Annotated in this window: 60 protein-coding genes (1 of these 60 only partly in view); 9 read left to right on the forward strand and 51 right to left on the reverse strand. The window is 51.2% G+C overall.

The window, feature by feature from the left end; translation table 11 throughout:
- Positions 1-22 precede the first annotated feature (22 nt).
- Complete coding sequence (locus KCG43_RS04985) at positions 23-1063, reverse strand: alkene reductase (protein WP_192014746.1); 1041 nt, start codon at positions 1061-1063, stop codon at positions 23-25.
- A gap of 133 nt (positions 1064-1196) precedes the next feature.
- Here KCG43_RS04985 and KCG43_RS04990 point away from each other — a divergent pair, with 133 nt between their 5' ends.
- Positions 1197-1778 (forward strand): TetR/AcrR family transcriptional regulator, encoded by a 582-nt coding sequence (locus tag KCG43_RS04990; RefSeq protein WP_192015046.1) that lies wholly within the window; start codon positions 1197-1199, stop codon positions 1776-1778.
- A 79-nt stretch (positions 1779-1857) separates the two neighbouring features.
- Here the strand turns inward: KCG43_RS04990 and KCG43_RS04995 are convergent, their stop codons facing one another.
- From KCG43_RS04995 to prmB, 10 genes are all read right to left on the reverse strand, one after another.
- On the reverse strand, positions 1858-2208 hold the full coding sequence (locus KCG43_RS04995) for a putative quinol monooxygenase (protein ID WP_027253994.1): 351 nt from the start codon (positions 2206-2208) through the stop codon (positions 1858-1860).
- Positions 2209-2425: 217 nt separating this feature from the next.
- The gene (locus KCG43_RS05000) at positions 2426-2896 is read right to left on the reverse strand and encodes a DUF1456 family protein (protein ID WP_192014745.1); all 471 of its coding nucleotides are present in this window, start codon (positions 2894-2896) and stop codon (positions 2426-2428) included.
- Between the two features lie 243 nt (positions 2897-3139).
- Positions 3140-3736, reverse strand: a complete 597-nt coding sequence (locus KCG43_RS05005; protein WP_218383708.1) for a class I SAM-dependent methyltransferase — start codon at positions 3734-3736, stop codon at positions 3140-3142.
- 134 nt (positions 3737-3870) lie between these two features.
- The gene (locus KCG43_RS05010; protein WP_218383710.1) at positions 3871-4641 is read right to left on the reverse strand and encodes an alpha/beta fold hydrolase; all 771 of its coding nucleotides are present in this window, start codon (positions 4639-4641) and stop codon (positions 3871-3873) included.
- Positions 4642-4742: 101 nt separating this feature from the next.
- Positions 4743-5984 (reverse strand): MFS transporter, encoded by a 1242-nt coding sequence (locus tag KCG43_RS05015; protein ID WP_218383712.1) that lies wholly within the window; start codon positions 5982-5984, stop codon positions 4743-4745.
- A gap of 181 nt (positions 5985-6165) precedes the next feature.
- Positions 6166-6552, reverse strand: coding sequence for an NUDIX hydrolase (locus KCG43_RS05020; protein ID WP_218383713.1), 387 nt, complete (start codon positions 6550-6552; stop codon positions 6166-6168).
- A gap of 110 nt (positions 6553-6662) precedes the next feature.
- On the reverse strand, positions 6663-7067 hold the full coding sequence (locus KCG43_RS05025; RefSeq protein ID WP_218383714.1) for a GFA family protein: 405 nt from the start codon (positions 7065-7067) through the stop codon (positions 6663-6665).
- Positions 7068-7250: 183 nt separating this feature from the next.
- A complete protein-coding gene (locus KCG43_RS05030; protein ID WP_218383715.1) occupies positions 7251-7760 on the reverse strand; it encodes a DinB family protein in 510 nt (169 codons plus the stop codon).
- Between the two features lie 102 nt (positions 7761-7862).
- The gene (locus tag KCG43_RS05035; protein WP_218383717.1) at positions 7863-8099 is read right to left on the reverse strand and encodes a helix-hairpin-helix domain-containing protein; all 237 of its coding nucleotides are present in this window, start codon (positions 8097-8099) and stop codon (positions 7863-7865) included.
- Between the two features lie 448 nt (positions 8100-8547).
- A complete protein-coding gene (gene prmB / locus KCG43_RS05040) occupies positions 8548-9480 on the reverse strand; it encodes a 50S ribosomal protein L3 N(5)-glutamine methyltransferase (RefSeq protein ID WP_218383719.1) in 933 nt (310 codons plus the stop codon).
- A gap of 53 nt (positions 9481-9533) precedes the next feature.
- Here prmB and smrB point away from each other — a divergent pair, with 53 nt between their 5' ends.
- Complete coding sequence (gene smrB, locus KCG43_RS05045) at positions 9534-10067, forward strand: endonuclease SmrB (RefSeq protein ID WP_027253981.1); 534 nt, start codon at positions 9534-9536, stop codon at positions 10065-10067.
- A gap of 70 nt (positions 10068-10137) precedes the next feature.
- Here smrB and KCG43_RS05050 read toward each other — a convergent pair whose 3' ends face one another.
- Entirely contained in the window at positions 10138-10497 is a 360-nt protein-coding gene (locus KCG43_RS05050) for a hypothetical protein (RefSeq protein WP_255557868.1), read from the reverse strand.
- A gap of 97 nt (positions 10498-10594) precedes the next feature.
- The gene (gene sixA / locus KCG43_RS05055) at positions 10595-11089 is read right to left on the reverse strand and encodes a phosphohistidine phosphatase SixA (RefSeq protein WP_192014736.1); all 495 of its coding nucleotides are present in this window, start codon (positions 11087-11089) and stop codon (positions 10595-10597) included.
- Positions 11090-11300: 211 nt separating this feature from the next.
- On the opposite strand from sixA, the gene KCG43_RS05060 reads away from it, so the two are divergent.
- A complete protein-coding gene (locus KCG43_RS05060; protein WP_218383721.1) occupies positions 11301-14066 on the forward strand; it encodes an insulinase family protein in 2766 nt (921 codons plus the stop codon).
- 239 nt (positions 14067-14305) lie between these two features.
- Positions 14306-14611: a hypothetical protein gene (locus KCG43_RS05065; RefSeq protein ID WP_027253977.1), complete on the forward strand. Its 306-nt coding sequence runs from the start codon at positions 14306-14308 to the stop codon at positions 14609-14611.
- A 100-nt stretch (positions 14612-14711) separates the two neighbouring features.
- Here the strand turns inward: KCG43_RS05065 and fadJ are convergent, their stop codons facing one another.
- Positions 14712-16859, reverse strand: a complete 2148-nt coding sequence (gene fadJ, locus KCG43_RS05070; protein WP_218383723.1) for a fatty acid oxidation complex subunit alpha FadJ — start codon at positions 16857-16859, stop codon at positions 14712-14714.
- Positions 16860-16873: 14 nt separating this feature from the next.
- Complete coding sequence (gene fadI, locus KCG43_RS05075) at positions 16874-18184, reverse strand: acetyl-CoA C-acyltransferase FadI (RefSeq protein ID WP_218383728.1); 1311 nt, start codon at positions 18182-18184, stop codon at positions 16874-16876.
- Positions 18185-18651: 467 nt separating this feature from the next.
- Here fadI and KCG43_RS05080 point away from each other — a divergent pair, with 467 nt between their 5' ends.
- From KCG43_RS05080 to KCG43_RS05090, 3 genes are all read left to right on the forward strand, one after another.
- Positions 18652-19230 (forward strand): sigma-70 family RNA polymerase sigma factor, encoded by a 579-nt coding sequence (locus tag KCG43_RS05080; protein ID WP_192014732.1) that lies wholly within the window; start codon positions 18652-18654, stop codon positions 19228-19230.
- Entirely contained in the window at positions 19217-19930 is a 714-nt protein-coding gene (locus KCG43_RS05085) for a DUF3379 domain-containing protein (protein ID WP_218383730.1), read from the forward strand. The genes KCG43_RS05080 and KCG43_RS05085 overlap by 14 nt, the downstream gene beginning before the upstream one ends.
- 193 nt (positions 19931-20123) lie before the next feature.
- Entirely contained in the window at positions 20124-21368 is a 1245-nt protein-coding gene (locus KCG43_RS05090; RefSeq protein WP_192014730.1) for an outer membrane protein transport protein, read from the forward strand.
- Between the two features lie 99 nt (positions 21369-21467).
- On the opposite strand, the gene KCG43_RS05095 is transcribed toward KCG43_RS05090, so the two are convergent.
- From KCG43_RS05095 to ccmA, 11 genes are all read right to left on the reverse strand, one after another.
- A complete protein-coding gene (locus KCG43_RS05095) occupies positions 21468-23975 on the reverse strand; it encodes a glycosyl hydrolase family 18 protein (protein WP_218383732.1) in 2508 nt (835 codons plus the stop codon).
- 411 nt (positions 23976-24386) lie between these two features.
- On the reverse strand, positions 24387-25238 hold the full coding sequence (locus KCG43_RS05100) for an MlaA family lipoprotein (RefSeq protein ID WP_225445038.1): 852 nt from the start codon (positions 25236-25238) through the stop codon (positions 24387-24389).
- Between the two features lie 74 nt (positions 25239-25312).
- Positions 25313-26524: a c-type cytochrome biogenesis protein CcmI gene (gene ccmI, locus KCG43_RS05105; protein WP_218383737.1), complete on the reverse strand. Its 1212-nt coding sequence runs from the start codon at positions 26522-26524 to the stop codon at positions 25313-25315.
- Positions 26521-27051, reverse strand: coding sequence for a cytochrome c-type biogenesis protein (locus KCG43_RS05110; RefSeq protein ID WP_192014727.1), 531 nt, complete (start codon positions 27049-27051; stop codon positions 26521-26523). Before KCG43_RS05110 ends, ccmI begins: the two co-directional genes overlap by 4 nt.
- Positions 27048-27602, reverse strand: coding sequence for a DsbE family thiol:disulfide interchange protein (locus KCG43_RS05115; protein ID WP_192014726.1), 555 nt, complete (start codon positions 27600-27602; stop codon positions 27048-27050). Before KCG43_RS05115 ends, KCG43_RS05110 begins: the two co-directional genes overlap by 4 nt.
- Positions 27599-29596: a heme lyase CcmF/NrfE family subunit gene (locus KCG43_RS05120; RefSeq protein ID WP_218383739.1), complete on the reverse strand. Its 1998-nt coding sequence runs from the start codon at positions 29594-29596 to the stop codon at positions 27599-27601. Before KCG43_RS05120 ends, KCG43_RS05115 begins: the two co-directional genes overlap by 4 nt.
- Positions 29593-30078 (reverse strand): cytochrome c maturation protein CcmE, encoded by a 486-nt coding sequence (gene ccmE, locus KCG43_RS05125; protein WP_192014724.1) that lies wholly within the window; start codon positions 30076-30078, stop codon positions 29593-29595. The genes KCG43_RS05120 and ccmE overlap by 4 nt, the downstream gene beginning before the upstream one ends.
- Positions 30075-30281 carry a heme exporter protein CcmD gene (ccmD, locus tag KCG43_RS05130; protein ID WP_192014723.1) on the reverse strand — a complete coding sequence of 69 codons (207 nt, stop codon included), beginning with the start codon at positions 30279-30281 and terminating at the stop codon, positions 30075-30077. Before ccmD ends, ccmE begins: the two co-directional genes overlap by 4 nt.
- 7 nt (positions 30282-30288) lie before the next feature.
- Entirely contained in the window at positions 30289-31020 is a 732-nt protein-coding gene (locus KCG43_RS05135; RefSeq protein ID WP_218383741.1) for a heme ABC transporter permease, read from the reverse strand.
- Between the two features lie 46 nt (positions 31021-31066).
- Positions 31067-31735, reverse strand: coding sequence for a heme exporter protein CcmB (gene ccmB, locus KCG43_RS05140; protein WP_218383743.1), 669 nt, complete (start codon positions 31733-31735; stop codon positions 31067-31069).
- Complete coding sequence (ccmA, locus tag KCG43_RS05145) at positions 31735-32391, reverse strand: cytochrome c biogenesis heme-transporting ATPase CcmA (protein WP_192014720.1); 657 nt, start codon at positions 32389-32391, stop codon at positions 31735-31737. Before ccmA ends, ccmB begins: the two co-directional genes overlap by 1 nt.
- Positions 32392-32499: 108 nt before the next feature.
- Between ccmA and KCG43_RS05150 the strand changes: the two genes are divergently transcribed.
- Positions 32500-33348, forward strand: a complete 849-nt coding sequence (locus tag KCG43_RS05150; RefSeq protein ID WP_218383745.1) for a hypothetical protein — start codon at positions 32500-32502, stop codon at positions 33346-33348.
- Positions 33345-33644 carry an EscU/YscU/HrcU family type III secretion system export apparatus switch protein gene (locus KCG43_RS05155; RefSeq protein ID WP_192014718.1) on the forward strand — a complete coding sequence of 100 codons (300 nt, stop codon included), beginning with the start codon at positions 33345-33347 and terminating at the stop codon, positions 33642-33644. The genes KCG43_RS05150 and KCG43_RS05155 overlap by 4 nt, the downstream gene beginning before the upstream one ends.
- A gap of 172 nt (positions 33645-33816) precedes the next feature.
- Here KCG43_RS05155 and KCG43_RS05160 read toward each other — a convergent pair whose 3' ends face one another.
- The 25 genes from KCG43_RS05160 to fliG form a co-directional block, all read right to left on the reverse strand.
- Entirely contained in the window at positions 33817-34248 is a 432-nt protein-coding gene (locus KCG43_RS05160; protein WP_192014717.1) for a DUF2802 domain-containing protein, read from the reverse strand.
- Positions 34248-34742 (reverse strand): chemotaxis protein CheW, encoded by a 495-nt coding sequence (locus KCG43_RS05165; RefSeq protein ID WP_027253958.1) that lies wholly within the window; start codon positions 34740-34742, stop codon positions 34248-34250. Before KCG43_RS05165 ends, KCG43_RS05160 begins: the two co-directional genes overlap by 1 nt.
- Positions 34743-34764: 22 nt before the next feature.
- A complete protein-coding gene (locus KCG43_RS05170) occupies positions 34765-36201 on the reverse strand; it encodes a chemotaxis protein CheW (RefSeq protein WP_255557869.1) in 1437 nt (478 codons plus the stop codon).
- Positions 36191-36970 carry a ParA family protein gene (locus KCG43_RS05175; protein WP_027253957.1) on the reverse strand — a complete coding sequence of 260 codons (780 nt, stop codon included), beginning with the start codon at positions 36968-36970 and terminating at the stop codon, positions 36191-36193. The genes KCG43_RS05170 and KCG43_RS05175 overlap by 11 nt, the downstream gene beginning before the upstream one ends.
- A 9-nt stretch (positions 36971-36979) precedes the next feature.
- Positions 36980-38122 carry a chemotaxis response regulator protein-glutamate methylesterase gene (locus KCG43_RS05180; protein ID WP_218383747.1) on the reverse strand — a complete coding sequence of 381 codons (1143 nt, stop codon included), beginning with the start codon at positions 38120-38122 and terminating at the stop codon, positions 36980-36982.
- Positions 38123-38189: 67 nt separating this feature from the next.
- A complete protein-coding gene (locus tag KCG43_RS05185) occupies positions 38190-40352 on the reverse strand; it encodes a chemotaxis protein CheA (protein ID WP_192014715.1) in 2163 nt (720 codons plus the stop codon).
- A 9-nt stretch (positions 40353-40361) separates the two neighbouring features.
- On the reverse strand, positions 40362-41084 hold the full coding sequence (locus KCG43_RS05190; protein WP_218383749.1) for a protein phosphatase CheZ: 723 nt from the start codon (positions 41082-41084) through the stop codon (positions 40362-40364).
- Between the two features lie 35 nt (positions 41085-41119).
- Positions 41120-41491 carry a chemotaxis response regulator CheY gene (cheY, locus tag KCG43_RS05195; RefSeq protein ID WP_036748874.1) on the reverse strand — a complete coding sequence of 124 codons (372 nt, stop codon included), beginning with the start codon at positions 41489-41491 and terminating at the stop codon, positions 41120-41122.
- 56 nt (positions 41492-41547) lie between these two features.
- A complete protein-coding gene (locus KCG43_RS05200) occupies positions 41548-42273 on the reverse strand; it encodes an RNA polymerase sigma factor FliA (protein ID WP_192014713.1) in 726 nt (241 codons plus the stop codon).
- Positions 42266-43153 (reverse strand): MinD/ParA family protein, encoded by an 888-nt coding sequence (locus KCG43_RS05205; protein WP_027253951.1) that lies wholly within the window; start codon positions 43151-43153, stop codon positions 42266-42268. Before KCG43_RS05205 ends, KCG43_RS05200 begins: the two co-directional genes overlap by 8 nt.
- Positions 43146-44729: a flagellar biosynthesis protein FlhF gene (gene flhF, locus KCG43_RS05210; protein WP_192014712.1), complete on the reverse strand. Its 1584-nt coding sequence runs from the start codon at positions 44727-44729 to the stop codon at positions 43146-43148. Before flhF ends, KCG43_RS05205 begins: the two co-directional genes overlap by 8 nt.
- Before the next feature lie 66 nt (positions 44730-44795).
- Positions 44796-46892, reverse strand: a complete 2097-nt coding sequence (gene flhA / locus KCG43_RS05215) for a flagellar biosynthesis protein FlhA (RefSeq protein ID WP_192014711.1) — start codon at positions 46890-46892, stop codon at positions 44796-44798.
- A 191-nt stretch (positions 46893-47083) separates the two neighbouring features.
- A complete protein-coding gene (flhB, locus tag KCG43_RS05220) occupies positions 47084-48214 on the reverse strand; it encodes a flagellar biosynthesis protein FlhB (protein ID WP_218383754.1) in 1131 nt (376 codons plus the stop codon).
- Positions 48215-48235: 21 nt separating this feature from the next.
- On the reverse strand, positions 48236-49015 hold the full coding sequence (gene fliR, locus KCG43_RS05225; RefSeq protein WP_192014709.1) for a flagellar biosynthetic protein FliR: 780 nt from the start codon (positions 49013-49015) through the stop codon (positions 48236-48238).
- A gap of 11 nt (positions 49016-49026) precedes the next feature.
- A complete protein-coding gene (gene fliQ, locus KCG43_RS05230) occupies positions 49027-49296 on the reverse strand; it encodes a flagellar biosynthesis protein FliQ (RefSeq protein ID WP_192014708.1) in 270 nt (89 codons plus the stop codon).
- Between the two features lie 19 nt (positions 49297-49315).
- On the reverse strand, positions 49316-50167 hold the full coding sequence (gene fliP, locus KCG43_RS05235) for a flagellar type III secretion system pore protein FliP (protein WP_192015041.1): 852 nt from the start codon (positions 50165-50167) through the stop codon (positions 49316-49318).
- A complete protein-coding gene (fliO, locus tag KCG43_RS05240) occupies positions 50167-50559 on the reverse strand; it encodes a flagellar biosynthetic protein FliO (protein WP_192014707.1) in 393 nt (130 codons plus the stop codon). Before fliO ends, fliP begins: the two co-directional genes overlap by 1 nt.
- A 5-nt stretch (positions 50560-50564) precedes the next feature.
- Positions 50565-50954 (reverse strand): flagellar motor switch protein FliN, encoded by a 390-nt coding sequence (fliN, locus tag KCG43_RS05245; protein ID WP_192014706.1) that lies wholly within the window; start codon positions 50952-50954, stop codon positions 50565-50567.
- 12 nt (positions 50955-50966) lie between these two features.
- The gene (gene fliM, locus KCG43_RS05250) at positions 50967-52013 is read right to left on the reverse strand and encodes a flagellar motor switch protein FliM (protein WP_027253942.1); all 1047 of its coding nucleotides are present in this window, start codon (positions 52011-52013) and stop codon (positions 50967-50969) included.
- Positions 52014-52020: 7 nt separating this feature from the next.
- On the reverse strand, positions 52021-52509 hold the full coding sequence (gene fliL, locus KCG43_RS05255; protein ID WP_192014705.1) for a flagellar basal body-associated protein FliL: 489 nt from the start codon (positions 52507-52509) through the stop codon (positions 52021-52023).
- Between the two features lie 71 nt (positions 52510-52580).
- Positions 52581-54041 (reverse strand): flagellar hook-length control protein FliK, encoded by a 1461-nt coding sequence (locus KCG43_RS05260; RefSeq protein ID WP_218383755.1) that lies wholly within the window; start codon positions 54039-54041, stop codon positions 52581-52583.
- Between the two features lie 99 nt (positions 54042-54140).
- Positions 54141-54581, reverse strand: coding sequence for a flagellar export protein FliJ (gene fliJ / locus KCG43_RS05265; protein ID WP_192014703.1), 441 nt, complete (start codon positions 54579-54581; stop codon positions 54141-54143).
- A gap of 36 nt (positions 54582-54617) precedes the next feature.
- Entirely contained in the window at positions 54618-55934 is a 1317-nt protein-coding gene (gene fliI / locus KCG43_RS05270; protein ID WP_192014702.1) for a flagellar protein export ATPase FliI, read from the reverse strand.
- The gene (gene fliH, locus KCG43_RS05275) at positions 55931-56746 is read right to left on the reverse strand and encodes a flagellar assembly protein FliH (protein WP_218383757.1); all 816 of its coding nucleotides are present in this window, start codon (positions 56744-56746) and stop codon (positions 55931-55933) included. The genes fliI and fliH overlap by 4 nt, the downstream gene beginning before the upstream one ends.
- A gap of 18 nt (positions 56747-56764) precedes the next feature.
- Positions 56765-57671: the 3' portion of a flagellar motor switch protein FliG gene (gene fliG, locus KCG43_RS05280; protein WP_046219526.1), read on the reverse strand. It continues 137 nt past the right edge of the window; only the last 907 of its 1044 coding nucleotides appear in the window; its start codon lies off the right edge, out of view — the gene reads right to left on this strand; its stop codon occupies positions 56765-56767.

Genomic DNA, 57671 nt, shown 5'->3' on the forward strand with positions numbered 1-57671 from the left:
ATGTAACAAGGTAAAACTTTGCTTATACCAGCTCGGCCAGCATGGTATCTGAGTATTCGGTCAGTGCTTCACCGGCTCGGACTTTGGCAACATAATCCGGATTGGCAATCAAAGGACGACCAATCGCCAGCAAATCGAACTTGCCGCTGGCAATCGCCTGACTGCCGCTTTCCGGCGTAAAACCGCCCACGCCGACCAGCGTCTTGCTGTAACGCGAGCGCATATACTCAGAAGCCGTGCCGCCCAGATAATCAAATTCCATCTGGTCGTCAAACACGCCCACATGCAGGAAGGCCAGGTTACGGGTTTCCAACTCACCCAGCAGGTAGTCAAATACTTCGCGATCGCGGGCATCGGCATCAATATTGAAGTAAGCCCCCGGCGACAGGCGCAGCGCAGTGCGGTCTTCACCAATGGCTTTCACGACAGCATCGACCACAGCCAACGGGAAACGCGCCATGTTTTCTGGGTTTCCGCCGAATTCATCTTCACGTACGTTGCTGCTGTAATGCAGGAACTGATCGATCAGATAACCGTTCGCGCCATGGATCTCGACCCCATCAAAACCCGCTTCCAGTGCATTGATGGCGGCCTGAGCGTAATCGGCAATCAGCTCTTCGATCTCTTCCTTGCTCGCCGGTTTCGGTTCGAGATACGTCAGCTCACGCATCCGCGGCACTGTGCCTTCCACACCCAGCGCGGAAGGAGCCAGCACAAAATCGCCGCCAAAGAAATGGGGATGTGCCACACGGCCGGTGTGCCATAACTGAGCAAAAATTTTACCGCCGTTGTCATGCACTTTATCGGTAACGTTACGCCAGCCTGCAATTTGTGCCGGTGTGTACAGCCCTGGTGTGTTCGGATAGCCCTGCCCGTCCGGACGGATGATGGTGGCTTCACTGATGATCAGACCAATCTCCGCACGACGGGCGTAGTAATCGGCCATCGCCTGAGTCGGCACCAGCTCATCATCCGCCATACAGCGGGTTAGCGGCGCCATCAGAATACGGTTTTTCAGTGTGATTGAGCTATTCAGTGCGAGAGGTTGAAACAAATTTTCCATTAGGGACACCCTGTGATCATTTCTTGAACGCCCATTCAAATTAGTCGATCTTGAATGCTCGTTCAAGTATTTTTTGAATGCCCATTCAAGATCGGATAAAATCCCTGCAAGCCACATGGATAAGAGAAAATTAATGCGCAGCGCCGAATTTGACCGCGAAACGGTATTACATTCCGCTATGGATGCCTTTATCGCCAAGGGTTACAGCAAAACCAGCATGCAGGATCTCAAACAGGCCACAGGGCTGCATCCGGGGTCCATCTATTGTGCGTTTACCAATAAACGCGGCTTGCTGGTGGCAGCTCTGGAGCACTATCAGGCTGAACGGGACAAAGTTTTTGTGCAGTTATTTGACAGCCAACCCACAATCATGGCTGGTATTGCGGCTTATCTGGAGCAAATGGTGATCGAATGCGAGCAGGAAGAGATTAAAGATTGTCTGTTGCAAAAAGCCCTGAGTGAACTGGCGCGGGACGATAAAGAGATTGAGCGCCTGATCAGCCATAAACTGAAAGACTGGGAGCAGCTGTTTGTCTGTAAATTTGAACTTGCCCAACGGAACGGCGAATTGTCAAATCAGCGCAATGCAAAAACACTTGCCCGTTACCTGGTCATGGGAATTTACGGCATCCGCGCCTATTCCCACACCTGCCCCGCACCTGGTGTGTTGCGCGAGCTGAGTGAAGAGTTGTTGAGAAATATTCAGGGGAGATGATGCTTCGGGAAACAAAGCGGCCCAAGTCTCTGAGCCGCTTGCGATAAACAGAAGGCAAGATGAACACTACAAGCGGAGGTTAGTCGTAAACAGGTGCGTCAAAGTTGTACCCTTCATCGGAATAGGCGGTCACGATCGCATCGTCAACCAGGCCTGATTCCGCTTTAACCTGAGTTTCGAAAAAGTGTTGAATTTGTTGCCGGCGACCATGCGCAGACCAGTCTTCTGCACTTGCCCAGATTTCGTTAAACACGATGGGATAGTCGTTTCTTGTCGCACTCGGGTGGTCGATCTGGCGGGTCAGTGTGTACTGAACGCAGCCTTGCTCGCGAAGCGAATCCGGCTCCAGTGCTTTCAGTACGTCAAACAGTTCGGCTTCTTTGCCTGCTTTGGGTTTAAATTGTGCCAACACATAAACGCGACTTGTCATTCGATTTCCTTTCTATTTCTGAACGTTAAGATGATGTCGTTTGCAAACGATAGCATAGAAGTGAGAAAGTTGAAGGCCGCCAGGTGCAATGTGGTGAAATGACGTCAATCGCGAATAAAGCTGAGGCATACGCCTTCACTTCATTGATTAACGCCATCTTCAGTCTGTCCTGAACAGAACAGAGTAAGCTATTGATTTATCATTACGCGCCAGATTCTTACTCGCTAGCGTTGGCACCTGACTGACGCTGAACAGCGGATAAAAATTGACGAAGGACTTCGTCTTTACATTCCCGGAAGTGCTTGTTGTCTGGCTTGCGGAAAAAGGCGCTCAGTTCATGCTTGCTTAAGCTCACACCGACAGTCTGCAGCATCTCAAGAATATCTTCCGCTTTTAAATTCAACGCAATACGTAATTTCTGGAACACCATATTGTTGTTCAGATGATCTTCCGGTTTGGGTTGCTCGCCATCACGCTTACCACGTTTGAAATTAATCAGCCCATTCAGAAACACGGCTAACTCAGTGTCAGTCAGCTTGATAAAGGTCTCGGCAGCGTCTTTTTCTAACCAACCCGCAACCTGTTCTTCGGTTGCGCTGAAATCCGCCATCGCGAAGATTTCAATCATAGTATTGTTTTTAAAATCAAAGGTATCACGTACACGACGCAAGATATCATTATTGGTCAAAATAGATCCTAGTCTTAGGTATGCCATGGCAATCAACACGATTGCTGGAGAGCGGTGATCTTACCAGACTTGCGAGCCAAGCCCTATCAATTGCTCATGTCGCCGCTGGAGAAAGATCCGAATGACACAGGCTCTCTGCGCAGGCTTAGCCACATTTGAACAATCAGGTAAGGAAAGTTGGGATCAAGAGCAACAGCGAACGAGGTGCAAACCCTTTTTGCTACAGTGCCCGTCTTTCAATGTTTAAGCTCGTTTCACAGCAACCACCGAAAATGTATGCCAGTGTTTCATTTTACCCAATGTCGTCTTAGCATCTTCGTCACGCTCGCTGAACCTGATAATGTCAAAGTCAGTAAACAGCGCTTTTACATGCTCCTCAGTAAGCGGTGTTGTCGGGCTTCGGTATTGTGAAGCCCAACTGTCGTTAATCCCCATGAAATCGCCAGCAAATACACCACCGGCTTCAAGGCTTGATTCAATGTTTTCCCAGGTGCTCTGAAAATTAGAAGGCTCAGCAAAAAAGAGGCTTGAGTTGGCAATAACGAGGCCGGATCTCGGGTAATCGTAAACTTCAAATGAAGACTGGCTGATTTCAACTAACGCTTTAGCTGCAAAACGATCACGGCAGATAGCGACCGACTCAGGGTTAATATCAAAGCCGTAAACTTGATAACCTTGTTTTTCAAGATACTCTATATCGCTACCGGTTCCACAGCCACAATCAACTGCTACAGCCAGGTTCGACTCATTTAACTTTGCGGCAAACTCAGTTCTCTTTAAATGAGCACGAGCCAACGCTTTTTCATAGAATTGTCGCCAGACCTCTGTATTTTCATCCATGTGCTAATCTTTCCTTACGAGAATCAAATCAAACCCCAAAGACAGACACAAGAATTTGTTAGAGTATTCAGAAATGCCTTTGGGTTCTTTGGTGTTGTCCGGCGCAGTTTTATATAAGCATCATTAATAATCAACTATGTCAGTTTGATGGCTGCTGAAATTGCCGTAGCCAGCCCTTCTGGATTATCCCAAGCCATTGAGTGTCCGGCACGATCTACGATTTCAATATGTATATTTTTACTTTCTAATTCTTTTAGGTCCGGATCAGGCAACGAATTACGCCCAAAGATAAACGTTTTTGAAACCTTTAATGAATAAAATACATCACGCCAGCTCGGGCACTGACCTTCTATTAATGATTTAGATTCTCTATAGACAGCAACAGGAGAACTCATCAATAAGCTTTCAGCCCAGTTTTCATTCGACTCTTTTTTACAATCATGAATTATCTGACTATGCCCACCATTTAAATACTCTTGTTCACTGTAAGAAGAAATTTTCTTGCTAAAAAAACCTCCTCCTGAATCAAGGTTTGCTTCACTAAGGATTAAACCTTTTAAAGTACTTTCACATCGAGCAGCTAAGTTAATAGAAACAGCGCCACCCATACTATGTCCATAAATAATAAATTCACCAAGATCCAAGTAATTAATAAATTCTTCAAGATATTCTGCATGGGCTTCGACAGAATAACTACATTGTTCTGGTTTATCACTAAACCCGGAACCTAAAAGGTCAACAAGCAATCTTCTATGCTGACTGAGGCCTAGCATTGCAGCAACCTGAGGGTAGTCGAAAGAAGATGCGCACCCTAACCCATGTATAAAAACAATAGGGATTTCTTCCCCCGGAAAATCATGGTAACGAATTTTTGCATTGTCATTTTTTAATCTAAATTCTTTCATATCTTTTAACACCACTTAAATAATTCCAAGCTACGAGATAATGATGGGGGATGAAGGTATCACCACAACACTTACATTCGTACATCAGTCATTTATGTTAGTTACCGATTTTCAATCACAACTAATTTTTCACGCTTACTTTTATTGGTCATCAAATAGAAACCAACAGCAGAAATAATTGAAATCACAATCACACTAGACCAAGTAACACTATAGCCATAACGATCAATAAAATATCCGACAACGACAAAGCTTGGCATAACTAAGAGACTCCTGAGCGTCACAAGTACTCCTTGGATTCTTCCTCTGTGACTGGACGGAGAGTTATTCGCCAAATATATTCCCTCTTTTGTCAGTAACAATACTTCTCCGGAAGATAAAAACAACCAAGCCAGAAAATGTACAGGAATAGTTGGAAAAACCATCACTAGCATATATCCAAAAGCAAACATCAAGCCAGCATAGGCCAAACTGACAGTCTCCGCTTTACTCGACGTAAGTTTCATTAAAAGAGGCGTAATAAGCACGACCAGCACACAGGCATAGGTCATTAACTGGCCAAATATGATTGGACCCGATTCACCAAATATATAACTTAAATATAATGGGCTTGCCATTGTCATTTGGTGTAAAGAGTACCACAACAGGCCACAAAGTAGCGTAAATAATAAAAGCCTTGGTCTTGCACTCAAAACGGCCCATATGGTTCCGTCAACAGGCTGTTCTAACTCATTTTCGTTGTTTGCTTCATTTTCTGGTTGTACCTGAATAAAAACAGCCACAATCAAAACCCCAAACAATGCAGCAAAGCCATTACCAAAGAATATCCATTCCGTATAATGCCAGAATAAATACCCCGCTATGATTGGACCTAAAGCAGAGCCAAAATTATATGCGAGATAACTCAACGACATCACCGCATCACGATTATTAATATTAGATAGGTCTGCAACTAAAGCGTTACTTGCCGGCAATGACAATCCCACAAAGAAATAAGACACAAATAAAAACACCGGAACTAACACAGATGATTCAGGAAAAAAACCACAACAAATGAGTAATATAGCACCTATAAACTCGCCAAATACCATGACCTGCTTATGCCCAAATACATCTGATAGTTTCCCGCCTAAAAAACTCCCCAAAAGATAAGTCCCTGTCACTCCCATAGCGAGAGAGCCTGCGACCGTGGCTGAATAACCCAGCTTATCTGTTAAAAGCAAAACTAAAAATGGAACAATGAAATTACCCATTCCTAAAATCATTCGAGCTAACGCCAGGTAATAGATATTACTTGGTAAGCCCCGATAAATTGAAATCGCTGACAATAACTTCTGTATCATGAAACTCCTGTAACATTTTCGATACCCACAGAGTTCTCAGCCGTCTAAAGAAGGGGCTGGGGAATCGGTAGTTATTCAAAAATAAGTGATGCATTAAGATGCATTAAATATCAGTGAAAAACATTCGTTGTCGAAATGAGTTGTTCCCCAATATTGAAAAACCTTACCTTTAATTTTTTTGTTATGTGTATTGGCTCAAATGGCTTTCGATAAACGCAATATCAGCCCTGTAAAAATCTTGAAGAGGAACCTCTGAAGGTTCGAGCCAATAAAAAGTTTGTTGACGCTCAGGATCAATCATTTGAGGTTCAATGCCAGTACTTGCACCCAAAACCACATAGTGAATTTCACCACCAAAATCATTTTTTGCTTTGTGGCTGCCAAGGAGTTTTAAATTTTTCAGACCTGTCTCTTCCCACAACTCTCTTATTGCAGCCTGCTCACCTGATTCCCCCGCGTCTACTGAGCCACCTGGAAACTCAAAAACCATTCCTTTTTCTGGTCTAAAACGCTTTTGGATGAGAACTTTTCCTTCTCTTACAACTACACCCATGGCGAGATTTTTCATACTCACTTTCCTTGTGGATTTTAATGCAAAACGCCCGCTTAAGGGGTGAGTACATGTGTGCCAAAACTTACCTCTTTACGTCATAAATCATTGTTATTAAAGAAAAACACCTAACCTCGCCCTTCTGGAAACGTCTGTAAATTGGAATGTAATTGACACCAGTTTGGCTTGTAGGCGGTGTAAATTTGAGCATCGACTTTAACGGGGATATCGTCGTCAAACGTCGAGATAGCGAGCTCAATGTCATTCGGCGTCGCATTTTTTATGCGAAAGCCCAAACTGGAGCCGCAATGGGAACAAAAGGTTCGAATCGTGCCATTGGGTGCAACGAACTCTTTCAGCAAGTGCTCTCCTGAAAGCCAGTTTAAGCCCTGTACCCCAACCAGAGTTCCAAAAGCAGCACCATGAAATTTACGACACATTGTGCAATAACAGTTCGCAGCCTTTTCACTGAAACCGCTAACAGAAAACTGAACGCTCCGGCACAAACAAGACCCTTTGTATGTGTTGCTCATCTTACGTTTCCCTCCATGTTGTATAACGAGTGACATCGCCCCCTCCTCAGGCTTTACTGCACTGGATGAGCCGGAGGCCACTATGCCACCTATCTATGGCATTGATTTAGCCGAATCATCGCACTGACGGCAAAACTAATAATGTCACGCGTTGGCAGTCCCTTTTACCTTCGAGAAGGCTCATCAGTGTTCGGTGCCAGCACGCGATCTTCTTGTGGGCTCTGTTTCATGCAGATAACGCGTAAATGTATCTTTTGGACGCTCAAGACCATTTTCAGCTAACACTCTTGAAGCCATGCCTCGGTGGTTACTGCCATGGGTCAGTAAATGCAGCAAGATTTCTTCAACGGTGAGCTGTCCGAAGGCACCATCTATAAACTTAAACGAAACAATGCGCTTGAGTTCTTCCGGCGTGGCTGACTGCGTATAATTAACAAGCCATGTGTCATGCTCATTCATCGTCTGACGCAGTTCAGATATGGAAGGAGTTTCTACTGTATTATCACCACTGTATTTCTCAGGTTCACCGATAATTCGACTGATGAACAGACTATCGACAACTGTTGTATGATTTAGAATCCGAACGAAAAATGTGGCATCAATTTCCGGTAATTTTGAAAACTGCTGTTCCCCTAATTGAAGCAGCTCAGCATTGGCCCATTGTTTATATTGAAACGCTTTAAAAAACTGCATTTTTTCTCCGAAATATCTCAGATCTTGACATTGTTACTGACAAAGACAGCGCAAACCCGCGATTACATCTAAATCGCTTACTCTGTATTATTGCTGCCTTGATTACACACTTTCTTTGGCACATAAAATGGCAGCCGCAATAGCAGCTTTGGCTTGGGGGCTGTTTTTCCAGCAGGTGGTTCGTAACATAGAAGCCACCATTTCAGCGATATCATCAACCTGATAAGTGGCCAAATCAGACAATGTGTTGATTCCAATTTCCTCAAACCTTTTAATGACAGTCGGGCCAACACCTTTCACAGCCAAAAGCAGCTCTCTTTCTCGATCAGAAAATGCCATAAGATCTCCTTGTTAACACAAAACGAATGATGGACTCACCTTCATCAGGCTTTGCCACACTGGGCATGTCTGATTCCAGACTAAACTAGACAGGTTTGGCTTGTGGGAAAGATTTGCGGTACCAATCCAGCCCGGCTTGCACGTCTGGGACATGCACTAACAGCGCAGAAGGTGTCATCCTGATCCCCTACGGTTCAATAGATTCTCACTCTTAAAGACGCTACCGCCCCTGACAGTGAAGTCACGCGAGCTGGTTATTTTCGTCTGATGAGTCAGACATATTATTGGCATATGAGATAGGTTTCACTAAAACATGACAGGGCTGTGCCAGTTCTGTGGTTTAGGGCAAATTTCGCAGGGGCGTGATGGAAAAATCGCAGATAAAAAAACAGCCAGAGCAATCTGGCTGTTTAGATATTTAACGGTTTAAAAGCAGATAAAGCAGGAATCAGTCTTTGTTGTCAGCGAAGTCGCCGGCACAATCGACCAGCTGTTCACGGGTCATCATGAAGACGCCGTGGCCGCCGTTTTCGAATTCCAGCCAGGTGAACGGGATGTGCGGGTACTGCTCTTCCATGTGAATCATGGAGTTGCCCACTTCACAGATCAGAATACCTTCGTCTGCCAGATAATCCGGGGCATTGGCCAGAATACGGCGCACCAGATCCAGACCGTCAAAACCGGCGGCCAGACCCAGCTCCGGTTCATGGCGGAACTCTTCCGGCAGGCTGTCCATGTCTTCCTGATCCACATAAGGCGGATTGGACACTATGATGTCGTACTTGTCTCTGGGTACGTCACGCAACAGATCCGAATGCAGCGGGATCACCTGCTGTTCCAGACCGTGGTCGTGAATGTTCTGCTCGGCCACTGCCAGGGCATCGGTCGAGATATCCACCAGATCCACTTCCGCTTCCGGGAACGCATAGGCACAGGCGATACCGATACAGCCACTGCCGGTACACAAGTCCATAATGCGGGTAGGTTCACGGGTCAGGAAAGGTTCGAAACCGTTATCAATCAGTTCGCCAATCGGTGAGCGTGGCACCAGCACGCGCTCGTCGACGAAAAATTCCAGGCCACAGAACCAGGCTTTATTGGTCAGGTAGGACACAGGGGTACGCTCGGTTACCCGGCGCACCACGCGCTCGACAATCGTTCGGCGCTCGCTGCTGGTCAGGCGCGAGAAACGCGCGTCAGCCGGAATATCAATCGGCAGATGCAGGGTTGGCAGTACCAGCTGCACCGCTTCATCCCAGGCATTGTCTGTGCCGTGGCCATAAAACAGGCCGGCATCGTTGAATCGACTGACGGTCCAGCGTAGCATATCCTGCAGTGTGTGAAGTTCGTTGACGGCTTCGTCGACAAAAATCTTATCCAAAATAGCCTCCAAATGGCGCTACAATACCGCGATAAAGTAGTTGGAAATTCATTATGAGTAAAAAAGACCCTGCACTGGAAGAGGACGATTTCTCGCTCTTTCAGGATGCAGTGAAGGGCGTTAAAAAGTTGTCGCATGATACCATAATCACTTCACGCCGACAGAGCCCGAAGACCGATAAGCGCAATGTGAGTGCCAAAGAGAGCCATAATCACGAGTTTTATTTCTCTGACGAGTTTGAACCTCATCTGAGCGAACATGGCCCGATGCAATATGCCCGATCCGGCGTCTCCAAGTATGAAGTGAAAAAGTTACGGCGCGGTGTCTATGTACCGGATATTTTTCTGGATATGCATGGTATGACACAAAAAGAAGCCAAGCGTGAGCTGGCGGCGATGATTGCAGCCTGCATTAAAGACGGGGTGTCCTGCGCCTGTGTGATGCACGGGATAGGCAAGCATATTCTGAAGCAGAAAGCGCCGCTCTGGCTGGCTCAGCACCCGGATGTGATGGCATTTCACCAGGCACCGCTGGAGTTTGGTGGCGCTGGTGCACTCTTGGTGCTGATTGAAGTGCCCGAGCGGTAGAGCGATTCACCCGGAACGAAAGCGTGTCAGGCTGCAGCGCCTGACGCCTCGCTCAGCAGCTCTGATCTGATCAATACACAGTCTGAGACAATGCACCGACGTTAACCACCTGTCCGTCCTGGATCAGGGTAACTTCGCCGGTATCACACACCTGCATCCGTACTTTTACCGAGCCTTCGTTGTAATAGTGCTCACAGTTGCCATTACGGGCACTGTCGATACGGGAAAAAATGGTGATACCGCCCGGATTCAGCATAGAAGGCGGGCTCACAAAGGTTAAGGTGCTGCCGGTTTGAGAAATGTTCATCTCTTCTCTCACACCATTTGCCCATTTTATCGCGCCGTTGGCGACAATATTGGGTGTCACCATGTTTGCCACACAAGCCGTCAGTCCCAGACAGCCAAGCAATACGAATACAATTTTTTTCATAACCACTTAATTTATCAGTCTTTATTTTTATCGTTCATTGTACCAGACCTGTCGGATCAGGACAGGCCGGCAATCTAAAACTGCGTACCGCAGCCAATCAATGGTGATTAGGCTGGACAACATCAACAGGATTCTCCTGCCATAATAAGGCGGACGGTTCCCCCTCAGCATGAAAATCCACTGCGGCAATGGAAGAAGTGCGGAACATCAGCGGCTGCAATCCCGGTACCAGCTCGGCACTCAGATAGCCCACCAGCGGTAAATGCGACACCACCAGAACCGTTTGCGGCTTCTCCAGCGCAATCACGGCTTTGAGGTAGTCTGCCACCTGACTGGCGTCACCGTAGGGCGTGATATCATCAACCGTCATCAGGGTGTTTGGCACAGGCAGCTCTTCTGACATCGCCTGCCAGGTTTGCTGAGCGCGCAGATACGGGCTGATCCACACCAGATCAAGCTGCCCGTCCAGATGACTCGCTAACTGCTTGGCCATCTGCCGGGAATACGTCTTGCCCTGGGCTGTCAGGGGCCGCTCCGCGTCACTTGGGGCAAAATGCTGTGCTTCGCCATGACGCATGATAAAAATTCGCATAGTCTCCAGTCCGATTGCGCGTTTCTGTCGTTATGCTAGCAAAGGCTGGTACAGACAGGGTAGCCATTTCATATTACGCGATGTGAAAGCGTGACGGCTGAATCGCTCTTATTACTGACGCGCAGTCACACATCATTGCCAGACAGAATTTGCCAGTGCCATTAATGGGCGTCATAATTACCCTAATTCCCTGTAAATATAGGCGCTTCCTGTGTTCAAAAGTCCGAACGATCCCAAAGAGTACCGCTATCTGACACTGGACAATCAACTCAGGGTCTTGCTGGTTCATGATCACACGGCACCCCGGGCTGCAGCAGCGCTGTCTGTCGGCATCGGCCACTTTGATGATCCGCTGGATCGTCAGGGAATGGCGCACTTTCTTGAACACATGTTATTTCTGGGTACGGAAAAGTTTCCCAATCCGGGCGAATTCCAGTCTTTTGTTAACCAGTACGGCGGCAGCAACAATGCCTGGACCGGCACGGAAAACACCACCTACTTTTTTGAAATCGCCCCGCCGGCCTTTGCAGCCGGTCTGGAACGTTTCGGGCAATTTTTTATTGCCCCGCTGTTCAATGTCGACGCGGTCGACAAAGAACGTCAGGCTGTCGATTCCGAGTACAAACTCAAGCTCAAAGACGATGTACGCCGCCTTTATCAGGTGCACAAAGAAACCATTAACCCTGAGCACCCGTTTGCTAAATTTTCAGTGGGCGATATCACCACTTTGGAAGACAGGCCGGATAACCCGGTTCGCAATGAACTGATTGCGTTCTACCAGCAACATTATTCCGCCAATCAGATGGGGTTGGTACTACTGGGGCCGCAATCTATGGACGAACTGGCAACCTACGCCGAACAGTTCTTTGGCGCTATTCCCAACTCAGGCCAGGACAAACCCGCCATTGAGGTTCCCCTGATAACAGACAGAGAAAACGCCTGTTTTATTGCGATTGAGCCGATTAAGGAAGTACGGAAACTCACGCTGTCTTTTACTCTGCCCCCCATGGATGCCCATTATCGTAGCAAGCCATTGTCCTATCTGGCGCATTTACTGGGCAATGAAGGCACAGGCAGCCTGATGTCTGTCCTCAAAAGTGAAGGGCTGATCAATACTCTGGCAGCGGGCGGCGGGATCAGTGGCAGTAATTTCCGGGAATTTACCATCGGCCTGAACCTGACACCCGATGGCCTGAACCGTGTCGATCATATCGTCACCACTATTTTCCAGTATATCCGGCTCATCACAGAGCAAGGGCTGGCAGAATGGCGCTACCTGGAAAAGCAAGCAGTGCTGGAGCAGGCGTTCCGCTATCAGGAGAAAAGCAGGCCGCTTGATACCGTCAGCTATCTGGTGATGAACCTGCTGCATTATGCCCCGGACGATATCGTCTACGGCGATTATATGATGAGCCAGTACGATGAAGCGCTGCTGAAAGACGTACTTGGCTATCTTCGTCCGGACAATCTTCGCCTGACGCTGGTGGCAAAAGGCCAAAAGCACGACAGAGTGGCCGACTGGTATCACACCCCTTATTCGGTCACGCCGTTTACCGAAGCGCAGTTAACTGCCTGGGCTGAGCCGGGCAACAACCCGGCGCTCTTGCTGCCCGAGCAAAACCCCTACCTGTGCCAGCGTATGGATCCACACCCGCTGACGGATGAACAGGAAGCGATTCCTCAGTTAATTCAGGATCTGCCGGGCTTCCGGCTGTGGTTTATGCAAGAACATGAGTTCAGAGTGCCCAAAGGCCTGGTCTATGTCGCCATCGACAGCCCGCACGCGGTAAGCTCTGTGCGTAATATCGTCAAGACGCGCCTGTGTGTCGAAATGCTGATGGAGTCCTGCAACGAAGTGGCCTACCCGGCAGAAGTGGCGGGTATGGCGTATAACCTGTATGCCCATCAGGGCGGGGTGACACTCCAGTTATCCGGTTTCAGCGAGAAGCAGCCTTTGCTGCTCAAACTGCTGCTGGAAAAATTCTCCGGCCGCACTTTCAATATCGACCGATTTAACAGCATCAAAGCACAGATGCTGCGTAACTGGCGCAATGCCGCGGAAGACAAACCCATTTCTCAGCTGTTTAACCAACTGACCGGCTTGCTGCAACCGAATAACCCACCCTACCCGGCTTTGATCAAAGAGCTGGAAACCGTTGAAGTCACCGAGTTACCCGGTTTTGTCGAAGCCATGTTTGCCGAACTACACATTGATGCTTTCGTATATGGTGACTGGCGTAAAGATGATGCACTGGCATTGGCAGAAGTGCTGAAAGACGCGTTTAGGGTGACAGATCAGCTATATGGTGAAGCACAGCGGCCATTGGTCCATCTGGGAGAATGTGGCACGCTGCGCTATGAAGTGGACTGCGGCCATGCTGATTCCGCCATCCTGATTTACTACCAGTCACGGGAACAGTCGCCCAAAGCCATTGCTACCTACACTCTGGCCAATCATCTGATGTCGACCACCTTCTTCCACGAACTGCGTACCGAACAGCAACTGGGCTACATGGTAGGCACGGCGAATCTGCCGCTTAACCGCTATCCGGGCTTGCTGCTGTATATACAATCGCCGGTGGCCGGTCCGTTGCAGCTGCTCGAAGCGATTGATGAGTTCACCAATGCCTTTGCGCTGGTCTTGCTTGAGCTCAATGAGAGCCAGTGGCAGGCCAGTAAACAAGGGCTGATCGCTCAGTTGTCCGAGCCGGATACCAATTTGCGCGCACGTGCCCAGCGCTATTGGGTCAGCATTGGCCACAAAGATGACCATTTTGACCAAAGACACAAAATTGCCCACGAAATGGCATCGCTGTCCCGTGCTGAGTTAGTCCGCTTTCTGGTAGAAGACATTAAACCCAGAACGGCGAATCGGCTGGTGATGTATTATCAGGGCGGCGCGCACCGGAACCTTACTCCGCTGGAAGCGGGTGATCCTATTCCCTCAGTCAGCGATTTTCAGCGTAACGCCCAGTAACCGCTTCCCCCTGAGTCCCGATCTCAGGGGGAGGCTGTTTGCATATCCCAAACGATAAAAGTGGAATCATGATTCCACTTTTGACATCCCTCTTAATTTTCCTTTTCCTGTCAGTCGATTATCTACATTAACAAATCCAAAAATACAGCCTCAGGCTGGCCGTCTGTATCGGATAGTGATGCAAGAAGCCGTGAGGTCGAATAAGCATAATTTCTCAGAACAATGTTCAGGAACCTGTTATGTCACACGCCTGTTCGATCTGCCGTCAGTCTATTACGGCGAAAAACCAGAGTTTACACAGCCGGCTATTCTGCCGTTCCTGTATGAAGGCTATTCATCCGCGCCAGCTTGACAGCATGTTGTGTCTGCTGACCGCTATCGCCCTGTGTTCACTGACTTTCATGCTGTGGATTGGCTTTAACCCACTGATGGTGGCTGGCTCGGTTATCCTGCTGCTGCACTTAGTCCGCCCGAAAAGCCTGTACCGGCGCTTTCGTCTGGGCATCAATGTGCAGCAAGGGTTAAAGCACCACAAAATCAGTTAAGCGTTTCGCATCGCTCCTGACTTCATCTCTGTCTCCATCTCCCTCTAACGACAAAGGCCTGCTATGCAGGCCTTTGATTTATCAGGTTCTGAACAGGAAATCAGTCGTAGAAACGCTGTTCATCCTGCGCCATCTGCAGCAGACGTTCGCAGGGGAGGAAGCGATCACCGTACTTATTGACATGCTCATTGAGCAATTCAACGACACGCTTGGCACCGAGCTGATCCATATAGCGGAACGGACCGCCCAGGAATGGCGGGAAGCCAATACCGAAGATCGCACCAATATCGCCGTCACGAGCACTGTGCACCACACCTTCATCCAGACAGCGGGCCGCTTCGTTCAGCATCATCAGTGCGCAGCGGATCGCGATGTCATGGCCGGAGGCTTTCCGCGCCGGGTTCAGCTTCAGCAGTTTATAAACGCTCTTATCGACACCTTTTTTCTTGCCGTTGTAGAGGTAAAAACCTTTGCCTGTTTTACGGCCTTTGCGGCCATCTTTCAGCAAGATGTCAAAGACATCCGGGCTCTTGAAGCGATCACCCAGCTCTGTTTCCAGAATCGGGCTGATTTTGGCCCCGACATCCACACCCACTTCATCCAGCAGGGTGATAGGCCCAACCGGGAAACCAAAGTCCAGCAGCGCGTTATCAATATGTTCGATGGGCTCTCCGCCCAGCAGAGCCAGCGCGGCTTCATTCATGTACGGGGCAAGAATACGGTTGACATAAAAACCGGCTTTATCGGCGACTACAATCGGGGTTTTCCCCTGCTTCTTGGCTAATTTCACCACGGTCGCGACCGTTTGCGCCGATGTACCGGCATGGGGGATCACTTCCACCAGCGGCATTTTTTCTACCGGGCTGAAATAATGCAAACCGACCACCAGCTCAGGACGCTCTGCGGCAGAAGCAATCTGGTTGATAGGCAGCGAGGACGTATTAGTGGCAAAAATAGTGTCAGGTCTGGCATGGGCTTCCACCTCTTGCACCATCTGATGCTTGAGGCTGAGATCCTCAAAGACCGCCTCAATCACCACATCGGCTTTATCAAAGCCCTGATAATCGACACCGCCGTTGATCATCAGCATCTGTTTTTGTAACTCGGCTTTACTGATAATTTTGCGCTTACGCTTTTTATCAAGCAGCTTAAAGTTATACGCCATGGCATTCAAAATGCCGTCGTTGGCGATGTCTTTTACTTTGACCGGCAAGCCGGCTTTTGATGCGGTCACATGACTGATGCCACCGCCCATCAGCCCGCCACCCAGCACAGCGACACGCTTCACCTCGGCCGGTTTAATACCATCGCCAGCACCGGTTTCTTTTTTCATGGCGGTCGTAGCAAAAAAGATGCTGCGCAGCGAGGCAGACTCTGAAGACATCACCAGCTCTCCGAACCGGCGGGCCTCTTCTTTTTGTCCTTTGACTATGCCGTGCTGCAAGCCATATTTGATGACATCTAAAATAGCTTCCGCTGCCGGGTAATTGCCACGGGTTTTTTCGCGTGTCTTCTTACGGGCCTGGTCAAACACCAGACCGCGGCCCACAGGGTTGCCGCCCATCGCCCAGTCCTGGAAACTGTGCTTGCGTACCGGTTTGCCTTTCAGCGCCAGTGTTTCTGCCACCTTGAGCAAAATACTTTCCGGCACGCATTCATCGACCACGCCTAACTTCTTCGCTTTCTTGGCACGCAACTGTTTACCGGTCAGGATCATATCGAGCGAATTTGCCACGCCAATCAGGCGAGGCAGACGCTGTGTGCCGCCTGAGCCCGGCAGCAGACCAAGCTGGACTTCCGGCAGACCCAGTTTAGTGGCATCCGAATCGGTACATACCCGGCTATGGCACGCCAGCGCCAGTTCAAGACCACCGCCCAGGCACGGGCCATGAATGGCAGCGACAACATGAAATGGCAGCGCTTCAAGACGCTGGAACATCTGCTGCCCCTGCGTTGCCAGCTGCTCGGCTTCTTTGGCCGTGGTGCATGCCGCCAGCATACGGATATCGGCCCCGGCGACAAAATTATCCGGCTTACCGGAATACACCACCAAGCCTTTGATCTCTGCTTTTTTCGCTTCCAGCTCGTCCAGCACGCTTCCGACCTGAGTGGCGAAGGCGGCCTGGAGGGTATTCATTTTTTCCCCGGGGACATCAATTTTCAGCCAGGCAAGGCCATTCTCGCCGTAGCTCAGGCTGAAAGCTGATTGCGGCTCAACAGTATGTTCTGTATTCGTCTGTTCAGTCATGATTACATCCGTCATTATTCAGTCTCCAGGATCATGGCAGCACCCAAGCCGCCGGCGGCACAGGCGGTATTGAGTGCCAGACCGCCACCGCGACGCTGCAGCTCGCGCAGCGTTTGTGTAATCATTCGCGCGCCGGTGGCGGCAAAGGGGTGACCATATGCCAGCGAACCACCCAGGACATTGAATTTATCCATGTCGATCTCACCAATCGCCTCACTGCGACCGAGTTTTTCCTGTGCAAACTTCTTCGAAGCAAACATTTTCACATTCGCCAGGGTTTGAGCGGCGAATGCCTCATGCATCTCAATCAGGGTCAGATCTGAGAGTGTCAGACCGGCACGGTCCAGGGCCAGCGGTGTCGCATAAGATGGCCCCATCAGCATATCCTGCTCTACGCCTATCGCAGAAAAGGCATAAGAACGAATATAGCCCAGCGGTTTCAGGCCCAGCTCTTTTGCCCGTCCTTCACGCATCAGCAGCACAGCCGCACCACCGTCGGTCAGCGGCGTACTGTTAGCGGCCGTCACTGTGCCAAATTTACGGTCAAAAGCCGGACGCAATTTAGCGTAGCCTTCTACCGAGGAATCTTCGCGAATATTGTTGTCTTTATCGATCCACTGACGATAAGGTTCCGGGAAAGCGGTAATCACTTCACCCTGAATCACCCCATCCCGCCACGCCTGGGCTGCCAGGCTGTGTGAACGGTGGGCCAGTGCATCCTGCTCTTCACGGCTGATTCCGTGCGTTTTTGCCATTTGCTCTGCTGTCTGACCCATACTCAAGCCTGTTGAGTATTCGGCCACAGCAGGCGGAACTGGCATTAAATCTTTCAGGCTGAGCTTACTGAGCAGGCCCATTTTTTTGCTCATGGTTTTCGCTTTGCTGAGCGCCAGTAAAGTGGCAGCCAGTTTTTTAGACACACCAATAGGTAATACCGATGAGGAATCCGCACCGCCTGCGATCCCGATATCAATGGTGCCCGAGATGATACTCTCAGCAACATTCGCCGCAGCCTGAAAACTCGTTGCACACGCTCGGGTCACACTGTAAGCATCGGTGTGAATATTCATCCCCGTTCCCAGCACGATTTCACGGGCAATATTCGGTGCTTCAGGCATCTGCACGACCTGACCGAACACGACCTGCTCAATCAAAGCGGGATCAAAATCAATCTTTTGCAGCATTTCATTGACCACCATCTTGCCTAGATCCAGTGCCGGGACACCGTTAAAGGCTGTAGCCTGGCGGGCAAAAGGGGTACGTAATCCTGTTACGACAGCGATGCGTTCACCCTGTTGGGTCGTGAGATTCTGGCGACGTGTCATCGCGGCTCCTTATCAATATGGTAGAGGTCAGACCACACCGATTGTAACGGCATTGTTATTTAATTCAAATTAATGTTTAAGAAGTTGGAGCAACCAAAAACAATGAAAAGTGTAAGGAGTTAAAACATAGCGCAAAAAAAAAACCACACCGCTATGGTATGGTTAACAAACTCAACGTGTCAGTCGTTTGTGCAAATTTGATAGCAATAGCGAACAATAACGTTCAGCATTCCTTATTGAGTTATCAATTGAAATACTGACACTTTCCGCGCGCAAGTAGTTGAAGGGTATACTCAGTCCGTAAAGGACGTTATCAGGGGTCAGACCCGATAACACTGCTACTATAACGAAAGCGGGCTGACAGATATTGAGGGAAATCAATAACACAACAGTCTATTTTATGAATCCAATTCCTGTTATCTCCCGTATTATTGACTACGGCTCAAAGGATACGGACGGGCTACATCATGATTAAGCAATTTTTTCGCAAGAAAAACACAGATGCCTCGGTCTCTGTGGATATGAATAAACAGACACGCTATGAAGCCCTGGTCAGGGCCTGGCACAAAGACCTTTACAGGTACGCCTACTGGCTGTGCCATGATCAGCATATTGCCGAAGATTTGGTGCAGGAAACCTGCCTGCGCGCATGGCGATCGCTAGACAGCCTCAACGATGACAGTGCGGCCAAAGCCTGGCTTATCACCATCCTGCGTCGCGAAAATGCCCGGCGTTTTGAGCGCAAACAGCTCGATTTGGTCGACATCGACGATCACCCCATTGCGGATGATCATGGCACCGATGCAGGCGGTTTAAACGAGTCAGAACTGGGCCAGCTACAACATATGATTAAACAGCTGCCGTCCGAATACCGGGAACCTTTAGTTTTACAGGTCATGGCTGGATTCAACGGTGATGAAATTGCTAATATCCTTGGACTGAACAGAAACACAGTGATGACCCGATTGTTCAGAGCGCGTAACCAGTTAAAAGATGCTTTAGAAAAGCAAACCGAGCGGAGGGGCCACCAGAATGGACGATCTTGAATTTCGTCGCCGAATTTTGGCAGATCCTAATGATCAGAGTCCAGAAATGGTCGCTACGAAAAATGCGTCAATTGCTAACCGTAAACTTCACGATGAGTTACAGCAATTAGACAGCAAGCTGTCTGCAGCGATGAAAGTGGATGTGCCGGAAGATCTGGCCGATAAAATCCTGTTCCGCCAATCCGGGCAAGGCTATAAGGCCGAGAAAAAAGTGCGCCGTCATTTAGCCATAGCGGCTTCTGTGGCTTTCCTGTGCGGGTTGTTAATCGGTCAGATTCAGCCCGGGTTTTCGCTGAGTCCCGCCAAAGACATGGGTCAGGTTGCGCTGGCGCATATTTATAACGAAGCCGCTTTTGTCGACCAGGTTGACGAAGGGGTGTCATTGACTCAGGTTAACGCCAAACTCAAACCTTTCGGGCCTGAACTCAGCGGTTTGCCTTCTCATGTTTACTATCTCAATCATTGTGGTTTTGATGGCGGTGAAGCCTTACATATGGTCATCGGCGGTAAGCACGGAAAAATTACTGTTTTTGTCGTGCCCCAATCCTCCAACACCATGAAAAGCTTCGAAGACAGCAATATGCGCGGTGTTGTCATGCCTTCTCAGAACGCCAGCCTGATAGTGGTGGGTAACAAAGGCGAAGATGTCATGCCTGTCGCCGAACAGCTGAAAGACGCCATGCGTTGGACCAGTATTTAACGTTGCGGTGGTATCACCAACAGTGACCACCGCAAAAAAGTGCTGATCATTTCGTCAGTCAGTCCCTGTCCAATCCAATAAAACAATGATTTATATACTGGTCTGATTTGTTGTTTTTTTGCCTGCTCCTACAATCGCTTCCTCACTGGCACAGTTAAAGTGTCAGCAAAAAACGATCAGGATAAAAATAACTATGTACAAGAAGCGTCTGTTTACAAAAACTCTGATGGCAACCGCCGTCATGCTGGCCTCACAGCAATCACTGGCGGCCGGATTCCAGCTTAACTCACAGTCTGCCACTGGCCTGGGCCGCGCTTTTGCCGGTGATGCCGTCATTGCTGACAATGCTTCAGTGATGTCGCGTAACGCCGCGGCTATGACCTTGTTTAATGCACCAGCGATGTCACTGGGTCTGAATGTTATCGACACCGACATTAAAGTGAAAAATGCCCAGTATTCCACCCCCTTCGGACCATCATCTCTTGATGATGCCCAGATTGGTGGTAGCTCTTATGTGCCTAACTTGTATTACGTGCACCCTGTCAACGACAAACTGGCTCTGGGTGCCGGGATTTATTCAAACTTCGGCACCAAGACCGAATTCAGCAGCAGCTACTCTGCCAACGAGTTTGGCGGCCTGACGGATGTGAAAAGCCTGAACCTGACTCTGAATGCAGCTTATCGACTGAATAATCAGTGGAGCGTCGGCGGCGGGTTAGACATCATTTACGGCCAGGGCAAACTGCAGCGTTCCAATCAGACATTAGAAGGACTGGTTCAGCAACAAACCGGTGTAGCCGGCCCACTGCTGGATGTTGATGTTGACGGCACCGCTGTTGGCTTCAACCTGGGTACAGTCTATGAACTGAATGACCTCAACCGCTTTGGTCTGGCTTATCATTACAGTCCCGAGCTGAAAGCCGAAGGTGATATGTATGCGCAGACAGCCGGCGGGAACCTTCAAGGTCAGAAACTGCTGATGCCGCTGCCAGATATGGTTGAGTTTTCCGGTTTCCATCAGCTAAACAGCCAGTTCGCCGTTCACTATAGTGTTCAGTGGATCGAGTGGAGCAGCTTTGATACGCTGAAAACCGACAAAGGCGTAGTACTGAATGATTACCAGTGGCAGGATGGCTGGCACTATGCGATTGGTGGTACTTATACACTGAATTCAGACTGGACCTTGCGTACCGGCTACATGTACGACACCAGTGCTCAGGACAAGAAAACCTCCATTTCTGTCCCAGATTCAGATCGCCAATGGTTCTCTGGCGGCTTTACCTATAATCTCGATACTAAATCAACGATTGATTTCGGCCTGACCTACCTGATGGGTAAAGATATCGCCGCAACCGAACAAACCGCGGCGACCTCAATCAGTGCGACAACCCGTGCTGATGCGCTGCTGTACGGTGTGCAGTACAGCCGCTCTTTCTAACTAAGAACGGGATATTGCCAGAAAAAACTAAGCCGCTCGTTAGAGCGGCTTTTCTTTATGGATTTTATCAGTTCCCAGCCTTCAGGTGGGTATCTGAATTTACTGGCAGTTGGCTGCGCCTAGATCTTCCCAAACGCCCCACTCGCCTGTTGTTCCTGGCTCTTCACCAGTCGTCCACCATTTCGCTTTCCAGGACTTGCCTGAATGCGTCACGATATCACCGGAGTTATACACACCACCAGTTGCCCAGGCATTGGTACAGCCGGTTGAGCCGCCGTCTTTCAATACCGTCACTGTGACTGACTCTGTCACTGAATCGGTCCCATCGGATACCGCGACGGTAAAGTTCAGCGGCGTATCGACTGTGTAGCTGTCGGCAACAAAACTCACTGTTGCACCATTCACTGTCGCGTTAACACCGGCAGGCACTGTCCAGGTAAAGGTCAGTGTATCGCCGTCGGCATCTGACGATTGCGACGCATCCAGCACTACAGTATCACCGGCATTGGCTGTCGCAGGACCAGACACTGCCACCACAGGTGCGGTATTTGAACCTGGTGCTTTGGCCGTGACTGTCACACTGTCAGTAGCGGTATCACCGGCATTGTCGGTGACTGTCAGCGTGAACGCATACTGGGTATCAGCCGTCACTTCAGGAACAGCAACGGTAGCTGTCGCGGTATCTGACCCGGTCAGAGTCAGTGCCGGACCACTGGTTTGTGTCCACTGATAGCTGACGATCTGACCATCACGATCGCTGGATGCAGAGCCGTCCAGAGTCACAGACGCCGCACCATTAACCACTTGATCAGCACCCGCTTTCGCTACCGGGGCGTAGTTGCCACCGCCACCAGCCAGTGAATCCTGCATCGCATTCAGAATATCGCCGTTATCGGCATCAATTTCCCATGCAAACAAGCCCGCCAGCCCCAGATTACGGACATACTGACCTTTAGCCAGCACTGAACGACGGTCATCATAAGTGATCAGGTTACCGTTGCTTGGATTGTACGCCCAGGGTGCTTCTGCCTGCGCATCATAACCCTTAGTAACTGCAGCGTTATTGATGTAGTCAGTCACAACGTCTTTGTAGTCAATAACCCCGGGTTCCCACGAACCAGGCACCATGCCGTTGCCTGTACCTGTCATTGGATTCGTCGGATCTGTCATGCTGGCTTCGGTAACACCTGTCCAGCCACGTGCGTACATGGCAGTACCCAGTACCAGTTTGTTTGCAGGAACACCCTGCGCCAGAAGACGATCAATACCGTGCGCGGCAGTATAAGCCGGACCTTGACGAGGCACGCCGTTTTCATCAACACCTGTGCCGTTACAGACATCAGCAGACATGTGGCTGCCGCAGAACAGTGCTGTCTGATGGCCAGGAACGTTGTTCCATCCGCCGAAGAAATCATACGTCATGGCGAAAATGTAGTCCATATACTGAACCGCATCGGCATAGTTCACGACATCAATCTTGTCATAGCCTACACCGATTGCAGATGTCAGCTCGTACTGGCGGCCAGTTTCGGCTTCCAGCTCATCCAGCATGACACGCAGTTCGCGCATCAGAGCCACATACGCAGGGCCGTCATTGACCGGATCGCCCAGATTCGCATTCGCGCCTTTCCCGCCCGGGAATTCCCAGTCGATATCAACACCGTCGAAGAATTTCCATGTTTTGAGGAATTTCTTCACACTGGCGACGAAAATGTCACGCTTGGCTTTGTCGGTGAAAGAATAGAAGGGATCAGACAATGTCCAGCCGCCAACAGAAGGAACAATCTTCAGATCAGGATAACGTTGTTTCAACGCCATCATCTGACCATAGGTACCTTTATAAGGCGTGCTGTGGGTATGGCCTGATTGCGGCTGAGGCATCTGAACCGCCGCCCAAGGGTCATGGATCACCACTTCATAATCCGGCGTTCCCTGACAGGCACGGTTTAATGCGGCCAGGCTGTTGCCATTTTCAATCTCGCCCAAAGATTCATTGGGTCCGCAAATAGGAATAAAGCCGTACAAAATGTGGGTCAGGTTTTGCGCCGGAATATTATCCACCGAGAATTTACGGCCATAGACGCCCCACTCGACAAAGTAAGCACCAACCACAGTGTTCGCAGGCGTTGTGTAATTGCCATTATTAGCATCCACGTTCATGGGTAATGGATCTAAGTGGCTGCCATCGGTATCGGCAACAACAATGTTCGTTGCCGCACTGCTGGTACAGGCTTGCGCCGCCCCCGTGCCACTACACAGCTCAACTGTCATGGCATACTGACCACCCTGGGCTACAGACAGTGTTGTTGAACCCGCTCCGCTGGATGCCGGAGCAATGCTTTGCTCAAACACCACATTACCATTGAGCTTCACTTTCCAAAGGTCAGCCGTTTCACCAGAATAACGCTGCCAGGCAACCGGAACTTCCGCTGCCGGCTTAACCGTAATCAAGCTTTTATAGGCTGAGGCCGCTTGATCAACCTCTACGATAGCGTAATCCGTTTCCATCCAGGCAATTTGCGGAGTGCCTGGTGCTGCCATCGCTCCCCACGACATAGTCATCACGGCGATACCTGCCGCGACAGGATTTAACTTATTGAAAAACATTACTTCGTTCCTTGAGTTAAAAAGTAAGTAACAAAGCACGGATATGAAACCATGCTAGGTAATCAATAGTTCAGTTTCTTTTTGTCGCAAAGAAAGAAAGTCGGATTTCTATTTTGGATATTGCGCTTTGTGATCTTATGCCAACCTAAATGAAACTTCTGGCAATGAAACGGGATGAAATGATAATTACTGCAGTATTCTACTCGCTTGACCGGTATTAGTTCAGTGCTACAAATAAGTGTCACTCAGCAGCGGTATTATTGGGACTCATCAAACTGGAAATCAGCCAAAGTGTTAACTTTGTCAGAAATGTTTTTATTTACAAAAAATTAACAAAAATCAAACTGTGTTAGAGGTATAAAAAAACCAGAGCAGTTTTGCTCTGGTTTATCTTTCACACAGACCGGATGACTATTCGCTGTCTATTTCATCAAGAAAATCATCAAGATATTCTTCATTTTGCGGCTGTGCGGGTTCAGATTCCCTGCCCGCAGCCCTGAAGTTCTTATATTGAATATAAGCATCGCGCGTGAAAGCGTACGGATCCGGTGAGTTGTTCAACATAGGTTCTTGAGCCACCAGTTTGGCCCTGTCTTCCATGCCTTCCAGCGCCCACTTGCCAACGCTTTGCCAAAAAGTCAGCAGATTGAGCGGAAAATACAGAGCATCCACGCGATCCCCGACACCTTCACGCAAGGTCAAAGGGCCGTATGCGGGTATCATGAAATAAGGGCCGTTCCCGACACCGTAATAACCCAGCGTATCAGGAAATGCCTGCTCTCCCGGTGGCGGAATATCGGCAGCGGCCGCAATATCAATCAACCCGCCCAGACCAAAAATACTGTTAATCCAAAAGCGGGTGAAATGATCCACCGCCTTTTCCGGGTTCTGCATCAGGAAGCTGTTCAGCATGTTAGCCGGTTCTTCCAGGTTGGACAGGAAGTTTCTTAAACCGGTACGCACCGGTGACGGCACATAATCGACATAAGCCAGTGACACAGGGCGGACAAAATAGGGGTCAAGATAATCGTAGTTTACTGTCCACATGGCACGGTTAAACCCTTCAAAAGGGTCATAAACCGCGTTTTCCGGCTCACTCAGGGCTTCCAGCTCTTCGACATCCAGACCGGCAGCTTCAAGCTCCTCATCATCCAGGCCGTATTCGTTTCCTGCCAGTTTTTCCGGTGACGGATCTGGCGGCGAGCTGGCACATCCCATAAGGATGAATGTCAGTAACAGGGATAAGAACAGATTTGGTTTCAATGTGTTAGCCACTTAATAAATGCAAAACAGACTGGATAATGATATCCAGTCTGTTTCTTAACTGCCAGTATGTTTTAATACTGAGTATTAATGGTGATTGTCGTCTCTCCGCCTAACGGCACAATGTCGCTCTCACCAAACCAATCGCCATCTTTTGTCGCCACGTTGCCGTCACTGTCGATCCTGGCCCTGACTATCAGCTCTGACTGTTTTGACATCAGTCTATCAGGGATCATGCTGTCTTTGTCGGTTAAGGTGAGCGTCAGCGGGAAGCGTGATAACGGCAGACGTCTGGCTGCCAGCGGCATGGGCGCACCATCTGCGGTATGGACAGACACCACAACCATGCCTTGCGCCGGCAAGCTCACCGAGGCGCCGAGTTCAACCGTCACCCTGACACCCGGGCTGGGATTGGCAGTCTGCGACATCTCCACCTTTGCCTGGGCAATACTGCGCTCAAGCATATTGATGCGATTATCACCTGCGCTGAGCTGCGATTTCATCTGTTCCCAGTATTTGATGGCAGCCTGATAATCAGCCTGTTCAAACGCATCAAATGCCATTAAGGATAACGCCTGCAGATTATCAGGATCACGTTCCAGCAAGTGCGTCAGCATATTACGGGCAAGCTGAATCTGACCTGGCTGTCCCCCCATCATCAGAGCCTGAGCATAACTCAGTTGCAGACTGGGATCATTCGGTTCCAGATCCAGAGCGCGCTTCATTGCCCCCTGGGCCGTTTCAATATCGCGGTTTGCCATGCCTATTCGTCCCAGCAACAGCCAGCCGGTGGCATCATCCGGTCGCTCATGCAGCCGGGTCCGGAGTCCTAAGGTCAGTTCTTCCATCTCCTGATCTGTCATCGGAGCAGCATTATCTCCCATCAGACGCTGAGTCAGCTGAGGCAACTTTGAAACCGTCTGCTGCCAGTCAGCCACTTTTTGCTGATTGCCAACGACGCCGTAAAGACCATACGCCACCCCGACAATCACCAGGATACCGGGAATTAATAACCAGGGTTTAAACTGACTGTTCTGCTGTGCCTGTGTCTCCAGTACGTCATCCAGCAACGACTGCTGCAGTTCAACTTCCAGCTCATCCGGATTCGACACCAGTCCTTCACTGCTCTCTTCTTTCAGTTCACCCAACCGGTCACGAAAGAAAGCTTTGTTCAGTTCGTCCCGACTGGCAACCCGATCCTGATTGCTTCCCACAAAGGCTGGGACAATGAAAAAAGCCAGCGCAATCAACACCAGTATCAGGGAGGAAATCCAAAATAACGTCATTTTTTCACCTTGCTTTCACCTGCCGAACCACTGGCGGCGTGCGGGTTTTCTGCCTCTTTTTCAATATCATTTAGTAATGCATGAAGACGGGCGGATTCTTTTTCATCCATTGGCTGAGATGAAGCCACCACTCCCTTCCGGGAACGATAGACCAGCACACTGGCGCCAATAAGCAGGAAACACAAAGGGCCCAGCCACAAAATCAGGGTAGATGGCATAAGTGGCGGATCATAAGTCACGAAGTTTCCGTAACGGGCAATCATATAATCTATGACTTCCTGCTTGGATTTTCCCTCGCTTAACATCTCATACGCCTTCTGGCGCATGTCTTTGGCCAGTTCCGCATTGGAGTCTGCGATATTGTTATTCTGACATTTCGGGCACCGCAGCGTGGCTGTCAATTCCTGGAACGCGGCTTCCTGTTCAGGCGTCGCAAATTCGTAGACATCAATCGCGGCCTGAACCGGTACACTGGCGACAAACCAGCTTCCGATCAGCAGCGTAAATACCGCTATTGCGTGTTTCATCCTTTCGCTTCCTCTTGCAGACGTTCATAAATCGGCTTGAGGGTGTCTTGCCAGTTTTGCGGATTCACATCGCCGACATGGCGATAACGGATCACGCCACTGGCATCGATCAGAAAGGTTTCTGGTGCGCCGTACACGCCTAAATCCATACCCAGCATGCCATTACCATCAAACAGGCTGTGCATATAAGGATTACCGAGATCTTTCAGCCAGCGGTTGGCTTTATCGCGCTCGTCTTTGTAATTCAGGCCAATAATTTTGACCCCCTGGCTGGCCAGCTCATTAAGGTAACGGTGCTCTGCATAACAGGTTGGGCACCAGGTTGCCCAGACATTCAACAGCAGAGGCTCACCAAGAAAAATATCCTGCTGATACAGTTTGTTCGCATCTTCCAAATCTTCGAGGCGAAAGGCCGGGACGGGCTTACCGACCAGGACGGACTCCAGCTTCGTCGGATCGTCTCCGTCAGCATTACGGGTCAGCTGCACCATAAAGACAGCCACCAGGCCCAGAAACAGGACTAAAGGAATAAAAAGCAGTTTTTTGTTCATCCATTCACCTCTGCGTGCGGGGCACTGACAACCTCTTCATCTTTCACTTCTTTTTTAAAGCGACGACGAAAACGGTAACGCTTGTCACTGATGGCCATTGCGCCACCCAATGCCATCAGAAGCGCTCCCAGCCATAACCAGTTAACAAACGGCTTATAGTAAATACGGACCGCCCAGGCGCTGTCATCCAGCTGTTCGCCAAGCGCCACATAGAGATCACGGGTCACACCACTGTCGATCGCCGCTTCGGTCATCATAGAGCCCGATACCGTATAAAAACGTTTTTCGGCATGCAGTTCAGCGATGTGCTTACCGTTACGAGACACCACAAAGTCGCCAATAAAGCCGTCATAGTTCGGCCCTTCGACATTACGCAACCCGGACAATTTAAAATCGAAGCCTTCGACTGTCACTGTCTGACCGGGAGCCAGGCGAACGTCTTTCTCCAGATCGTAATTGGAAACCAGCGTAATACCGATCAAGGTCACGGCCAGACCAATATGGCCCAGTACCATAGCCCAGTGACTGCGGCCAAGCTTACCCAGGCCGACCATCAGGCTATGGCGATGAGTAGCGCGCTCATAAACCTCATACCCCTGCAGGATAATGATCCAGAATGCCATCACCATACCCAGTACAGCCAGTGGCTGGATCGGATCGGGACGCAGCCACAGCGCAAACACGGCTAATGGCAGCGTGATCAATGCGGTAATCAGCAGTGGCCGGCGGATAGTCGAGAAATTCTCACGTTTCCAGCGCACCAGAGGGCCAATACCCAGAAAGAAAGCAAACGGAATCATCAGCCAGGTAAACAAGGTATTAAAGAAAGGCACACCAATGGATACCGAGCCCAGACCAAGCTGCTTATGAACCAGGGGTAACAAGGTGCCGATCAACACCACCAGCAAGGCGGTAATCAGCAGCAGATTATTAGCCAGCAGGAAGTTCTCTCGTGAAAACAAGCTGAAACTGCCATGGGAGCGGATCTGTGCCCCACGCAAGGCATACAGTAAGAGCGAACCGCCGATCACCACCACCAGGAAGCCCAGAATGAACATGCCCCGTGCCGGATCGGAAGCAAAGGCATGCACTGACACCAGCACGCCGGAGCGCACCAGGAAAGTTCCGAGCAAACTCAGAGAGAAAGCCGATATTGCCAGTAACACTGTCCAGGCTTTAAAGGTGCCTCGCTTCTCCGTCACTGCCAGCGAATGCATTAACGCCGTACCAGCCAGCCAAGGCATAAAAGAGGCATTTTCGACCGGATCCCAGAACCACCAGCCACCCCAGCCCAGCTCGTAATACGCCCACCAGGAGCCCAGAGCAATCCCTACGGTCAGAAATGACCAGGCAGCAATTGTCCAGGGCCGCGACCAGCGCGCCCAGGCTGTATCCAACCGGCCTGTCATTAAGGAGGCAATAGCAAAGGCGAAGGCTACTGAGAAACCAACATAGCCCATGTACAGCATAGGTGGATGAATGATTAACCCCGGATCCTGCAGCAAGGGGTTCAGATCGCGGCCATCAACAGGAAAATAAGGCAGCGTACGCTCAAACGGGTTGGAGGTGATGATGATAAATAACAGAAAACCAACTGAGATCATCCCCATCACAGCCAGCACCCGTGCCACAGATTCCTGTGGCATGCCCCGGCTGAACATGGCCACCGCGGCAGCCCACGTGGCCTGAATCAAGACCCAAAGCAGCAATGACCCTTCATGTGCGCCCCAGACCGCCGTCAGCCTATAGTACCAGGGCAGATTGCTGTTCGAATTACTGGCAACATAGGTCACAGTAAAATCATTGATGTAAAAGGCCCACGACAGCAATGCAAAAGACACTAGCAGCATCGCAAAGACACCAAAGGTCAAAGGCCGGGCCAAACGCATCAGCACCGGGTTACCTTTATAGGCACCATACAGTGGATAAACACTCACCAGAAGCGATAACCCCAGTGCCAGGATAAGGCTGAACTGCCCTAATTCTGCAATCATTGCACGCTACCTTGCATTTGTTGTTCGGTATATTTCAGAGGCTTATGATTTTTCTGCATCGCCTCAGCCACTTCTGGCGGCATATATTCTTCGTCATGCTTAGCCAGCACCTCATGGGCTTTCACCGTTTGGGCATCAACCAGCACACCCTGAGCGACTATCCCCTGCCCTTCGCGGAACAGATCAGGCAAAATACCGTCATAAGTCACAGTCACGGCCGGGCCAACATCAGCCACTTTGAAGCTGACCTGCAAAGAATGGGGGTCACGGCTGACTGAGCCTTTGACTACCATACCGCCAATGCGTAAACGCTGACCCACTTCGGGTTTAGTGCCATCTGGTTTACCCTCTACCAGCTCCGTTGGGGTATAGAAGAGATCCATATTCTGGCTCATGGCATACAAAGTCAGGCCAACCGTCACACCGAGACCGGCCAGCAAGGCAATGATCACGGTCAGGCGTTTTTTGCGTCTTGGGTTCATAAGGTATTCTCCAAATTCTCGGCCGCTTTAATGCGTTGCTCGCGGGCAATTCTATTTTTAATGTCAGCAGCCAGACGACGACTCTTACGGATACTGGTCCATAAAAGAATCAGCAAAGATAAAGCAGATATCCCATAGGCCGACCAGACATAACCGGCATACCCGCCCATGGCAAGGAAATCACTGAACGAATCGAAATGCATACTCACCTCACTGAATCAACTGACGAACCCAGGGGCGGTGGCTTTCCCTGGTCAGAATTTCATTGCGTAACCGAATCAGAGTCAGCGCACCAAAAAAACAGGCAAAACCCAAAATATTCAGCAGTAATGGCCACAACATACGGCTGTCGATCGACGGTTTAGCGAATTTGGTAATAGTGGCGCCCTGATGCAGGGTATTCCACCACTCAACGGAATAATGAATGATAGGAAGATTGATCACGCCCACTATCGCCAGGATACCGGCCGCTTTGGCCGCCGTTTTCTGATCGTCGAAAGCGTTATACAGCGCAATCACACCCAGATAGAGGAAAAGCAGAATCAGTTCAGATGTCAGACGTGCATCCCACACCCACCAGGCACCCCACATTGGTTTGCCCCATACCGCACCGGTCAGCAATGCAATAAAGGTGAACACAGCGCCAATCGGTGCCATGGCCGCAGCTGCCATGTCAGATAAGCGCACCTGCCAGACTAAGCCGATAAAGGCAGCTACCGCCATCCAAAGATAAGCCCCCATGGACCAGATAGCAGCCGGTACATGCAGGTAAATAATGCGGAAACTGTCACCCTGCTGGTAATCGGTTGGCGCAAAAGCCAGGCCCCAGACAGTGCCTGTTATCAGGCTGATCACAGACAGTGCCGCAAACCAGGGCAGCAGGGTTCCGCACAGGCGGTAGCAGTTTTCTGCTTTAGCGTAGGGATGTAACCACTTCCACATAGTTTTTTACTCTATGATTAATAATAATATTCGTTATATTCACGCGTCAGTTAACACTGATACGCAATGATGCTGATATCGCAAAAGGAGCCAGTGTGGCTGATCCGGCTAACATTGCTCCCATCAAAGCTAGTTGCCCCTGATAACTCATTCCCAGCGACGCCGCCTCTATCGCCGACGTAGCAAAGATTAGCACGGGAATAAACAGCGGTAAGATGAGCAAGCTCAATAATACTCCACCTTTACGCAATCCCACCGTCAGTGCAACCCCAATCGCACCCAAAAAGCTCAGTGTTGGCGTGCCAAGCAGCAAGGTTAATACCACCGCAGTCCAGGTTGACCAGTCGAGTGACAGTAAAACTGCCAATAACGGACTGATTATTATCAGCGGCAAACCCGTCAGCAACCAGTGAGCCACGACTTTTGCCAGTGCCAATACCGGTAACGGGGTTGGCATCAGCATCATTTGTTCCAGCGAGCCGTCAACAAAATCATCCCGGAACAGACGCTCCAGTGACAGTAAAGCCGCCAGTAAAGCTGCTACCCAAATAATACCGGGCGCGATACGCGCCAGCAGGTTCGGTTCAGGCCCTATCCCCAATGGAAACAGGGTGATGACAATAATAAAGAACCACAAAGGGTTGAACACATCGGCCTGACGACGAAACGCAATCAGCAATTCCCGCCGGATAACCTGATACATAGAATGCCACATCACAACGCCTGCCCCAGTGTCACCTTGCGCAATCTGTTCTGCGCAGAAAACATATCCTGGTGAGTCGTCAGCAGCACAATCCCGCCGCGTTCGGCATGGGAAACAAAAAGCTGCTCAAGGACTTTTACTCCCAGTTTATCAATCGCTGTCAACGGCTCGTCCAAAATCCACAGCGGATGGTTACTTAACCATAAGCGGGCCAAAGCCACCCGACGCTGCTGGCCGGCGGACAATTGTCCGGCAGGCACATCTTCGCGTCCGGCCAACCCCACATGGGCCAGGGCCTGCCAGATAGCATCATCACCATGCACTCTTGCCTGACCACTGAGTCTCTCGCTGTTATCCGGCGTATGCATAGCCTGGAAAAAAGCCAGGTTTTCTGAGGCGGTTAATTCGCGCTTGACCCCAGTTTGATGTCCCAAAAACAGCATCTGGCTATGATACTCTTCACGCACATGGCCTATCTTGTTATCGTGCCAATAGACATCGCCGGTATCAGGAGAGCCGAGCCCAGCGATGATACGCAATAAGGTCGTTTTACCGGCCCCGTTGCGGCCTTCAATCTGAACCAGCTCGCCAGAAGCAACATTAAATTGGAGGTCATCGAACAATACACGCTCATCACGGGTACAGCTCAATCCTTTGACTGATAACATAGGGATGAGACATCCTGAATGACACAAATAATCCTCGGATAATATCACAGCGACTGAGATCTTTGTTAGTTTCAGGCTGTTATAGATCCGGCAGCAAGGTATCTAAATGTGACCTCTATATCTCAATCCTCCGCTTATCCGCCAGCAGCGGCCAGTGCGTCGAAGACAACTGCGCCGCAGCAGACCGCTTCGGTCAGCCATGCAAGTCAAGCTCAGGCAGGCGCAACTGTATTCCAATCCGGCCAGCAAATCAGCCAACTTTCACACTTGCTAACACAACTTCATGTGTTGCAACGATTATTTGCCAATTTACCTCCTGCAGTGAGCGGCCAGAGTTCACCGATCGCACCATGGCTGTCTCAGCTGGTGCTGCCGCGCACGCCGGCCGATATCGCACCCTGGTTACAGCAAGGGGCCGGTAAAGACAGCCTGAAGGCACTGGTAACCCAGCTGACACAGCCCGACAGTCCGCTTGCTCGGTTACTCGCCAGCCTGCCGGCTGATTCACAAACCGAACTCAAAGCACTGATCCGCCTGGCCGCCGAGCAGCGTATTGCCGGTGCGCCAGCCGGACGCGACGAAAACACGCCTTTTATACTGCATTTACCGCAAAGTAACGGCCGCGAAATCCGTCTCAGTGTGCATTCAAACGCATCGCAACAAGACTCGAAACGGCAATCGCCCGGCCGGGCCTGGACAGTCAAACTGGGATTACCTGTCGGTGAGTCGAACACGTTAGAAGCCACTGCCATCTGGCAGGACAGCCAGCTCAATCTGGCTTTCAGTTGCGAGCAGTCAGACATACTGACATTGACAGAACAGTTAACACCTCAGCTGATGCGTCGCCTGAAACAGCTGGAGATTAACTGTGAGTCCGTGAGTTTTCATCAGACGCCAACCCATGATGATTCAGCGCCGGACATCCACCCACAATGCGGCATCAGGATCAGCGTATGACAACAGAACAAAACCGGGCTATCGCGTTGAGCTACGATGGCTATAACACCCCTTATGTGTCAGCGAAAGGTTATGACGACTGGGCAAGAGAGATCATCGAGCAGGCCAAAGCCCAGGGAGGATTGATACACCAGGATCCGGCACTGGCTGAGTACCTCAATAACCTCGAGGCCGGAGATAACATCCCACCCGCCCTGTTCGTGATCATAGCCGAACTGATTGCTTTTTCGTGGGTTTTAAACGGAAAAACCCCTCCCGGATGGGAAGGGCCTGTGTCTGTAAACGAAACCGTCTGACGCTATTGTGCAGTAAAGCGGCAGAATCTGGCGCTGAAGCTATGTACTAAGGCGTGTACCGAAGCTATACACAGGTGCCGTGAATAACCGAAACCGTGATGAAATAGCAGAAAACGTGAATAAAAGCGGCAAGGTGTCGCTATCCACAAACAACAGCCAGCAAGCAACAGTGCTAACGCCGGCCTTTATTCATGCGCTGCTGTAACCGCAACAGCAATTCAGCTTCCGCTTTCGGCAAATCACACTCTTCCATCAGCTCATTAACATCGGCACCCAGCTCGACCATTTTACTGGCGCGGCTGTACAGGCGGCCATCGGGATCCTGCATGGCCATTTCCCCCTGACGCTCAGACAGCTCTTCCTGCTGGCGGGTTAATATGGCCATTTTATTACTCATAGCCATCGTACCCGCACGCAACTCATGAAACTGTTTGGTTAAGCTTTCCTGCTGCTGTCTGGCGGTTTTTAACAGCAACTCTGCTGCTGCAAACTTGGTTTCCAGATCCTGGCGTGCTTTTCGCTCACGCCGGACCAGCACAACCGCTATCACCACTGCCAGCAAAGCAACAACCAAAGGCAGCCATTCAAGCAAGATAGCAGGCATCAGAGATACGCCATCTCTTCCCATTCTTCATCAGACAGGAGCTTGTTCAGATCAACCAGGATCAGCAGTTGATTGTCACGGTTACTGACGCCTTGAATAAACTTGGCACTTTCATCAGTGCCCACGCTTGGCGTACTGTCGATTTCAGAGCTACGCAGATAAACCACTTCTGCCACACTGTCGACCATAATACCGATAACCTGCTTTTCAGCTTCAATGATTACGATACGGGTATTATCTGAAATCTCACCTGACATCAGGCCAAACCGTGCACGGGTATCAATCACTGTGACCACATTGCCACGCAGGTTGATAATTCCCAGCACATAATCTGGCGCGCCCGGAACCGGGGCGATTTCAGTATAACGCAGCACTTCACGAACCTGCATTACATTGATACCGTAGGTTTCCTCTTCCAGCTGGAAGGTAACCCACTGTAATACCTGGTCGTTACTGTCTTCTTTTTGAATCTCGGCAACACTTACCTGCGACATGCTGTATCCTCTCCGGCCATCGTCACAAAACGCTCTTCACGTCCAAACCCGCTTTCAGCATGGAAATGAGTTCATTGACATGAATTAAAGCACACATTTTCTCTTTAACCATACCCGCCAGCCAAGGCCGTTTACCTGCCTTTTCTCGCCAGCGAACACTTTGTTTTGTCAGGGTTTCTGTTCCGTGAAGTTGATCACAAGCCAGTCCCCACTTACTTTCTCCCAACATGACCACATATCGGTAATTTTCCTGATGGTCATCATTGTAGATAGATTCTGGCATCACCCATCTGGCGGTATCCACCACATCCAGCTTTCGGTTCTGTACCGGCTGCAAGCCAAGATACCAGTCCGGGCGGCCAATAAGGTGACTCATCTCACCCAATTGGTGAATCCCTCCCAGCTCTGTCAGCGGAACAGCAAAAGTCACACCGTTGACAGCAAAAAACAGCGCCTGAAATTCTGTTTGCTCACTGGCGCCAGGTAATGCCCAGGAAGGCGGTGGCGGCTCAGCCGCCAGCTCAGGTGCGGCATCGGCCACAGTTTCCTGCACACTCTCTTCTTTATCAAGAATGTCTGGAACAGGCTCCGTTGCAACTATTTCACTCTGAGGCTGAGAGCTTGTTTCCAATTCAGCCACCTGCGCCGCCTTGTCAGCAACAGCCGGAGCCTCAGCGATCTTAGGCAGCATCTGCATCAGCTGGACACTGTTTTGCGGCTCTGCATAGGGAGCCGATTCAACAGCTGACGCCTGCGCAGCCACTGTCAACGATTTTTGCAGCGGCTCTGGCGCAGTGTTCTGATGCTGAGTCAGCGCGCTGTCATCCTCAAACCAGCCCGGGTCGTCTAAAACGGCTGGCTTAACATCTTCTTGCTTAACTTCTTGCTGTTTTTCCAGTTCAGCCAATTGCTGTTGCTCGGCAATCCAGGCTTCACTTTCAACAATCACTTCCTCTTGCATCTCTGACATTTGATCGAGAAGACGCTGCAACTGCTCAAGATCCGTTCTCGTTCGCGGCGGGGTAAACCTGACTTCAGGTACACTCAGCTCTGGCTCTGCGGACAACGAAACCGGCGCAGCAGCACTCGGCAGTTGGGTTGCCATTGCCCGCAGTGATGGCGGTTCGCCACCTTCTGCAAACGAGTTCACAGACGAGTTATCTCGCCCGGATTGATCCAGACTATTAAAATCAAAGGGCTGATGAGTCTGGGGGTTCACCGCAAGACTTATCGCATCATCGGGCTCACTGCCATTTTGCAACTCAGCCGCTGCTTCATCAGCAACAGCAGAATCAGACAACAACATCTGGCCGTCATTTTCCTCAGCTAACGCTGGCAGGTCATCCTGCGGGCCGACAGCGTCCACGCTACCCTCTTCGGGCAGCAAAGAATCATCCAGCAGCCCGAAAAAGTAATCATCTAATGCCTGTTCACTGGACAGCTTTGCGTTATCGCTCATCTTGACCAAGCCGCTCCAGATAATTCAATAAAGTTTTATACGCAAACACACCGCGAGAGCCACGGGCATACAGAGATGGCGGCATATGCTTGATACTGGCATCACGAAACTTGGTATCAATGGGCACAGCCGAAGCCCAGACCTGATTGGCATAACGCGACTTCAGTTCTTGCAGGGTTTCCAGTGAGGCCCTGGTTCGTTTGTCATACATGGTTGGCACAATAGTGACTTTGAATTCATCCGGCCTGGATTTTTGCATGATTTGCAAAGTACGCATCATTCGCTCCAGACCTTTCATCGCCAAAAATTCCGTTTGCACCGGAATCAAAATGCGCTCACTGGCAGCAAGCGCATTCACCATCATGACACCCAGGATCGGGGGGCAGTCAATCAGCACATAATCATATTCTTCTTCCAGGCATTTCAGTGCCTTTTTCAGAATCAATCCCATGCCGCTGCGAGTCCCCATGACTCTATCCAAGGTCGCCAGCGACATGTGCGCCGGTATCAGATGGATATTTTTAAATCGTGTTTCCAGCACCAGTGGTTTGACAGTGTCACGGTCAATTGTCGACAGCTGGAACAAATCAAACAGGCTGGATTCAAGGCGATCAGAATCAAAATTCAAGTATGTCGTCAGTGATGAATGCGGGTCAGTATCCACCAATAATACGCGTTTGTTTCGTTCACTTAACAGGCCCGCCAGACTGACAGTAGTGGTGGTTTTCCCCACGCCGCCTTTCTGGTTGGCAATGCTCCAGACTACCACGACATCTCCTTAAGCTAAGCCAACCTCAATCAGAATACGCTCAGCAATGCGATCCAAAGGAAGATCTTCGGTCGATATCCCTGCCTTGGCAACCGCCTGTGGCATACCGTATACCACACAACTTTCTTCGTCCTGTGCCCAGACGGTTGCGCCGGCCGACTTCAGCATACGCGATCCGTCACGCCCGTCTGCGCCCATTCCTGTCAGGATCATAGACAGCACCTTGTCATGATACACCTTGGCTGCAGAGCCAAAAGTGACATCGACACAAGGCTTGTAGTTCATACGATCGCCACCATCAATAATACGTAAACGCACATTACCCGGGCGGCCTTCCAGCATCATTTGTTTACCGCCAGGTGCCAGATAAGCCGTACCGGCACGCAGTACATCACCATCTTCGGCCTCTTTCACACCGATTTTGCAAAGGTTATTCAAACGCGCAGCAAACGCCGCGGTGAATGTTGCAGGCATATGCTGCACCAAAACAATGGGGTACGGAAATGAGCCAGGCAGCTGTGTCAGAATTTTTTGGAGCGCCACAGGGCCGCCGGTCGATGTACCTATCGCCATCAGCTGATACTGTTTACCTGTCGCTTTAAACCGCGCGGTCGGACGAACCTGTGACGGTGCTGATCGTGTCAGCGTCGTGGCAGTGGCCGTACTTGCGACCGGGCGGCTTGACGTCAGCGGGCGATCAGCCGGCGATGGCGAAACCGGAGTGCTGGTACGCACAGGCGCCCGCATAAAGACACGTTTACGGGCCAGCTCGGCGACACGTTTTTGCAGCAGAGAGATTGCTTCGTCTTTATTACGCGCAATATCTTCAAATTTTTTCGGCAGGAAGTCTAACGCGCCCGCGTCCAGAGCATCTAATGTCGCCCGCGCGCCCTCATGGGTCAGCGACGAAAACATCAGGATAGGTGTCGGGTTCGACTTCATGATTTCGCGCACTGCGGTGATACCATCCATCACAGGCATTTCAATATCCATAGTGATGACGTCAGGCTTCAGTGTCCGCGCTTTTTCAACGGCTTCTTTACCGTTAACAGCATCGCCAATCACTTCAAGGCGCGGATCCGCATTAATAATTTCACTCACCCGGCGGCGGAAAAAACTGGAGTCGTCCACCACCAACACTTTTACAGCCATGTTTTATCTTTCCGTAAGCAATCAGGCCTGAATGAACAGGGGCCTTCTAAGCCCCTGTCAATTATTATTATCTGCGGCCTGCGTAATGTTTCAGAAGGTTGGGGACATCCAGAATCAGTGCAATGTGACCATCACTGGTAATGGTGGCCCCCGCCATACCAGGTGTGCCTTGCAATAACTCATCGAGCGGCTTAATCACCACTTCTTCCTGCCCAATAAGCGTATCCACAACAAAGCCCATTCTCTGATGGCCTATCTGAACAATCACCACATGCCCAAGCTGTCTTTCCCGCTTGGAAACACTGTGACCTGCCAGCCAATCCTGAAGATAGAACAGCGGGATCGCTTTATCGCGCACTATGATAGTCAGCTGCCCATCAACCACATTGGTCTTACTGAGATCCAAATGGAAGATTTCATTTACACTGGCCAGAGGCAGTGCAAATGGCTGGTCAGCAACACCGACCATCAGCGTTGGCAAAATGGCCAGCGTCAACGGCACTTTAATATCAATGCGTGTGCCTTTGCCCAGATTGGAATCAATATAAATGGAACCGTTCAGCTGGCTGATAGCAGTTTTTACGACATCCATTCCGACACCACGGCCGGAAATATCTGAGATTTCTTTTTTGGTCGAGAAGCCGGGCGCGAAAATCAGGTTATAACATTCGCTGTCAGACAGACGCGCGGCGGCATCGGCATCCATGACATTACGGTCAACGGCGATTTGACGCAGTCGATCCGGGTCCATACCGCCGCCATCGTCTTCGATAGTCAGCAGAATATGATCCCCTTCCTGCGCCGCAGACAAAAGTACCGTGCCAATACGCGGCTTGCCGGCTTTCTCGCGGTTATCCGGCATTTCGATACCGTGATCGACTGAGTTACGCACCAGGTGAACCAGAGGATCGGCCAGCGCTTCCACCAGATTCTTATCGAGATCGGTTTCTTCACCGCGCATTTCCAGCACGATTTCTTTTTTCAGACTTCGGGCCAGATCGCGAACAACACGCGGGAAACGGCCAAAGACTTTCTTGATTGGCTGCATCCGCGTTTTCATCACCGCGCCCTGAAGGTCTGCAGTCACTACATCCAGGTTCGCAACAGCTTTTGACATTTCTTCGTCATTGCTGTTCTGGCCCAGGCTGATCAGACGGTTACGAACTAATACCAGCTCGCCAACCATGTTCATTATGGTGTCCAGCGTAGAGGTATCGACACGTACTGTGGCTTCAGCCTGAGTTTTGGATTTTTCTTTTAGTCCTGTTGCTTTACGCTCCGCCACAGGTTGCGGCATCTCAGTAACGGGCTGAGAGGTAACAGGCGCTGATTCAGCTTTAGCCTGTAACGCGGAAGCCGGTTTGGTTGCGATCGCCAGCTCTTCATCTGACGGCCCTTTACCGCTGCCGTGCAGTTCATCGAGCAGACGTTCAAATTCGTCATCTGTCATTAAGTCGCTGTCGCCAGCAGCAGGTGATTCGGACGCTTGTGCAACAACTGGCGAGGCCGACACTTCAGCCCCCGTGGTTTCAGTGCCAGGCGCGTTACCTATACCGTGCAGCTCGTCAAGCAGACGTTCAAACTCATCATCGGTGATATCGCCAGTGTCGATGTCGGTCGAGACAGGTGCACTCTGAACATCACTGGCTGGTGCTGCACTCGGGCTTGGGCTTCCGCCCGCACCATGCAACTCATCGAGCAGACGTTCAAACTCATCCTGTGTGATTTCATCAACCGAACCACCGGCAATCGCAGGCTGCTCGGGCGAAGCCGGTGCCGTTGCCGCTACGGGAGCAGCAACCGATGCCGGGGCTGAAACAGCCGCCATCTCTTCGGCTCCCGGTGGCTGGCTGTAATAATGCAGCGCATCCAGCAGGCTTTGTTCCGCGGGCTCAATCGGCTCATGGTTCTGCACCTGTGCGAACATCACATTGATGGTATCCAGTGCCTGAAGGATGACATCCATCAGCTCTGACGTCACAGTGCGTTTACCGGTACGGAGTAAGTCAAAAATATTTTCAGCACCGTGACAAGCGTCAACCAATGCCGTTAACGCCAAAAACCCGGCACCACCTTTAACAGTATGGAAACCGCGGAAAATGGCATTCAGCAAATCTGTATCATCTGGACGACGTTCCAAATCTACTAACTGCTCGGAAAGTAATTCCAGAATTTCCCCGGCTTCGATTAAAAAGTCCTGCAGGATATCTTCGTCTAAATCAAAGCTCATAAGCTTCCCCTAAAATCCAAGGCTTGATAGCAAATCATCGACGTCATCCTGGGTAGACATGACGTCAGTGCGTTCAGCACTGTTGATAATTGGCCCTTCCGGGGAGAGTGTTTTGTCTTTCTGGCTCACTATCACTGAGCTTTCACTCTGTTCAATACCGGCAGCCTTCAGAATCTCAACCAACTGATGTTCCACTTCATGAACAAGTTCGATCACTCTGCGAATAACCTGGCCTGTCAAATCCTGGAAGTCCTGTGCCATCAGAATATCGGTCAGATGACGGTGAAGCTGCTCGCTGTCACCGTCGAGCTGAACTAATAATGCGTCAATATCGTGACAAAGCCGTTTAAATTCGCCAAGGGTGATCTCCCCGTGCATTAAACTTTGCCACTGGGGTTTCACTTGCATCAGACGTTCACGCAATAAATCAGCGATAGGGAGGGTGCCTTCAACAGCATCCATTGTCCTGTTGGCCGCTTCCTCGGTTTTGTCTATCACATAATTCAGACGCCCACGTGCGTCAGGAATGTCGGTCGTCGCTAAATCAGCAATACGGGGATCCAGACGAAAATTCTGCAATGAGTCATGTAATTGACGCGTCAATTTACCCACTTCGAGATACATCGGATCCCGACAATCCGACACCAGGCTTCGGAACAACTCATCCGCGTCCGCTTGCCGATCTTCTTCCAGCAGCGCGACGAGTTGTTTCGCCTGTTCAAGTGAAATCATATGTGTCTACCCTAGTTAGCGTCAGACTGACGGCATCACTGCATACGCTCGAAAATCTTGTCCAGTTTTTCTTTCAGCGTGGCAGCGGTGAATGGCTTAACAATGTAGCCATTGACACCAGCCTGAGCCGCTTCGATGATCTGCTCGCGCTTGGCTTCAGCAGTAATCATCAATACTGGCAGGTGTTTCAGGCTAGCATCGGCCCGGATCTGCTTGAGCAAGTCAATACCTTGCATGCCCGGCATATTCCAGTCGGTGACTACGAAATCGAAGTCGCCTTTCTTTAGCATGGGTAACGCAGTCAATCCATCATCCGCCTCCTGGGTGTTATTAAAGCCCAGGTCACGTAGTAAGTTCTTGACGATACGGCGCATTGTTGAAAAGTCGTCAACAATGAGGATTTTCATATTTTTATTCAAAGTTGCCTCCACTGAGGTCACAGTGTTTCTTCTAAATCGTGTGTTTATGAAGCAGTCCAAGCAGACAACTTGGCCCGCAGACGCTGCATTGCCTGACTGTGAATCTGGCAAATACGGGATTCACTGACACCTAAAACGGCACCAATTTCTTTGAGGTTGAGTTCCTCGTCGTAATACAACGACAACACCAGTGCTTCCCTTTCCGGCAATGTACGAATGGCACCAGCCAGAGCGTGGCGAAAACTGCCGTCCGCAACATCCTGAAAAGGGAGGTTTTCTGCCACTGAATCTTCGGTTGCTACCGTATCTTCTGAGACACCCAGGTCGTCCATACCCACTAGGCGACCACAATTAACATCATTTAATGCCTGATGGTACTGTTCGAGTGTCATTTCGAGATATTCAGCAATTTCCTGATCATTCGGATCGCGGCCAAAACGGCTTTCCAATTGAGCAATGGCTTCAGATATCCGGCGGTTGTTTTTATACACGGAGCGAGGAACCCAGTCGCCACGACGGATATCATCCAGCATGGCGCCCCGAATTCGAATTCCGGCAAAAGTTTCAAAACTGGCACCTTTGCTCGGATCATAGTTCTGTTGTGCTTCCAGCAAACCAATCATGCCAGCCTGGATCAGGTCTTCCAGCTGTACATTGGGCGGTAATCGCGCCATCAGGTGATGCGCAATCCGCTTCACCAGTGACGAATACCGCTCAACAAAAGCATGGGGGGATTCCTGATATCGGCCGTATGTTTGTGCTTTATTCACCCAGAGGTACCTCTTCAGGTGTTGGTTTAACTAATAACTTTTCAACAAAAAATTCCAGATGTCCGGCCGGATTATTCGGTACCGGCCAGGTTAACGCTTTATTGGCGAGCGTTGTCAGGGCCAGTGCCGCTGGGCTTCGTGGGAAAGCTTCCACGACTACTTTTTGTCGCTTAATAGACTGACGTACCCTGTCATCTAGTGGAATACAGGCAACTAACTCCATGTTGGCCTGCAAAAACCGTTCAGTCACCCGGGTCAGCTTGGCAAACAGCTCTCGCCCTTCGCGGTAACTGCGTACCATATTGGCCACAATTTTAAACCGCTGCACCTGGTATTCACGGTTCAGGATTTTAATCAGCGCATAAGCATCGGTAATGGAGGTCGGCTCATCACATACGACAATTAGTACATCCTGGGCCGCACCGGCAAAACTCAACACCATATCTGAGATCCCTGCAGCAGTATCCACCAGCAGGACATCTACTTCATCTTCAAGCGTGGCAAACGCGCGGATCAGGCCAACGTGCTGAGCACTGGACAGTTCCGCCATATTTTGCGTGCCTGAAGAGGCCGGTATGATTTTTACGCCGTAAGGACCTTCGATAATGATGTCCCGGAGATCGCACACACCCGACAGGACATGAGACAGGTTACGACCCGCTCGCAGCCCCAGCATCACATCAACATTGGCCAGGCCAAGGTCGGCATCCAGCACCATCACTCTCTTGCCCTGACGGGCCATGGCAATCGCCATATTCAGTGTGATGTTGGTTTTACCCACACCGCCTTTACCACCGCTGACGGTGATCACTTTGGTCGAGGCCAGTTTTGTCATACGGCGCAAGCCGCTTGCTTGATCGTGCATCATGTTCTCAATCATAAAAATCCGCCCCCTGGTTATCTGCGCTGTCGCTGCTCCAGAAGTGGGTTTGCTGGCCCATGTCGTTTTCCAACAACTCGTTTGCACGATTAACCATGAAGTGTCCTGTGGCGACTTTAATGTCTTCAGGCACTCGTTGACCGTCCGCCAGATATGCGATCGGCAGAGCACTTTCCAATGTGACACTGATAACTTCACCCAAACTGAGGGTTTCATCCAGCTTAGTCAGCACGCACCCCGACAGCGGGATACGACGGAAATGCTCAATGGTTTCGTGCAGAACGCGGCGCTGGGAGGTCGCCGGTAATACCAGAAAGCTACGAATTTGTGAGCCACTATTATGCATCAGGGTATCCAGCTGTTCCTGCAGGCGAAGATCCCGTTGCCCCATGCCTGCTGTATCCAGCAGTACAAGGCGCCGATGCCGTAACTGATGAAGTATATCGGCAAGCTCTTCGGCATCTTTAGCAACTCTTACCGGACAGCCCAGAATTCGACCATAAGTCGCCAGCTGTTCATGTGCACCGATACGATAGGTATCTGTGGTAACCAGAGCAATTTCATTCGGACCAAAGTCCATCGCCGCTCTGGCGGCCAGTTTTGCAATTGTCGTTGTTTTTCCTACACCGGTCGGCCCGAGCAGTGCGACCACGCCCCCGGTTTCGAGAATACAGTCATCAGTGGTAATGATCTGGTCGGCCAGCAACTGAAGCAAGGATGACCAAGCCTTGTGCGGCTGGACATCTTCAGGAATATAACAAGCCAGCTGATCGGCCAGTTCTGCTGATAAGCCCATTTTTTCCAAACGCTTAATCATCATGGCCCGCATCGGCTCGCGACGCTCAACCTCCTGCCACATCAAACCAGACAGCTGATGTTCGAGCAGGCGACGAATTGACGCCATTTCACTGCGCATGGCATCAAGATCATCCTCGCGGTGCGGCGCTCGCTGTTCAAACCGGCTGGGATCCAGACGGTTCTGAAAAGCACTGTTTTTCTGGCTCGCAGCCGCTGGATTTGCCCGGCCGGTGCGTCCTGCCGGTGCGTGTGCATCTGCGTCATGATTTTGGCGGTAGTCACTGTAAGCATTCGGTGCTGGCTGACGTCCGCCCGCTCCATAAGGGTGGGAAGACTGACGCCTGTCACTGCCGTAAGGGCTGTTCTCAGACTGAGGACGGGAAGAATAGTCATATCCTTGACGTTCAGCAGGGTGTCCACCGGTGTGCTTCGACTGGCGCTGTAATAAGGCTGACAGGGAGTCCACTTCTGTCTCGGGATCCTGAGCATAATTTTGCAGCACCTTGGCAAAGTGGCCGCTACCGGGCTGCTGCAGCTGCACCTTGTCGTCAGCCAATTTACGCCTGGCCTCGCCCAAACGTTCAGCCAGGGCATCACGGGTAGGCTGTGACGGCGACGGCACCTTGGCTTCGCTGGCGTCATTATCCACCGCCGCCACGATCTCAACACCGCCGGTCACTTTCTTATTGGACATGATCACCGCATTCGCACCGAGTTGTTCTTTGACTTCACTCAGCGCGGTTCGCATGTCCTTGGCAAAAAATCGTTTAATTTTCAATTCAGTCTTCCCATCCGGTACGGATTACCCTGCACGTTTTGGCTGACTCAGTCAGCCTGGGGACACCTAGTTACCCACTGCATTCACAATACGGATTTGCTTTTCATCAGGGATTTCCTGATAAGAGAGCACCCGCAGTGTCGGGATGGTGTTTTTCACAAATTTTGCTAACGTGCCGCGCAATACGCCAGACGTTAACAGTACAGCCGGTTCGCCTTTCAACTCTTGCTGATGTGTGGCTTCGGTCAAAGAGCGCTGCAGACGTTCTGCCAGACCCGGCTCGATACCGGAGGACTCGCCCCCGCTAGACTGCATTGTTTTATGCAATATTTGTTCCAACTCAGGAACAAGCGTGATAACAGGCAACTCAGGCTCTATTCCATTGATTTCCTGAACAATTAGGCGTTTGAGGCCAATACGTGCGGCGGCTGTGAGAATGTCGGGATCTTGACTCTTACCGGAATACTCGGACAAAGTCTGAACTATGGTGCGGATATCCCGGATAGGCACACCTTCATGCAGCAGGTTCTGCAGCACTTTCACCACAGCCCCTAACGGCAGCTGATCAGGGACGAAATTGTCCACCAGTTTCGGTGTAGACTGCCCCAGCACTTCCAGCAGGTTCTGGACTTCTTCATGCCCAAGCAGCTGAGAAGCATTGTTCACCAGAATCTGACTCAGATGGGTAGCCAGTACAGTGGCGGCGTCAACAACGGTATAACCCAATGCCTGAGCATGCTCTCGCTGCGATTCTAAAATCCAGATTGCTTCCAGCCCGAAAGCGGGATCGGTCGTCCGCTCCCCTTCCAAACTGCCAAATACCTGACCCGGATTGATAGCCAGCTCCATATCAGGGTGGATGTTTGACTCACCGTTATTCACCCCCATCAGGCTGATACGGTATGTATTGGGCGGCAATTCAAGGTTATCGCGGATATGGACAGGCGGTACCAGGAAGCCGAAATCCTGCGACAGTTTTTTCCGAACGCCTTTCACCCGCTCCAGCAACTCGCCACCCTGTTCTTTATCGACCATAGGGATTAAGCGGTAACCGACTTCCAGGCTGATGGTATCCATAGGCTGAACATCATCCCACGACAGCTCTTTGGTGACGGGTTTGCTGTCCAGCGCCTCTGGCGGTGCGGATTCTGCCAGCACTTTTGCCTGTTGCTCTTTCTTCACCCGCCAGTAGGCAATCAGGCCGATGATCAGCGCCAGCAGCAGAAACGGGACATGAGGCATGCCAGGAACAATACCCATCACAAACAAAATCCCGCCTGTGATGATCAGCGCCTGAGGGTTGTTGAACATCTGGAACAGCATCTGCTGCCCCATGTCTTCGTCAGTATTTTGACGAGTCACCATCATGGCTGCGCCAATGGACAGCAACAGAGACGGGATCTGCGCCACCAGACCATCACCTATGGTCAGCAGGCTGTAGATATGAATCGCCTCATTGAAGCTGAGATCATGCTGGCCCATACCAATGATCAGGCCACCAATAATATTGATAAAGAGGATCAGGATGCCGGCAATGGCATCCCCTTTGACAAATTTAGAGGCACCGTCCATCGAACCGTAGAAGTCGGCTTCTTTGGTGACTTCGCTGCGCCGTGTTCGTGCCTGCTCCTGATCAATTAACCCGGCATTGAGATCGGCATCAATTGCCATCTGCTTACCCGGTAAGGCATCAAGGGTAAAGCGGGCACTGACTTCTGAAATACGACCCGCACCTTTGGTGACTACCATGAAGTTGATGATCATCAAAATCAGGAATACCACTAAACCAACAGCGTAGTTCCCCCCGATAACCACAGAACCAAAGGCGTCGATCACCTGGCCTGCCGCCTCCGGGCCTTCATGACCATTCAGCAAAACAACCCGGGTTGACGCTACGTTCAGCGCCAGCCTGAGCAGGGTGGCAATCAACAGTACGGTCGGGAAAGCCGCAAAATCGAGCGGGCGGCGGGTATACACAGTGACCAGCAGCACCACAAGGGCCAGGGCTATATTAAAAGAAAAGGCCATATCCAGCAGCATTGCTGGCATTGGCAACACAACCATCGCCAATGTTGCCAGTACCATGACAGGGGCGCCGATTGCAGGCAGTGACTGCAATCGGTGTAAAGGCAATTTATCTGAAAAGGGTATCGGCAGCTTCATGCATTCTTATTTGGTTGGAATCGGTTAATCGTCAGTGCTCACTCAGTGTTCACCGCTATTCTCTGTCTGACACTTGGTGCGGCAGTGAATCGCAGACAACTGAACGGGCTAAGCTTCGCATAAAGCAAAATTTATACCGTCTTGATAAGTCAATTTTTTGACCTGCAGCCAAAACATTTTGCCGCAAGCAATCAGTGCCGTAATTCAGGAGGTATATCAACCGCGCCTGAAGATAACTTAGGCCGCTTACCATTACCACGCCGGTATTGTTTCAACTGGAATACGTACGCCAGTACCTGCGCCACAGCGGCAAACAGACCATCCGGTATTTGCTGTTCCAGCTCGGTACTGTGATAGAGGGAGCGTGCCAGCGGAGGCGCAGGCACAATATCGATCTTATATTCGTTGGCCACTTCCCGGATTTTCATCGCCATGTGATCGGTACCTTTGGCGATGACCACTGGCGCCTTGTCCAGCGTGGGGTCATATCGTAAGGCAACAGAGAAGTGCTCCGGGTTGGTAATCACCACATCGGCCTTCGGCACTTCCGCCATCATGCGCCGCTGCGCCATTTCACGCTGCAGCATACGGATACGGCCTTTGACCTCAGGTTTACCTTCAACATCTTTATGTTCGTCTTTTACTTCCTGCTTGGTCATCTTCAGCTGCTCGTTATGCTGCCAGATCTGGTACGGCACATCGATAGCCACCACGACCAGGAGCGAGCAACAGATCAGCAACACAAAGCGCAGTAAAATCTCCAGCGCATGAAAGATGTTACTCGGATAGATCTCTATGCTGAGCTGAAAGAAACCTTCCAGGCTGCTGTACATCAGGTAGTAAGCGACACCGGCCACCAAAGTGACTTTCAGGATGGATTTCACCAGCTCAACGGCACTTTGCTTTCCAATCATACGTTTAAGGCCGCTGGCCGGGTTCATTCTTGAGAGCTTGGGCCTTGCCGCCTCAGCGGAAAAGCTGATTCCGCCCAAGGCGGAAGCACCAATCAGTGCCGCCACAAACAAAAATATCAACACCAGAAGCAAAGGCCACAGCATATGCACTATGGCATCCCCGGTCACGGCAAGCAGTTTGGTAAAATCAAACACCTCCTCGCGACTGAGGGTAAAGAACTTGCGCATGACTTCGCTCAAGGCAACGGCCAGCATTTCGCCAAACCACATCAGGCCAACCGCCCCCGATACCAGTACCGCAACCGACGCCAGTTCTTTTGAGCGCGCGACCTGACCTTTTTCCCGCGCTTGCTGCAACCGTCGGGGGGTTGCGTCTTCAGTACGTTCTTGTCCGTCTGACTCAGCCATCGGACTCCCTCCTGTCTGTCATCAGCAATCCAGCCTGATCAGGCTGCAGATTTGCTCAGTACCCAGTTGCCAGTGTTCTTCATACTGTGCCTGAATGCCCATTAACAGATACCAGCTGACGAACAGCCCCAGCAACAGCGCAAACGAGAAGCCCAGAGAGAAAATATTCAGCTGAGGTGCCGCACGTGTCATGACACCGAACGAGAGATTCACCGTCAGCAGCGCAATAATCCCGGCCAGCGACATGTTTAAGCCGGCTTTGAACATCCAGCCGAACCAGCCCGCCAGCTGCTGGTAATCCACTGCCTGCAACATAGACTGGCCGACCGGCAAAGTGGTAAAGCTCAGCACCACCAGCCTGAGCATCGCCAGATGACCGTCAGTGGCGAGAAATAACATGATCGCCAGCATCATATACAGCTGGCCCAGCACAGGGGTGTTTTGTCCGTTGGCCGGGTCGACCATGGAGGCAAAGCCCAAACTGGACTGCATGCCCAGAATCTGCCCTAACAGGACAAAAGTCTGGGTGACAAACTGAGTGACCAGCCCCATAGCGACACCTATGATCACTTGCTGGCCTGTGGTGAGAAAGCCCTCAAAGGATAACAGAGGAATATCAGGGACCTGAGGCAGCATGGGCATCACAGCAAAAGTGACTGTCAGCGACAGATAAAGCCGGATGCGCATCGACACGAAACGGGCGCCGAAGAAGGTCATGCTCATCATCATGGCGCCGATGCGGGTCAGCGGCCAAAAATAATTGGCCAGCCAATCTAATATGACTTCCGCCGGATACGTCATGACCAATCTGCTCAGTAAAGAATTTGAGGAATGTGCTCAATGATGCGATGAAAATAATCCATCAGCATTCTGGTCATCATGTGACCAAACACCATCAGCGCAACCAGGGTGATCACCAGACGAGGCAGGAAGCTTAACGTCTGCTCATTGATTGAGGTGGCGGCCTGAAAAACTGCCACCACCAAACCAACCAGCAAGCCGGGTATGACGATCACACAGACCATCACCAGGACCATGTACAGGGCTTCCTGGAAAATTTCGACGAAGGCTTCTGGTGTCATTGTCTGTCTCTCCCTGTCATCAGGTGCCGAAGCTGCCGGCCAGTGTCGACAGGATCAGGTTCCAGCCATCCACCAGTACAAACAACATAAGTTTAAACGGCAGTGAGACGATCATCGGCGACAGCATCATCATACCCATCGCCATCAATATTGAAGCCACGACCAGATCGATCACCAGAAAAGGCAGAAACAGCATAAAGCCAATCTGAAACGCCGTTTTCAGTTCCGAGGTGATAAAAGCGGGAATCAAGACTGTCATAGGGACTTGCTGGGGGTCTGTCGCCTGCGAACCCGACATATCAACGAAGGTTTCCAGATCTTTCACCCGCGTTTGTTTGAGCATGAACTGGCGCAATGGATCCTGAGCAATCGTCAAGGCTTCACGGGCAGAGAGCTCTTCATTGATATAGGGCTGAACGGCCTTGGTATTGATCTCATCCAAAACCGGAGACATGACAAAGAAAGTCATGAACAGGGCAATCCCGATAATCACCTGGTTTGACGGGGTCTGCTGCAGACCGAGCGCCTGGCGCAAAATCGACATCACCACCACAATGCGGGTGAATGAGGTCATCAGGATCACTATGGCTGGCAAAAAGCCCAGCGCGGTCATCAAGGCCAGGATTTGCAGCGTGACTGAGTAATCTTCGGTGCCATCCGGGTTCACCGACACAGAAAATGCCGGAATACCACCACCACCTTTGGTGGTCAGCAGGGTTGCCGCCCCTTTATCGCTCTGCATCTCGCTGACGGTGACATTATTGCCCGCCACATTGCCCAGCCCGCCATCTTCGCTCTGCGCACTCGCCATGCCGGAAAGCAGCAGGCAAAGCGCACCGATAACCCAGATAAAGAAGTTAGATCTATACATCATTGTCTTTTCAACAACTTACCGAGTTGCTGAGCAAACTCACCGTTGCCTGCACCAGCACTGACCGGCAAGGGGGTTTCCAGCTTGGTCAGCATTGAAATATTTTGCGGCGTCACACCAATGAGTAACTGCTCGTCACCCACCTGTACCAGCACGATTCGCTCACGCTGGCCAACCACCACCTGGCGGACAATCTGCAACCCGTTATCTCCGCCACTCACACCCGGCAATTTCATGCGGCGCAGCAGCCAGGCAAGAAACACGATAAGAACCAGTACCAGCAGCAATGAACCTATCGTTGTGCCCATATCCAGCTCCGGCGCCCCGGCCGCCCTTACCGGCTGGCTGATCACTGCCAGACCAGCGAGCAATGTGCTTTTCAATGCTTTCATCCCAGTTACCGCAACTTTTTAATACGTTCAGTCTGGCTGATCACATCGGTCAGACGAATACCGAATTTATCGTTGACCACCACCACTTCACCGTGGGCAATCAAAGTGCCATTGACCAGTACATCCAGCGACTCACCGGCGACACGGTCCAGCTCTACGACGGAACCCTGGTTCAACTGCAGTAAGTTACGGATACTGATTTTGGTGCGCCCGACTTCCATCGATATCGTGACCGGAATATCCATGATGGAATCCAGACGACGACGTTCTTCATCAGAAATAGGGGTACTTTCATCTGTAAGTTCTTCCAGCGGTGCGGCTTCAATATTGTCGTCGGCCTGTTCGGCCAGGGCTGCCGCCCAGTCGTCAGCTACTTGTTGGTCTTTATCTGACATAAGTCACCTGTATTAATCGTCAATCGGGTCAGTGGCGGAGAAAGTCGGACTCAATTCATCGCCATCCAGGAAGGCAAGGTCCGTTTTCACCGTATCTGGCCGCTTCAGTTTCTTGGAAATTTTTATCGCTACGTGATCGCCTGACTTACCCATTTTACCGCGGTAAGTCGGCAGGTCTTCAACATAGAGAGTGGCCGTTTCGGGCAATTCAATTGGTATAACATCGCCGGAATGCAGTTCCATCAGATCCCGCAGCGTCAGGTCAATATCGAGCAACTTGGCACGCAGATTCACTTCGACATCCATCACCTCATCCCGCAGGGCCTTGCTCCAGCGGACATCGGTATCCATTTTGTCACTCTGGACGCCGGCATCGAGCAATTCACGGATCGGCTCCACCATGGAGTACGGCATCACAACATGGAAATCGCCGCCGCCGCCGTCCACTTCAATGTGGAAAGAGCTCACCACTATCACTTCTGTCGGGCTGACGATATTCGCCATAGTCGGATTCACTTCGGAATCCAGGTATTCGAACTCCACGCCCATCACGGGTGACCAGGCTTCCCGGTAGTCCTCAAACACCAGTTTCAGCAGCATCTGGACGATACGGCGCTCAGTCGGTGTGAATTCACGCCCTTCGATCTTGGCGTGAAAACGGCCATCGCCACCAAAGAAATTCTCTACCAGAATAAAGACCAGCCGGGCTTCCATGGTGATTAAGGCCGTGCCTTTCAGGGGACGAAAACGCACCATATTCAAACTGGTAGGAACGTACAGTGTGTTCTGGTACTCGCCGAACTTGAGCATCTGTACGCCATTGATCGACACTTCTGCCGTCTTGCGCAGCATATTGAACAAACTGATCCGCATATGACGGGCAAAACGCTCATTGATAAGCTCAAGCGTCGGCATCCGGCCACGGACAATGCGGTCTTGCGATGAGAAGTCGAACGATATAACCCCAGTGCCTTCCTCTTGCCGGGGGTGATCATCCTCTACATCATCGACGCCATGCAGCAGCGCATCAATTTCGTCTTGGGTTAATAAATCAGTCACTGGGAACCTATTGCATTACAAAGCCAGTAAACAGTACCTGTTCGACCACAGGGCTGCCAGACACTTTCACCAGCGCAGACTGCACCGATTGCAGCGACTGTTGACGTAGTTCAAGCCGTCCGCTGGGAGAACGAAGCTGCTCCACACTGGCTGCACCGAAAGATTGAAGCAGGGTGCTTTCTACCAAAGGAATGTGTTGACGGGCCAGAGTATCATTCTCATCACCGCGTACCATGAGTTGTACTTTTACCTGTACCAGCCGCTGCTGGGTATCTCCCGTCACATTAAAAATAAAGGGATGCGGCAAAATCACATAATAAGCCGGTTCCGGCTTACCTGATGACTGGCTTGCCGACATGCCGTCACTATCAGCAGCAGACTGATCGTCAGACAGAAAAAACCAGGCTGCTGCGCCCCCCAGAAGTACGGGGACCAAAGCAATTAAAATCAATAAAATGCGTTTTTTGCTATTTGTTGTTGCCGCTGATTCAGCCATATTTCCAATTCCGTTCGCGGGTCAATAATAGTCACTTGGGTGTCGCAGGATGCCAGCTATGCCACTGGAGGTCATGCGTAATAATCAATGCCGTCGCTTGGTTCACTGACAGTCACGGCAATCGCATTGCCATCGTCATCATCCTGTTGCGACTGGCCGCTCTGACCGCCTCTGGCCAAGCCTTCTTCACCCTGTTGGGTCCCGGTATGCTGGCCGGCAAACTGCTGATTACCGTCCTGTTGGACGCTGCCCTGGGTCAACTGGATACCTTGCTGCTGTAACAGCTCTCTCAGTCGCGGCATGGCCTGTTCAACCAGATCCCGGGTCTGCGCGTTACCGACATGAAACTGGACTGAAGCCTGGTCATTATTGATGGCCAGTTTTATCTGCATCCGGCCCAATTCAGGCGGATCCAGACGAATATCGACATGCTTGAGATTTTTACTCATCAGCATCTGCACCCGCTCCGCCAGTTGCTCACCAGCCATCTCTTTTTGTAAAGGCAGTGCGGTAGGTTGTGCCTGCGCTTCAGCTCGCTGCATCGCAGCCAGTGAAGTAGGCTGCCCGGTGATCGCATTGGTGCCTGATGCTGCCCCCGTCGCCATCGCTTCTTTCTGCGCTGTATCCATCTGCAGTCCGGCATCAGCCAAAGCCGCCTGAAGCGATGCAGAGACGCCCGATTGACCGGCTCCGGCCTGATTAGCATTTGCGCCGTCAGCCAGACCCGCTTCCCCGCCTTTGGCAGAAGCAGAAAGCCGGGCAATAGCATCACTGAGCCAATCTGGCTGTGTATCTCCTTCGCTGCCCGCCTTGGCGTCACCCTGAATAGCGGACTGAACCGAGCCAGCCACCAGCGTCAAGTCAGGTTTATCGCCTTTACCTTTGGCATCAGAAGCTGTCCCTTTAGTGACTGCCGCCAGCATCTCGGCAAGCTTACCCGACTGTCCGGCCGTCACACTGTCATCATCACCCCCACCCTCAGACAGATCACCAGTCTGAGCAAGTGTCTGAACGCCGGATTGGACAGAGAAACCCGGCGACAATAAGCCCATCTCCACCCCTTCCGTTTCGCTGCTTTCAGCTTCAGGTGGCAATTCTTTGCCATCCTTTGCCATTTGCAGCTGTTGGCTGGAGGCATTCAGTCTGTCTAACAGTGCTTCTGCCTCGGCGCGAATGCTTTCTTCAGTGCCCTCAGACTCAGGCTTGACGTTCTCCGCTGTCTGCGCGGGGTCGTCCGGCGCTTCCGATGTTTTACTGGCAGTCACTTTATCTGCATTTTCTTGCCGCTGGCTGTCTTTCGCCTTGTGTGTTTGCGCGGTATTGTCACTGGCTTTTGCCGGCTGCGCGGCAGACGATTCAATTTTTTGACGCTTAGTCGCCGTCTTATTTTCACTGTGGACGGCAGACTCAAGTCGTGATGAAAACCCTGACAGTCCCGGTTCTTCACGGCTGTCAGAACGAGCAGGCTTACCCGGCCGGACAGAGGATCCGGACGCGCTAAAATCGACAGAAATGCTGCTGGACGGTTTCATAGCTACCTTACACTGACAATTATTTGACGACCAAAGTCGTGGCTATACTCAAAACTATGCAAGAAGTGAACCAGCTCTTGAGTTGACTGCGATAAGCGACTAACACCGGCGGCGGGCAGATTGCAATGTGGCAAACTCATCCATTAACTTTTGCTCCTGACGCGCCAGACGCTGTTCCCGCTCTGTGTGTTTTTTTTCCAGCAGCCATTCAACCGACTTTCGTTCAGTACGGGCCTGTTGCCAGAACTCAGCGCATTTCTCTACCTGACGTTCAAATTCACGGCCGGCCGCTCCCTGCTGAACCAGAGTTTCGTCTAACTGACCCAGGAATTTATGCAGATGGCTGAACTGGCTGGCCGTCAGTCCATTCTGACCACGCTCGGTCAATTGCAGGCAGTAATCGTAGCGGTATTTTTCAATTTGTTCACGTTGCTGATAAAAGCTGTCCAAATCCCGCTTAGCCTGCTGAAGTGCCAGAAACGCGTTATGTTCTTTGTCTTTGACCTGTTCAAGAATCAGGTTCAGTGCCTGATCAGACATCCGCGCCTCCGGTCATGCCGCTTAGGTGTTTCATCCTCAGGCTCCCAGCGCAGAACGGAGCATGTTGACACACATGTCATAAGGAACCGACTCTTTCATTGTCTGCTGTAAGTACTGATCCAACCTGGGTTTTAACGTAAAGGCCTGGTCAATCGCCGGATCTGAGCCGGGTTTATAGGCGCCGATAGACACCAAATCCTGATTTTTGCGGCAAATAGACAATATCTGCCGAACCGCTTTCGACATCAGCATCTGCTCTTCATCCACTATGGCGGGCATAACACGACTGACGGAGCGTTCAACATCAATGGCCGGATAATGGCCGGCATCGGCCATCTCACGTGACAACACGATATGGCCGTCAAGAATCGCTCGTGATGCATCGGCGATAGGATCCTGCAAGTCATCGCCTTCGGTCAGCACAGTAAAGAATGCCGTGATCGACCCCTGATGATCGCCGCCATTGCCGGCGCGCTCAACTAGGGCCGGGAGCTTGGCAAACACAGAGGGCGGATACCCTTTGGTGGCTGGTGGCTCACCAATCGACAGAGCAATTTCACGCTGCGCCTGAGCAAAGCGAGTGAGCGAGTCCATCAGCAATAAAACATCTAAGCCCTGATCGCGGAAATATTCCGCCACGGTCAGAGCAGTCTGGCACCCTTTCAGGCGCATCAGAGGAGAAGCATCAGCAGGGGCTGCCACCACAACCGCGCGCTGGCGGCCTTCTTCACCTAAGATCTCATCAATAAATTCTCTGACTTCGCGGCCACGCTCACCAATCAGTCCGACCACCACCACTTGCGCCGTAGTGCCCCGGGTCATCATGCCCAGAGTGACAGATTTACCCACCCCGGAACCGGCAAACAGGCCAATGCGCTGGCCTTTACCTACGGTCAGCAGCCCATTAATGGCTTTTAATCCGACATCCAAAGGTTCACTGATTGGTTTTCTTGCGAGAGGGTTGATGGGCTCCGCATTCAGTGCGGCCCGGGCCGAGGTATAAATCTGTCCTTTGCCGTCCAGGGGATTTCCCATGCCGTCAATAACCCGGCCAAGCAACTCAGGACCCACCGGCAGGCCACCGTCGCTCATCACAGGCGTGACTTTAGCGCCGGGCATCACCCCGGTCAGCTGCTCACTGGGCATCAGGTACAGGGTGTCACCACTGAATCCGACAACTTCGGCTTCGATACTGCCCTGTACCGCCTCGACACGGCACACACTGCCAACAGGCGCCCGGCAACCAATGGCTTCCAGCGTTAAACCGACCACGCGCACCAGCCGCCCGGAGGCCACGGGGCGACAGGCTAGCCCCTGTAAGCGGTAGCTACCCAGCCGCTGCGACAGGGTCATTCCGCGCTATCCTGTGATGAACTGTCAGCAGGGCGCTGATTCATGCCCAGAAACTGGCTCAACAGATGACGAACACGATCTTCCATTCGATAATCCACCGCAGAATCACCGGCACTGAGCTGGACATCACCGCGCTCAAGCCCCGGCTCTGAAAGCAACTGCCAGCGACGGGTCTCGAGTTCCTGCTGACTGTACGCAGCGGTGACCAGCGCAAGATCGTCCGGATGCAGCTGCACCGTAATCGACTGAGAGGCCAGCGGCAAGGTGGCAATGGCTTCGCGTAAGGTGGACAGAATCACCTGCGGGTTGGTCTGCACTTCAACCCGGATTAACTCGCGGGTCAACACGCTGACCATCTCCACCAGCTGGCTTTCGACCTGCTGATCGACCTGCTGTAGCGGTTGGGCGAGTTTGTCAAAAACCTGCGTTAAATGAGCCACATGCTGCTCAACAATTTCCTGTCCGGCAGCCAGCCCTTCTTCACGGCCAGCCTCCAGCCCTTCCTGATGACCGGCGGCAGCACCTTCCTGTCTTCCGGTTTCAAAGCCTTCAGCATGACCGGCAGCCCGGCCTTCGGCCAGTCCTTCTTCATAGGCAGACTGGCGGATATCGTCCAGATCCGCTGCCGTCAGTGGCTGGGGAGCCAGCTCCTCTTCCGGCACCTCTCTGGGGCGCCAGCCCGGATCATAATTTAACGCGTTCTCAACCGGGCCGCGATCTTCATCGCTATAATCGGGATAAGCCCAGCGTTCCAGTTCTTCTGCCTGGTGGCCACTCAGGCGGACAAAGCCCCGACGGCGTTCAATCGTCATTGTGCTTCCCCGGCTGAATTAGAGGTATTCATCCTGCCCACCGCCGCCATTCAGCATCAGCTCACCGGCTTCAGACAGACGACGGGCAATAGACAGAATTTCTTTCTGTGCTGCTTCCACATCGGAGACACGTATCGGCCCCATCGCTTCAAGGTCATCCATCAGCAATTCAGAAGCACGCTTGGACATATTGCGCATAATTTTCTCGCGCAACATATCGTCGGCCCCTTTGAGCGCTTTTTGCAGCAGTTCCTGAGGCACTTCCCGCAGCAGGCTCTGGATACCCCGGTCGTCCACTTCGGCCAGGTTCTCGAACACGAACATCAGGTCTTCGATCTGAACGGCCATCTCCTCGTCGTTCTCGCGGATCTGATCCATCAACAGACCTTCGATATTGTTGTCGAGGTAGTTCATGATATCGGCTGCCGCCTTCATGCCGCCAATTTTCGCGGCCTGAGCACCAGCCTGACCTGCAAACTGCTTCTCCATGATGTCGTTCAGCTCATGCAGGGCAGCAGGCTGAACTTCTTCCAGATTCGCAATACGCATCATCAGATCCAGGCGCACGCGCTCAGGGAACTGGGATAAAATCTCTGCCGATTGCTCAGGATCCAGATACGACAACACGATAGTCTGAATCTGTGGGTGTTCATTGAGAATGATGCTGGCCACCTGACGTGGATCCATCCATTTGAGAGAATCCAGGCCGCGGGAGCCACTGCCCATCAGGATCTGATCAACCAGATTATTGGCTTTATCTTCACCCAGTGCGGCGATCAGGGTATTGCGGACGAAGTCGGCGCTGCCCATGCCAATGCTGGTATATTTCTGGATATCGGTCAGGAACTGGCGGTGCACAGCCGTCACCTTATCATTGCTCAGTTCCTTCATGCTGGCCATCGCCCCACCCACGCGCTGAACCTGC

Source organism: Photobacterium sp. WH24, assembly GCF_019204055.1.
GTDB lineage: Bacteria > Pseudomonadota > Gammaproteobacteria > Enterobacterales > Vibrionaceae > Photobacterium > Photobacterium arenosum.

What these genes read in the sequence shown, in the direction of transcription:
- fliP (WP_192015041.1), bottom strand. Translation starts at nt 50,167, where the DNA reads ATGTATAGATCTAACTTCTTTATCTGGGTTATCGGTGCGCTTTGCCTG.
- ccmA (WP_192014720.1), bottom strand. Translation starts at nt 32,391, where the DNA reads ATGTTATCAGTCAAAGGATTGAGCTGTACCCGTGATGAGCGTGTATTG.
- fadI (WP_218383728.1), bottom strand. Translation starts at nt 18,184, where the DNA reads ATGACACGTCGCCAGAATCTCACGACCCAACAGGGTGAACGCATCGCT.
- ccmI (WP_218383737.1), bottom strand. Translation starts at nt 26,524, where the DNA reads ATGACGTTATTTTGGATTTCCTCCCTGATACTGGTGTTGATTGCGCTG.
- KCG43_RS05180 (WP_218383747.1), bottom strand. Translation starts at nt 38,122, where the DNA reads ATGGCTGTAAAAGTGTTGGTGGTGGACGACTCCAGTTTTTTCCGCCGC.
- flhA (WP_192014711.1), bottom strand. Translation starts at nt 46,892, where the DNA reads ATGAAGCTGCCGATACCCTTTTCAGATAAATTGCCTTTACACCGATTG.
- ccmE (WP_192014724.1), bottom strand. Translation starts at nt 30,078, where the DNA reads ATGAACCCAAGACGCAAAAAACGCCTGACCGTGATCATTGCCTTGCTG.
- KCG43_RS05085 (WP_218383730.1), top strand. Translation starts at nt 19,217, where the DNA reads ATGGACGATCTTGAATTTCGTCGCCGAATTTTGGCAGATCCTAATGAT.
- KCG43_RS05135 (WP_218383741.1), bottom strand. Translation starts at nt 31,020, where the DNA reads ATGTGGAAGTGGTTACATCCCTACGCTAAAGCAGAAAACTGCTACCGC.
- KCG43_RS05005 (WP_218383708.1), bottom strand. Translation starts at nt 3,736, where the DNA reads ATGGATGAAAATACAGAGGTCTGGCGACAATTCTATGAAAAAGCGTTG.
- fliQ (WP_192014708.1), bottom strand. Translation starts at nt 49,296, where the DNA reads ATGACACCAGAAGCCTTCGTCGAAATTTTCCAGGAAGCCCTGTACATG.
- KCG43_RS04990 (WP_192015046.1), top strand. Translation starts at nt 1,197, where the DNA reads ATGCGCAGCGCCGAATTTGACCGCGAAACGGTATTACATTCCGCTATG.
- fliJ (WP_192014703.1), bottom strand. Translation starts at nt 54,581, where the DNA reads ATGTCTGATCAGGCACTGAACCTGATTCTTGAACAGGTCAAAGACAAA.
- KCG43_RS05080 (WP_192014732.1), top strand. Translation starts at nt 18,652, where the DNA reads ATGATTAAGCAATTTTTTCGCAAGAAAAACACAGATGCCTCGGTCTCT.
- flhB (WP_218383754.1), bottom strand. Translation starts at nt 48,214, where the DNA reads ATGGCTGAGTCAGACGGACAAGAACGTACTGAAGACGCAACCCCCCGA.
- KCG43_RS05155 (WP_192014718.1), top strand. Translation starts at nt 33,345, where the DNA reads ATGACAACAGAACAAAACCGGGCTATCGCGTTGAGCTACGATGGCTAT.
- KCG43_RS05010 (WP_218383710.1), bottom strand. Translation starts at nt 4,641, where the DNA reads ATGAAAGAATTTAGATTAAAAAATGACAATGCAAAAATTCGTTACCAT.
- fliR (WP_192014709.1), bottom strand. Translation starts at nt 49,015, where the DNA reads ATGACGTATCCGGCGGAAGTCATATTAGATTGGCTGGCCAATTATTTT.
- KCG43_RS05050 (WP_255557868.1), bottom strand. Translation starts at nt 10,497, where the DNA reads ATGAAAAAAATTGTATTCGTATTGCTTGGCTGTCTGGGACTGACGGCT.
- ccmB (WP_218383743.1), bottom strand. Translation starts at nt 31,735, where the DNA reads ATGTGGCATTCTATGTATCAGGTTATCCGGCGGGAATTGCTGATTGCG.
- KCG43_RS05260 (WP_218383755.1), bottom strand. Translation starts at nt 54,041, where the DNA reads ATGAAACCGTCCAGCAGCATTTCTGTCGATTTTAGCGCGTCCGGATCC.
- KCG43_RS05190 (WP_218383749.1), bottom strand. Translation starts at nt 41,084, where the DNA reads ATGATTTCACTTGAACAGGCGAAACAACTCGTCGCGCTGCTGGAAGAA.
- KCG43_RS05165 (WP_027253958.1), bottom strand. Translation starts at nt 34,742, where the DNA reads ATGTCGCAGGTAAGTGTTGCCGAGATTCAAAAAGAAGACAGTAACGAC.
- fliL (WP_192014705.1), bottom strand. Translation starts at nt 52,509, where the DNA reads ATGGCTGAATCAGCGGCAACAACAAATAGCAAAAAACGCATTTTATTG.
- KCG43_RS05160 (WP_192014717.1), bottom strand. Translation starts at nt 34,248, where the DNA reads ATGCCTGCTATCTTGCTTGAATGGCTGCCTTTGGTTGTTGCTTTGCTG.
- KCG43_RS05115 (WP_192014726.1), bottom strand. Translation starts at nt 27,602, where the DNA reads ATGAACAAAAAACTGCTTTTTATTCCTTTAGTCCTGTTTCTGGGCCTG.
- cheY (WP_036748874.1), bottom strand. Translation starts at nt 41,491, where the DNA reads ATGAAAATCCTCATTGTTGACGACTTTTCAACAATGCGCCGTATCGTC.
- KCG43_RS05030 (WP_218383715.1), bottom strand. Translation starts at nt 7,760, where the DNA reads ATGCAGTTTTTTAAAGCGTTTCAATATAAACAATGGGCCAATGCTGAG.
- KCG43_RS04985 (WP_192014746.1), bottom strand. Translation starts at nt 1,063, where the DNA reads ATGGAAAATTTGTTTCAACCTCTCGCACTGAATAGCTCAATCACACTG.
- KCG43_RS05205 (WP_027253951.1), bottom strand. Translation starts at nt 43,153, where the DNA reads ATGATTGAGAACATGATGCACGATCAAGCAAGCGGCTTGCGCCGTATG.
- KCG43_RS05065 (WP_027253977.1), top strand. Translation starts at nt 14,306, where the DNA reads ATGTCACACGCCTGTTCGATCTGCCGTCAGTCTATTACGGCGAAAAAC.
- KCG43_RS05110 (WP_192014727.1), bottom strand. Translation starts at nt 27,051, where the DNA reads ATGAAACACGCAATAGCGGTATTTACGCTGCTGATCGGAAGCTGGTTT.
- KCG43_RS05090 (WP_192014730.1), top strand. Translation starts at nt 20,124, where the DNA reads ATGTACAAGAAGCGTCTGTTTACAAAAACTCTGATGGCAACCGCCGTC.
- KCG43_RS05015 (WP_218383712.1), bottom strand. Translation starts at nt 5,984, where the DNA reads ATGATACAGAAGTTATTGTCAGCGATTTCAATTTATCGGGGCTTACCA.
- KCG43_RS05185 (WP_192014715.1), bottom strand. Translation starts at nt 40,352, where the DNA reads ATGAGCTTTGATTTAGACGAAGATATCCTGCAGGACTTTTTAATCGAA.
- fliH (WP_218383757.1), bottom strand. Translation starts at nt 56,746, where the DNA reads ATGACGATTGAACGCCGTCGGGGCTTTGTCCGCCTGAGTGGCCACCAG.
- fliN (WP_192014706.1), bottom strand. Translation starts at nt 50,954, where the DNA reads ATGTCAGATAAAGACCAACAAGTAGCTGACGACTGGGCGGCAGCCCTG.
- fliO (WP_192014707.1), bottom strand. Translation starts at nt 50,559, where the DNA reads ATGAAAGCATTGAAAAGCACATTGCTCGCTGGTCTGGCAGTGATCAGC.
- smrB (WP_027253981.1), top strand. Translation starts at nt 9,534, where the DNA reads ATGAGTAAAAAAGACCCTGCACTGGAAGAGGACGATTTCTCGCTCTTT.
- ccmD (WP_192014723.1), bottom strand. Translation starts at nt 30,281, where the DNA reads ATGCATTTCGATTCGTTCAGTGATTTCCTTGCCATGGGCGGGTATGCC.
- KCG43_RS05035 (WP_218383717.1), bottom strand. Translation starts at nt 8,099, where the DNA reads ATGGCATTTTCTGATCGAGAAAGAGAGCTGCTTTTGGCTGTGAAAGGT.
- KCG43_RS04995 (WP_027253994.1), bottom strand. Translation starts at nt 2,208, where the DNA reads ATGACAAGTCGCGTTTATGTGTTGGCACAATTTAAACCCAAAGCAGGC.
- sixA (WP_192014736.1), bottom strand. Translation starts at nt 11,089, where the DNA reads ATGCGAATTTTTATCATGCGTCATGGCGAAGCACAGCATTTTGCCCCA.
- KCG43_RS05020 (WP_218383713.1), bottom strand. Translation starts at nt 6,552, where the DNA reads ATGAAAAATCTCGCCATGGGTGTAGTTGTAAGAGAAGGAAAAGTTCTC.
- fliI (WP_192014702.1), bottom strand. Translation starts at nt 55,934, where the DNA reads ATGACCCTGTCGCAGCGGCTGGGTAGCTACCGCTTACAGGGGCTAGCC.
- fadJ (WP_218383723.1), bottom strand. Translation starts at nt 16,859, where the DNA reads ATGACTGAACAGACGAATACAGAACATACTGTTGAGCCGCAATCAGCT.
- KCG43_RS05170 (WP_255557869.1), bottom strand. Translation starts at nt 36,201, where the DNA reads ATGAGCGATAACGCAAAGCTGTCCAGTGAACAGGCATTAGATGATTAC.
- KCG43_RS05025 (WP_218383714.1), bottom strand. Translation starts at nt 7,067, where the DNA reads ATGAGCAACACATACAAAGGGTCTTGTTTGTGCCGGAGCGTTCAGTTT.
- KCG43_RS05120 (WP_218383739.1), bottom strand. Translation starts at nt 29,596, where the DNA reads ATGATTGCAGAATTAGGGCAGTTCAGCCTTATCCTGGCACTGGGGTTA.
- KCG43_RS05095 (WP_218383732.1), bottom strand. Translation starts at nt 23,975, where the DNA reads ATGTTTTTCAATAAGTTAAATCCTGTCGCGGCAGGTATCGCCGTGATG.